Genomic DNA, 55,612 nt, shown 5'->3' on the forward strand with positions numbered 1-55,612 from the left:
GCAAACCCTGATAGGCAATGCGCTGCCCGTGAAGGAAAACGACTGGGAAGGCCTGAAGAAAGTCATCGCCGATTACAAGAAGGAAGGAAAGCCCTTCCGTGTCGCCGCGTCGCGCGGCAATGCGCAGGATCTCCACATGCGTGGCTCGCTGGCCGCCCATGGCATCATGGTCGACAAAGATGTGCAATTCGTGAATATCCCCAATCCTTCGGATCATGTGCAGGCCCTGCGGCGCGGCGAGGTCGAGCTGGTGACCTCGGTAGAACCCTTTGCCACCCAGATCCGCCAGGCGAACGCGGCGAAATTCTTTGCCTTTCCATACGATCAGGCGGCGGGCCGGCTGACGAATCTGGTGGTCACCCGTTCGGACGTAATCGCCGAAAAGCCCCAGGCGGTGCAGGAAACTGTCCGCGCCATTGTGAAGGTGGATGAGCGGATCAGCGCCGACAAGCCTCTCTGGATCGCCACCATCCAGAAGTACACAGGCCTTGACAAGGCGATCGCCAGCGACGCGGTGGAGAATCTGTCCCCCGACTACAAAATCCACCGCGCATCGGCCGTCGCGATCGCCAGGATGATGTTCGACCTGAAATACATCACCAAGGATGTTTCGGCCGCGGTGGAGAAGAACATGGATTACCGCTATCTGGAAGCCGCCACGGGCAAGCCCAAGACTGAACTCGGATATTGAGAAGACCCATGATGCAACAGCAATCGGCCATTGTCCGAACCTATCGGCGTATTGAACGAGCCATAGTGCCCGTTCTCGTTCTGGCCGGATGGGAGATCTTTTCCCGGTCCGGCGTGTTGCCGCCGGCCCTGCTGCCCGCGCCTTCGCAGGTGCTGCGGGCGTGGGCCGACTGGGTCTTCGCCACCGACGGAAATACGCAAACCTATAGTGGAACCTGGATTCTGGATACGCTGGCCAGCGCGGGGCGGGTATTTGCGGGCTTCGCCATAGCCGGCGCGCTGGGCGTCGCCCTGGGCATGGCCATAGGCTGGTCGCGCAGCGTGGAAAAGCTCATCGAGCCGGTCCTGCAGGTGCTTAGACCGATACCGCCCGTATCCTGGATACCGCTGGCCATCATCTGGTTCGGCATAGCCGACAAGCCCGCCATCTTCCTGGTGTTCCTGGGCGCGTTCTTTCCCATCCTGCTCAGCACCATCCATGGCGTCAAGACTTGCGACCGCAACCTGTTGCGCGCCGGCGCCATGGTGGGGGGGAGCCCCGGCAAACTGCTGCGCCACATTGTTTTTCCGGCCGCATTGCCCAGTATTTTTTCCGGCCTGCGGATCGCGATCGGTTCGGCCTGGATGCTGACGGTGACCGCCGAAATGGTCGCAGTCAAGAGCGGCGTCGGCTATGTCCTATGGGATTCGTATTACTTCCTGCGCTACGACCTGGTGATAGCTGCGATGGCCAGTATCGGGCTGCTCGGATATCTGAGCGATTTCGCCATCAGGCTATCGATGGCCCGCGTCTTGCACTGGCAGCGCGGTTCCACCATTTCCGGCAGGGAGGGCTGACTCATGGCCGTGATCAAAATAATCGATGTTTCAAAGGTTTTTTCAGATGCCAGGCGCAAGACGTCCACCACGGCGCTCGCCAACATCGACCTGACCGTCGACCGGAATGAATTCCTCTGCCTGCTCGGCCCCAGCGGCTGCGGCAAATCGACCGTGCTCAACATGATCGCCGGCTTCGACCGGCCCACTACTGGAACGGTCAGCGTTGGCGGAGGCATTGTCACCGCCCCCGGGTCCGACCGCGGCATGGTGTTTCAACAGCCCACCCTCATGCCCTGGCTGCCGGTCTGGGAGAATGTCGCCTTCTACCTGAACCTGCGCGGCGGCGACAGCGCCGAACGGCGCCGTGTCGCGCAGCGCTACATCGACATGGTCGGGCTCGGGGGTTTCGAAAACCACTTTCCCAGCGAGCTGTCCGGCGGCATGAACCAGCGGGTCGGCATTGCCCGCGCACTGCTGATGAACCCTGAAGTGATATTGATGGACGAGCCTTTCGGCGCGCTGGATGAGCAGACCAAGATGGACATGCAGGAGGAGCTGGTCAAGATCTGGCAGAAAAACCGCGGCACGATAGTCTTTGTCACCCACAGCATTGACGAATCGCTGATGCTGGGCACGCATGTCGCGGTGATGTCGGCGCGGCCGGGCCGGATACGGGAGCTGATCGAAATCGACCTGCCGCGCCCGCGCGACCCTACCAGCAGGCAGTTCAACGATTACAAGCGCCATCTTCTCTCCCTATTACGTCCCGAACCTGTGGCTGCGACATCATGACAAACCGCATTTTGCTAGGCATGCTTACCCCTTCATCAAACACCGTGCTCGAACCCGTCACGTCCTCCATGCTGGCCGGCGTACCCAATGCAAGCGCTCATTTCGGCCGCTTTCGCGTGACGGAAATCGCGCTGTCGGAAACCGCGCTGGCGCAGTTCGACGACGCCGAGATCCTGCGCGCCGCGGAGCTGCTGAGCCACGCCAGAATGTCGGCGATAGGCTGGAACGGCACATCCGCGGGCTGGCTTGGATTCGAAGCCGACGAACGCCTGTGCGCCAGGATCACCGCGCGCACGGGCATTCCCGCCTGCACATCGGTGCTCGCCCTCAATGAGATCTTCCGGCTCAAGGGCATCAGGCGCTTCGGCCTGGTGACGCCTTATCTGGACGACGTGCAGGAAAATATCATCGCCAACTACCGGGGCGCCGGCCTCGAGTGCGTCGCCGAACGGCATCTGGGAAAGCAGGACAATTTCTCTTTTTCAGCAGTCACCGACGAGCAGATACGCGAGATGGCCCGCGCCGTCGCCGCCGGCAAACCCGAAGCCATCACTATTTTCTGCACCAATCTGCGCGGCGCTCCGCTCGCGGCGGAACTGGAAAAAGAGCTCGGCATTCCCGTCTATGACACCATCTCCACCGTCGTCTGGAAGTCGCTCAAGCTCGCCGGCGCCAGCGCGTCGGCCGTCAAGGGATGGGGATCGCTTTTCGAGGAGTTGCCATGACCGGAACAGGACCCGGCCCGGCCGCGTTCGACATGGTCATCCGCAACGGCAGGATCGCCACGGCATCGGATACATTCCATGCGGATATCGGCATCCGGGGCGGCAAAATCGTCGCGCTGGCACAGCGCCTGGGCCCGGGACTCGATGAAATAGACGCCGCCGGGCGCTGGGTGCTGCCGGGAGGCATCGACGCTCATTGCCACCTGGACCAGCCCACGGGCGACGCGTCGGTGATGGCGGACGACTTCCTTACCGGCACACGTTCCGCGGCCTGCGGGGGAACGACCACGGTGATCCCGTTCGCGGCCCAGCAGAAGGGAGGTACGCTGGAAGACGCCGTGGCGGATTATCATCGCCGCGCCAGCGGCAAAGCCTGCATCGACTATGCATTCCATCTGATCGTCGCCGACGCAACGCCCCATACGGTGCAAAAAGAGCTGCCGGACCTGATCAGGCGCGGCTATACGTCGTTCAAGATTTACATGACATATGAAAGCCTCAAGCTGGATGACCGCCAGATTCTGGATGTGCTGGCCTTGGCGCGCAGCGAAGGGGCCATGACGATGGTGCATGCGGAAAACAGCGATTGCATCGCCTGGCTGACCGACTACCTGCTCGAGCGGGGCATGAAGGCGCCGCGGTACCACGGCACATCGCGGCCCGCGGTCGCGGAGCGCGAGGCCACCCACCGCGCCATTTCCCTGGCCGAGTTTCTGGATACGCCAGTCCTGATCGTTCATGTCTCAGGCGCTGAAGCCGCCGACCAGATTCGCCAGGCGCAGACCCGCGGCCTGCGCGTCTATGCGGAAACCTGCCCGCAGTATCTGTTCCTGACCGCCGCGGACCTGGACCGGCACGGGTTCGAGGGGGCGAAATGCATCTGCAGCCCCCCGCCTCGCGACGCCGGCAGCCAGCAAGCCATATGGGACGGCCTGGACAATGGCACATTCCAGGTCTTTTCCTCGGATCACGCGCCCTTCCGCTATGAGGACGCGCAGGGCAAGAAGGTTGCGGGGGAAGAGGCCGACTTCAGCCGGATTCCCAATGGTATCCCCGGGCTGGAAACGCGCCTGCCGCTGCTATTCTCGGAAGGCGTGCTCAAAGGCCGCATCGACATCCATAAATTCGTTGCCCTGACATCGACCGGCCCCGCCAGGATCTATGGGCTCTATCCGCGCAAGGGCAGCATCAGCGTTGGCGCCGACGCCGATATCGTCATCTGGGACACCGGCCTGCGGCGCACCATCCATAACGACGCGCTGCATCATAACGTCGATTACACGCCGTACGAAGGCCGCCGCGTCACGGCGTGGCCGGCGGTCACCTTATTGCGCGGCAAAAGAGTGTTTGATAATGGCGCGTTCCTGGGCCAAGCCGGAGACGGCCAGTTCCTGCCCTGCGAAAAGCCCGCCCTGGCCCAGCCGAGGCCAGGGCGCGCGGGACGCTCGCCATGGCTTGAATAGGGGCGCCGCATCAGGAAAAAATGCTGCGCCAATCCACCAGGCCCTGCGTTTTGTCGTTGAAATCGAGCGTCTTCTCGATGTGGTCCAGGTGCTGCAGCATGCCTTCGATCGCGGCATCCGGGGCATGGCGCTCGATCGCATCGATGATGCCGGCATGTTCGTGAAACGGGCAAGCCGGCGCATTGGGCTTGTCGTACAGCGCAATCGCCAGGCAAGTCTGGGCGCACATTTCCCTGATAATGCGCAGCAAGGTCGCATTCCCGGCCAGCGACGCGAGCAGCACATGGAACTCCCCCGACAAGCGGATGATGCTGGCCCGGTCCCCCGCGGCCCGGGCCCGGGACTCTTGCGCCACATGTGCGCGCAGCAGGGCCAAATGGGCCGGCGCCGCCACGGAACAGAGCATGCGCACCACCTCCGGCTCAATCAGGCGCCGCGCCACGAAGACTTCGCGAGCCTCGGCGACCGAAGGGCTGGCGATATAGGCGCCGCGATTGGGGATCAGCGTAACGAGCTTTTCGTGCGCCATTCTGGCCAGCACCTGGCGAATGATCGTGCGGCTGGTGCCCACCACTTCCCCCAGCCGCTCCTCGATCAATTTCGTGCCCGGCAGCAGGCGGTGCTCGAAGATCGCCTGCTGCAGCTTCGCATAGATTTCCTCGCTGGCCGTGATCGCGGGCCGCTTGCGCGGCGCCGCTGTCTGCGCCGCAATACCCTTGCGGCTATCGGTCTTCTTCTTTGAGTTCATAGATCGGCGTCGGCCTGTGGCACATGCAAGGACATATTGTATTAAATGGGCTGATTGAATTGTATACAATACTGGTCCCGACTAGAACCCGCCGCGCGCCTGCATCGCCAGTTCGGCGTCCAGCCACGCGGCGAAGCTGCGGGCCTCGGCGGCCGCGTTCGGCGCAAGGCCGTAGTAATAGCGGCTCAGCGGCATGCGCAAGTCGGGCAGCGGGCATTGCAGGCGCCCCGACGCCAGGTCATTCCCGACGAGCGAAGCCGGCGCCAGGGCGAAGCCCAGGCCGTCGACCGCCGCCTGCAGCACGAAATGAAGGTGATCGAACTGCAGCCGGCCAGCCGTTTTCTGGCGGGCGACGCCCACGTGCTTCTTCCAGTCGTCCCAATCCTGCTTGCGCGTCCTGGACGACAGCAGCACATGGGCGCCCAGCGCGCCGGGCTCGGCCACCGGCTGCGCCTCGAACAGCGCCGGCGCGCCGACGATGAAGGCCTCGTCTTCCAGGAAAGGGCGAAGCCGGATGGACGATGGCCAGCCATCCAGGCCGCGCCGGATGGCCACATCGAACTCGTCCACGGCCTGGTCCGGCGCCCGCGTGCTGGTCACCACTTGCGGCTCTATGCCCGGATGCTGCGCCACGAAGGCCGGCAGGCGCGGTATGAGCCAGCGCACCGCAAAAGAAGGCCGCACATTGATTCTCACCGCCAGGGCAGGCCCGCGCCCCATGAGCGCTTGCGCGGCGGCGGCGATCTGGTCCAGCGCCGCGGCGGCTTCCGCAAAAAACTGCTGGCCTTCGAGAGTCAGGCTGACCTGCCGGATGCGGCGCTCGAACAGGACGACCCCGAGGTAATCCTCGAGCTTGCGGATCTGGCGGCTGATCGCGCCATGCGTGACGTGCAGCTCGGCCGCGGCGCGCGTAAAGCTCTGGTGGCGGGCGGCGGCGGCGAAGGCGCGCACGGCGTTCAGGGGAGGCAGGCGCATGGTCATGCGTGCGAATTTATCACACATGGCCGGCGCAAATCTCGTTTGTCCCGCGGCCCGCGCAACGCATACCATGCGGCATGACGCAAATAGCCGACTCCACCCCAGACCTGCATTCACGCCGCGCCGCCATGGCGCTGGGGCTGTCCTTGCCCGTGGACACGGTGCTGTACCTGCTGCTGCCCATGTACGCCCCGCAATTCGGCGTATCCCTGGCCGAAGCCGGCCTGCTGCTGGCGGCCAACCGCCTGGTGCGCATAGCGGGCTATGCCTGGGTGGCGCGCTTCTGCGCCCGGCGCGGCGATCGCCTCGCATGCTCGCTGGCGGTGGCGGTGGCGGCGGCCTGCAGCGTGGGCTGCGCCACGCTCTCGGGCTTCTGGGCGCTGCTGCCGCTGCGCCTGCTGTGGGGACTTTCCTTCGCAACCCTGAACCTCACCACGCAGGCATTGGCAACCGCGCAGGCCGAAGGCGCGGCGCGGCGTTCCGGGCGCTCCCGGGCCGTCATCGCCATGGGGCCCGTACTGGCGCTGCCGCTGGCCGCCCTGCTCGCCTTGTGGCTCGGGCCACGGCCCATCTTTGTCCTGCTTGCTGCGCTGGCCCTGGCCGGCCTGGCCGCGACGCGGCGGCTGCCTTCTGTTTCGCACGCCCCCGTACAAAGGCCGCGCGGCTGGAAGCTGCCGAACAGCCTGGATGCCTGGTCCTTCCTGGAAGGCCTGACGCTGGACGGCCTTTTCATCATCGGCCTGTCCTATCTGGGCAAGGACCTGCTGCCCGGCAATGCCGTGGTGGCGGCCGGCCTGCTCATGGCGCTGCGCTACCTGGCGGAGATTCTGTTGAGCCCGCTGGGAGGACATATGGCGGAGCGCCTCGGGGCGGAAAGGCTGCTGGTGGCGCTATCGCTGCTCACGGCCCTGGCCCTCGTCGGCTTCGGCGCGGGCTGGCTGTGGAGCGGCGCGGCCGTGATCGTGGTGCTGCGCGCGCTCCAGCTGCCGCTGCTGCCGCCCATAGTGGCCAGGCGCAACCCCGGTCCGGCGCGGGTGCAGGCGCTGGCCGCCCGCTCGGTATGGCGCGACATCGGCGCCGGCACCGGCCCGATACTGGCCGGACTGCTGCTGCCTGTCGTGTCGCCACTATGGATCTACGGCGTTTCGGCGCTGCTGCTGGCCTGGGCCGCGCTGGCCTGCGCGCGACCCCATACAAACGCTAATTGACGTACCGGACCTTGACGGTTAAACCTCCATCAGGCTCATCCCGGCTTGCACCGGATCGCCCATATAAAAAATGTGTCGCGCCCAGCCGCGCGGTGCCAACTATAGCTTTCCCAGGAGACACTATGAATACTTCAGTAAAGCGCTTCGCCCTTATGCTGTGCTGTTCGCTGGTGGCCGCGCAGCCCGCCGTGGCGGAAAACATTTCGATCGCCACCGGCGGCACGGGGGGTGTTTATTATCCGATAGGCGGCGGCATCGCCTCGGTGCTGTCCAAGAAAGTGCCCGGGATGGAGGCCACGGCGGAGGTGACCGGCGGCTCGGTCGACAATCTGAAGCTGATCGACGGGGACGCGTCGTATATCGGCCTGGTGATGTCCGATGCGGGCCAGGACGCCTACAAGGGGGAAAACAAATTCAAGGGCAGCAAGGTGCCCCTGCGCACGCTGATGATCCTGTACCCGAACCGCATGCACGTGGTGACGGTCGAAGGGCGCGGCATCAACAGCATCGCCGACCTCAAGGGCAAGCACATTTCCACCGGCTCGCCGGGCAGCGCGACCGAGGTCATGGCCTTCCGCGTGCTTGAAGCGGCCGGCCTGGACAAGGACAAGGACGTCAAGCGCGAACGCCTGAGCGTGGCCGAGTCGGTCAACGGCGTCAAGGACAACAAGATCGCCGCGTTCTTCTGGGTGGGCGGCCTGCCTACGGCGGCGGTCACCGACCTGGCCAACACCCCGGGCACCAAGATCAAGATGATAGACAATGCCGACCTGGTGCCGGCGATGAACAAGAAATACGGCAATCTATACATCGAAGACACGATACCGAAATCGACCTACCGCGGCATGGAGGCCGACAACAAGCAGGCGACCGTCATGAATATTCTCGTCGCCAACGAGAAAATGGACGACAAGACCGCGTACAACATCGTCAAGACCATTTTCGAGAGCCGCGACGATCTGATCGCCGTGCACAAAGACACGGCCGAGTTCAAACTGGAAAACCAGAAGGCGGCGGCTTCGCCCATCCCCTTCCATCCAGGCGCCATCAAGTACTTCGAAGAGCGCGGCATCAAGCTCGATTGATCGCTTGATCCCCCATCCCCAACCCTGCGCGGTTGGGGTTTTTCGTTTTTGAAGAGACTCCCAGCATGAGCGAACTCGCCGAATCGGATCCGGACACCACCAACACCGCCATTAGTGAAGAGGCCTTGCGCAAGGCCGAACAATATATCGAAGAGGAAGAAGGCGCCGCGAACCATATGAGCGGATGGCTGGGAATCTTCCTTTCCACCGTGGCGATCGTGATGTCGCTGTTCCACATGTACGCCGCATACGCCATTGTGCCGACGCAAGTCCTGCGCCCGGTGCATGTGGGCTTCGTGCTGTTCCTGTCGTTCTTGATGTTTCCCGTGGCCAGGCGTTTCCGGCACCGCATCATGTGGTGGGACTGGCTGGTGGCGCTGCTATCGATCGCCATCGTGGTGTACCTGATCATGGGCGGCGACGACTTCACCGATCGCAACACCCTGCCCAACGCCTGGGATATCTTCTTCGGCGTGGCGCTGATTCTCCTGGTGCTCGAGGCGATGCGCCGCACCATAGGCTGGATCCTGCCTGCCATTTCGATCTGCTTCCTGTTGTATGCCTTCCTGGGCGCCTACCTGCCGCATCCCTGGACCCATAAAGGCTATGACATCGGGCGTGTCGTCGGCTTCATGTATATGACGCTGGAGGGCATATACGGCGTGGCGGTCGACGTATCCTCGTCGCTGATCATACTGTTCACGATTTTCGGGGCCTTTCTGCAATTCTCGGGCGCCGGCAAGTTCTACATCGACTTCTCGTTTTCGGCCATGGGCGGAAAGCCCGCCGGCGCCGGGCGCACCGTCGTGCTGGCCTCCTTCCTGCTGGGCGGGCCTTCCGGGTCGGGCGTGGCGACCACGGTCACGCTGGGCACAGTGGCCTGGCCCATGCTGGCCAAGGTCGGCTATGAACGCAACGCCGCCGGAGGCCTGCTGGCGGCGGGCGGACTGGGCGCGATCATTTCCCCGCCGGTGATGGGCGCGGCGGCCTTCATCATCGCCGAGTTCCTGAAGATTTCCTATCTCGATGTCCTGCTGATGGCGGTGATTCCCACCGCCCTGTTCTATCTCGCGCTTTTCCTCATGGTCGAGATCGATGTGCGCAAGTACGGCATGGGCCAGACCATCATCAAGAAAGTCGACACCGTATGGAACCTGACGCGGCATTACTGGTTCCACTTTCTATCGCTGATTTCCATCGTCGTTTTCATGATGTGGGGTTTTTCGCCCGTGCTGTCGGTATTCTGGGCCACTGTCGTCTCCTTCCTGACGAGCTTCCTGCGCCCCGACACGGCCATGGTTTCCCATGACCTGTTCCGCGGCAAGGGGTCGATTTCGAAACACATCTTCCAGTCGCCGCTGATCCAGGCGCTCAAGGCCGGCTCCGTCGGCATGCTCAGCGTGGGCGCCACCTGCGCCGGCGCGGGAATTATCGTCGGCGTGGTGACGCTGACCGGCCTGGGCCTCAAGTTCAGCGGCATCGTCATCGACTATGCCGGAGGGTCCTTGCTGCTGACCGCGATCTACACGGCGCTGGTGGTGTGGGTCATCGGCCTGGCCGTGCCGGTCACGGCCTCGTACATCATCTGCGCGGTGATCACGGCGCCGGCCCTGATCAAGCTGGGCGTGCCCGACTTCGCGGCGCACATGTTCATCTTTTATTATGCGGTGCTCTCGGAAGTGTCGCCGCCGACCGCCTTGTCGCCGTTTGCCGCTTCGGCGATCACCGGGGGGGACCCCTACAAGACGACCATGCAATGCTGGAAATACACCATACCGGCGTTCCTGGTCCCGTTCATCTTTGTGCTCGACCCCAGCGGCCAGGGCCTGCTGCTGATGGGTTCGACCAAGGCGCTGGCGGCGGCGAACGGGTGGGAAATCGTCCAGGTCACGCTGACGGCGGCGGCGGGAATCTTTGCGCTTGCGGTGGGCTTCCAGGGCTGGCTGCTGGTGCGCGCCACTTTCATCGAACGCGCGATGCTGATCGTGGCCGGATTCGCCCTGGTCTATCCCGGGCCCGTCTCGAACATGCTGGGCTTTGCGCTGGTGCTGCTCGCCCTGGCTTTCCACTGGAGGCGCCGGGCTTTGCCGGCGCCGGCCGCCGGCTCTCCGGGCCAGTGAGGGCCGGGCCCTGCAATCATGCCAGACCGGGCCAGGCCTGCTAGTTTCCGGCGGGCCGCCCGAAAGGGCGGCCGCGCAGCGAAGCGCAGGGATCCGGGCGCTGCGCGGGGGATATGACGATATCCCGGTCGAACCAGCCGGCCGGGGCGGCCCCCTCGGTAAAGCCGACGGACAGCGCCGCCCCGCGGTCCAGCCAGCGCGGCACGCCCTGGTCGCGGCGCACATGGCCGTTGCCGGCCAGGAGGACGACGGGCCGAAGCTGACGCGCCGCCGACGCGCCGGGCGACGCGGCGCGGCGCATCTGCAAGGCCATCATGGCGTCCCGCGCAATCTGGGCGGCGGCCATGCCCTTATGCAGCGCGGCCGGAAGCATGCCGCAGTGCGCCTGCGCGACTTCCGCGGCCTGCGCCTGCAACAACGCCGGGTCTGGGCCCTGCTCCAGCCCCAGCTCGCGCAATTCGCCGGCCGTGAATACCGCCGCCATTCCCTCTTGCATGACTCGGCCGGCGTCCGCGCGGGACAGATTGGCGGCGATCAGCGGCAGATGGTTGCGCAGCGCCAGGTCTATCACCGGCTTGTAGTAGTCCCAATTCCAGCCTGCCTTGCCGGGCGCCGCCGCCTGGATCACGCATGCGGCATCGGCGCAGGTTTTCATGGCCCGGTCCAGCACGGCCTGGTGTTCGCGGTCAAACTGTTCCATGGCGATCGCCGGACGCCATCCCGCTTCCACGGCGTCGGCAATGGCCCGCAGGCGCAGCGTGTGGCCATCGGCATTATCGTGCACCTCGCCAAGCAAAACCATGGGATGCCGCGGCAAGGCCAGAGCCAGTTCCGCCGCCCCTTCCTTGCCGGCGCCCGGAGCCTGGGCGCACGCCGCCAGCAAGGCGGCCAGCGCGGCCGCCGCCCATTGCCGCCAGCCCGGGCGGGCATCACGGCAAGGGCAAGGAAACGAATGTCGGGGCATGGCGTACAAGCCTGATGAAGTTCACCTAGACAAGGATACGCTTGTTCGCGGGGTCGATGGTGACCCGGTCGCCCGTCTGGAGCAGGTCGAGTATGTTTTCGTCCCAGCCTTCGGTAATGGGCATGTTCGCCAGGACGGCGCCCTGCACCATTACCGGATTCAGCTTTCCGAATACCAGGGCTAGCGGCGCGATCCCCTTGTGGAGCAAGTCGAAGAAGGCCCAGCCTCCGGCCACGCCCCCCTTGGACGTGGGTATCACCAGCACGCGGTTCTTGACGGAATGCCCTTCCACGCTGTGCCCGATACGGGAAATGATCCCGGTAACGCGGTCCAGGTCATAGCGGGGGCTGAAGCCCTCGCGCATGACCAGCACCTCGCCCTCCACGGTGGGGCCCCAGGCCCGCTTCACATTGACGACCTTGCTCATTTCAGCTCTCCCGTACAGGCGATGTCGACGCACTCGCCCGTTCTGCGCAGCACCGTGTTGAAGCGGTGGGCGGTGATCGTGTTGACGATCTTGGCGGAATTGGAAACGAGATTGGTCCACTGGTTTTCTTCGCGGATCTGGGTGAGCCGCTGCAGAATATAGAAGCAGACGCCCTGCAGCAGCGTGACACCGGCGCTTTCCAGCGTATCTATGTATCCCAGGCGCTTCGCGTCGCTGTAGACCGCATGGTTCGTGGTCACCACGCAGCTCATGCCGGGCGCCACTTTCCTGCCGTCGAACAATTGGGCCAGATGCTGCATTTCGAACAACGACTGCTGGGGCCCGGAGAAAACCACGATGTTCTTGGCCCCGGGCGCGTAACGGTAGGCGTCGTAGACCGCTTGTATATCGGCGTCGGTCACGGTGGTGCTGCTGGTCGGCACATTGCCGCCAAAAGCCTGTTCCGCCGTGGGCGCTTCCGGCGTTACGCCGACCATGTGGAACATGGCCATCGAGCCGTAGCTGGCCAGCGATGCCCCCAGATGCTTGAGCGCATCGGACAGGGGGGTGGTGGTAATCCCCTCGAAGACCGGGACCGCGAAATAATCCTGGTTGGGATGGCCGACGATCTTGCCCAGCGCGCCCCAATCGGCGAGGTCTTTCAATTCCGCCTCGACCTTGACCGCGAGCGTGCCCCTCCTGACCTCGTCGAGGTGAAAGCCATAAGCCGGCGTGCGGCCCGTGATGGCCGCGGCAAAACTGGCGTTGCCCGCTTCGAAATTGGTCCGCGCGCCAAAGACCGAATTGGCGTAAATGACCGTGCCCGTATCGCCCCAGGCGACATGCTCGCCTATCTTGGGCTGGTAAACGGTCTGGTAATTGATGCAGGTGTCGGTCGTGTTGATCCGCATATCCTGCAAGTGGGCGATCAGTTGCCGTTCCTTCTTTTCCTCCGAAGCGTCAGGCTGAAAATCCGGATTCGAGCTGAAATGCATGCAGCGGGCGTTGCTGCTCGCGGGAACGGCGCACTTCACATGCTCGTCGGTCATGGCTTTCAAAAGGCCGAGTCCGCCGTCGCCCATGACCTCGATATCGCCCATGACGTGCGCGTTGGTGATCGGCACGAACTTCTCGGCGCCAAAAAACGACCCCACTTCTATCTGGAACTGAATGGCTTTCTTTATCGCCTCGCCATGGTCGCCGTTGAGCATGGCCTGTTCTTCATTGCTTAAATGCATAGTGCTTCTTCCAAGTGATTATTGCTGAATCGTGACGTGGGCAGCCTTGATGATCTGCGCATACTTCTTGCGTTCGGCGTCCGTAAAGCGCGTGAACTCGGCGGGCGAACTTGGCGCGGCGGATACGCCCTGAGCGGCCAGCTTGTCCTTGACCTCTTGCTGGTTCAGCACCGCCGCCGCGTCCGCGGCAATTTTGTCAATGATTTCGGGCGGCGTGCCGGCCGGCGCAAACAGGCCTTGCCAGTTCTCTATATTGAATCCGGGCAGGCCGGATTCGGACAAGGAGGGAATGTCGGGAGCCAGTTCGGAGCGGCTCTCGGTGGTGACCGCCAAAGCCCTCAATTTGCCGGACTGGATGAAGGGCTTGGCCGGGGGCAGGCCGGCAAAGAACAGCTCGACCTGCCCTCCCACCAAGTCCGTAATCGCCGGCGAGCCCCCCTTGTACGGAATATGGTTGATCGACGTGTCCGTCACCCTTTTGAATTCCTCGGCGGCCAGGTGCTGGGGGCCGCCGGTGCCCGACGATGCATAGTTTATTTTTCCGGAATTCGCCTTTATGTACTCGATGAGTTCCTGAGTATTGCCCGCCGGGACCTTGGGATGCACGACCAGCACCAGCGGCGCGCTGCCCACTTTCGAAACGGGAACGATATCCTTTGCGGAGTCGTAAGGCATCTTCGAATACAGCAAAGCATTGATGACCGTTTCCGCCGAAGACCCCATCAACAGGGTATAGCCGTCCGCCGCGGCCTTGACCACGTGGTATGCGCCGATGTTTCCGCCAGCGCCCGTCCGATTCTCCACGACCACCGTCTGCCCCCAGGCCTTGCTCAAGCCGGCGCCCAGTATCCTGGTCACCACGTCGGTGGCTCCGCCGGGCGGGAAAGCCACGATGATCGTGACCGGCTTGTCGGGATAAGCCGCCTGGGCCAGGCCGAAGGGAAGCGCGGCCATTGCGCTCATACAGAGCATGGAAGCGATCGATTTCTTGATTTTCATAGTGTCTCCTAGGGTGGAATGGGCGCCGCTCTACGGTGTCACGGCAAGGCCGGGGAATGACCGACGCGGCGTATGGAAGAGGCAATCTGCAGCGGCCCGGCCACTTCCAGGTGAAAGGCGAATACATCGGGCTGGATATAAAAGCAGGTCGTTTCCAGGATCAGCCCCTTGGCGTCCAGGGAAGTGCGCAGCATCGTCAACAGATATCTTTCGTCTCCCAGGCCCATGACTTGCGCTATCTGATCGTCGGCCCTGCCGGAGCGTATTTCGGTCGTCGCGCGCGCCACTTTCTTTTTCAGGACCTGCTCTATCAAGGAATAGACCGGCAGCCTTTCCACATCGGCGCGCGTCAGCCGGTGGCCGCAGCCGGGCAGCGTGACATCCGCAAGCGCCACGACGATGTTGTCGATTTTGTAGAGCCGCTTGAAGTGATAGATATCGTATTCCGCGTGGCCCAGGAGCGGATTCCTGGCGCCGGCTTCGGGCGCGTCGAAACTGAGCACTTCGGTTTCCGGGTCGTAGCCTTGCGCCAGCAGGCTATCGTAGAAACCGCGAAGTTCGTTCAATTCCTGGTTGACCACCGGCCCCGTCACGAACACGCCCTTGCCCTGTCTGGATACCGCCAGCCCGCGCTCCACCAGAATCCGTATCGCCTGCCTTACCGTGACCCTGCTGACATTGAAGATGCGCGTCAGTTCGTATTCGGTGGGTATCTTTTCCAGCGGCAGCAGGCGCTTGGACTTGATGTCGGCCGTAAGGAGATCCGCGATTTGCAGATAGAGGGGAATTTCGGAATTCTTGTTGATTTCGACCATGGAATGGATCACCGCGCTTGAGGAATATAGGCGATAGTTTCCAAGTTATCTTAAGACAAGTCAATACAAATTTATACGGCGGGGACTGGACCACAAGGAACGGAGCTGCGCGAAGCCGAACGGCCTCTAAACTGCCGCCATCTTCCATGAAGGATGGACCGGAGAAAAAAATGCCTCGACGCTTGCCGCTACGCGGCGGTAAAAAACACGCCACCCGCCCCCGTCGCCAAGACTTGGACGCCGATCGATGCCGGCGGCAAGCCCCGCCAGAGCAATGTGCCCGGCGCGCTGCCATCCAGGCCGGGCATCGTCCCTGCGCAGTATGCATGCGCGAGCAATATGCCGCATGGCAAGCCGCCATCCCGCGCCGGCCAGGCCCGGGGCCTGGTCCTTCAGTCTCCTGCTGCTTGATCCTTGTGTGATAGATTAATAGCGGGGCGGGCATCTAACGGTGGGAGCGACAAGTGTGGCGGGATTCCAATGGACTTGCTGATCACGGCCGCGGCGCGCGCGCTCGCGGCGGGTGACCCCCTCGGCGCGCTGAACCGGATCGCCTTGCGGGACGACGCGCCTGCGCTCGCGCTTCGAGGCATCGCCATGGCGCAGCTCGGCGATCTCGTTCGGGCGAAGGCGCTGGTGCGGCGCGCGGCGCGTGCTTTCGGCGCCAAAGAGGCCGTGGCCCGCGCGAAATGCGTCCTCGCCGAGGCCGAGATTGCGCTCGCCTCGCGCGACCTGGCCTGGCCCGCGAAGGCGCTCGACGCGGCGCGGGCTACGCTCGAAGAACACGGCGACCGGGTGAACGCCGCGCATGCGCGGTCTCTCAAAGCCCGGCGCCTTCTCCTGATCGGCCGCCTCGACGAGGCCGAGCGCGCGCTCGGTGAACTCTGCCCCGCGCCCTTGCCGCCCGCATCGAGGGCCGTCCGCGAGCTGGTCGTCGCGGGCATCGCAATACGGCGCCTGCAGACGAAGACGGCGCGCGCTGCGCTGGCTCGGGCCCGGCGCGCTGCGCGCCACGCGGGCATTCCCGCGCTGGCGGCGGAGGTCGAAAGCGCATCCCTCGTCCTGAACACGCCCGCGGCGCGCCTGATTGCGCATGGCGAGCAGCGGCTCATCCTGCTGGAAGAGGTCGAAGCGCTACTGGCGTCGAAAGCGCTCGTCGTGGACGCCTGCCGCCATGTCGTGCGTGACGCGGGCACGGTGGTTACGCTCGCAAGCCGCCCGGTGTTGTTCGCGCTCGCGCGCGCGCTGGGCGAAGCGTGGCCCGCGGATGCGCCGAGGGACGCGCTGGTCGCGCGGGCATTCCGGGCCAAGCGCGCCGATGAATCTCATCGCGCGCGCTTGCGCGTCGAAATCGGGCGGCTACGCAGGGCGCTTCGCACGCTGGCCGGAGTAAGCGCGACCAAGCGAGGGTTCGCGCTGGTGCCGCGCGGCGCCGTCGAGGTCGTCGTGCTCGCGCGGCCCATCGAAGAAAAACATGCGGCGCTGCTCGCCTTTCTCGCCGACGGCGAGGCGTGGTCGAGCTCCGCCCTGGCTCTGGCGCTCGGCGCCAGCCAGCGCACCGTTCAGCGGGCGCTCGACGCGCTTGCGGCTGCAGGCAAGGCGCAGTCGTTCGGCCGCGGGCGAGCCCGTCGCTGGACGACCCCGCCCGTGCCGGGATTCGCGACGACATTGTTACTCCCTCCTACGCTCTCCCATCGATTAGGATGAACTTACTCCCTCCCGCCACCCATCGATCAGGACGAGACCATGAATAGATCAACAGCCCAAATCCTCCGTGAGTATGGCCCCTTCCCGGGGGTCGACAGCGTGCACGGCGTCACCTTTGACGGCCGGCAAATCTGGCTCGCTGTCGGAAAACAGCTGAGCGCGCTCGATCCGGAAAGCGGACAGATGCTGCGCTCGATCGATGCCGCCGCCGATGCGGGAACGGCCTTCGACGGCCGGCATCTGTTTCAGATCGCAGGGGATCGCATCCAGAAGATAGCCCCGGAGAGCGGCCGCGTGCTTGCCACGATCCCGGCGCCGGACGGCGGCAATTCCGGACTCGCATGGGCCGAAGGAACGCTCTGGGTGGGACAGTATCGGGAGCGGAAGATCCACCAAGTCGATCCTGAAACAGGAGAGATTCTTCGCACTATCGAATCCGACCGGTTCGTCACCGGCGTCACATGGATAGACGAAGAACTTTGGCACGGCACCTGGGAAGATGACGCGAGCGAGTTGAGGCGAGTCGATCCGCGAACGGGAGAGGTCCTGGAGATGCTCGAGATGCCGCCCGGAGTGAGCGTATCGGGGCTCGAGTCCGACGGCGGCCATCGCTTCTTCTGCGGGGGCGGCAGCAGCGGGAAGCTGCGGGCCGTCCGCCGGCCCGGAATCACGCGTTAATAATGTTCATTGCGCAGGCATGTGCTCGCCTCGGTACGATGGCGAAATGAGCTTGCGGGAACTAAGGGTTTCCATAGGAAAGCTCCACGGGCCCGGGCAGATGCGTCTGAGCGTAGTCGGCCAGATGCTGGGCAAGGTTGCGCACCAGCACCGGCAGCGCCTCCAGGTGCTGCGTCACCAGAATATGTTCGCGAATCGCCCACGAATCCGCCAATCCGATATAGCGAATATTCATGCTCTTGACGTAGCGCTCCACCGAGGAAATGGGTGCGATGCCTATCCCCACGTTCGCCTCGACCATTCGGCACATGGCCTCGAAGGTGCTCACCTGGACACGGGGACGATACTCGCCTCCAAGCTGTGTGGCGACGCGCGCCATGAACCGGTTCAGCGCCGATTCCGCGGACAAACCCACGTAGGGCGCCGTCAAGGTATCGGCGAATGTAATCGACGGGAGCTGCACGAACTCCGATTGCGATGGCAGCACAACGACCAAGCGGTTCCGGCCAAAGGGCCGGGCCCAGAGCGCCCCGGTCGTGACAGGTGTCGAAACGACACCGATATCGACTTCATTGGAGGAGACGGCCCGGATCACATCGTCGCTGAGCGCCTCCTGCAGCTCGATCTCGACGTCCTGATGCGCGGCAAGGAAACCGCTGAGCGCCTGGGGCAGGAACTCCGTAAGCGAGGTCGTATGAGCCAAAACCTTGACCTGGCCCCTGAGACCGCCGCGGAAGTCGCACATGTCAAAGGCCAGGTGATCCATCTGCTGTATGACCTGACGCGCGTGGCTGAGCAGGGATCGGCCCGCAGAAGTCAACGTGACGCCCTGCGGCGTCCGATTCAGCAGGCGCGCCCCGACGGTGGATTCCATATTCTTGATGCGGGTGGACGCGGCGGCCGGAGAAATCGCGCTGCGGCTTGCGCCTTGTGTCAGGCTGCTTACCTCGACAATGTGGATAAACAGCTGCAAGTCAAAAATTTCAAGGCGTAGGGCCATAGCGCCGCTCGAAGTCACTCATGATTCATCCACACCCTTCAGGCGATAGAGCCGCCTGGCATTTTCACGGAAAAGCGCCGCCTGTTCGTTCTGGCTGAGGTCGGCAAAACATCGTGCGTAAGCCGCCCATATCTCGTGGTAAGGCTTTACGATTCCTTCGACGGGATAATTGCTCGCCAGCAGGCAGCGCTCCGGCTGAAAACGCTCGAGGACGAAATCCATCAAGGGTCGGATAGATTCGGACGTCCACGCAGAGTCGAACATGCCAAATCCCGATATCTTCACAGCGATATTCGGCATCGACGAAAGCGCGATCATGTTCCGCCGCCAAAGAGCATGGCGTTCGGCTTCCTGCATATACGGCATGCCAACATGCGTGAGGATGAACTGCACATCGGGATGCGCCCGTACCAGATCAACCACGCCCTCGCCCTGCTCAGGGAAGAACTGCAGGTCAAAACTGAGATCAAAATCCCGTAACAGATGGAAATTCCGCTGCCACACTGGATCGAGCAAAGGGTCATAGGGCAATGGTTCGCCCAGCCTGCGATGCAAGGCCTGGCGCAGCCCGCGCATGTTGCGATACGCCATGTGGCCTTCGAGCACCTCTCGGGCATCGTGCGCGGCCAGATCCACGTTGGCCACGATAGCCTGCGGGAAGCCGCAAGCCCCGGGCATGTCGGCCACGCCCTGCAACCAGCGAGTCTCGCGTACATGATCCCGGGGATCGTGTTCGGCCTGGATGTGCACGGCCGCCAGCAATTCCATGCCGGTGGCGTCCCTGAGAAAGTCTGAAATCAGGTAGTTGCGCCGCAAGGACGAATAGTTGGGCACTACCGATGAACGATCGCCATCATTGAGCCAAGGATAGTAATTTTCCTGAAGATCCCATAAATGGAAATGGGCATCGATGATATGCATGACGTCCGTAGATTATCGAAGTTGGAGGCCTGTCATTATCCCGGCTTTTTCATCTTCCCAGCAATCAGCTTTGCCGAAACACGGCATTAAGCGCGGACGAACACGCCTGGCCAGCGTTAAGGCGCCGTTTACGGGGGATTCAGAAAATACTGATGGCACCGCGACCCCATACGTTGCACTATACATGCTCGAAAAATCGAGAAGCAAGGAGTACGCATGCAGTTGTTCGTAACGCCAGCCTCGCCATGGGTGCGCCGCGTTGTCATAAGCATTATCGAGCTTGGCCTCCAGGACAAGGTCACCATGATCCAAACCCGCTGGCCGCACAACTGGGCTACGCAAACCATTGCGTTCGATCCCGACTTCGCCCGCGCAACGCCCGTCGGCAGGATTCCGGCCCTGAGCGTCAAGGGCGGAATCCGGCTTGCCGACTCGATGACCATCTGCGAGTACCTGAACGCGGAACACGGGAAATATCGCCTCCTGCCCCGCGAGGGAGCCAAGCGCTGGGCGCTCCTTTCGCGGATATCCATCGCCCACGGAATTCTCGAGGCGCAAATCTCGCGCCGCGCTGAACTCCTTCGCACTGTCAACCGCTCAGCTGACTTCATCGAAAAAATGAAAGACCGCGGCCTGCGCTGCTTCGCGGCGCTGGACGAGGAGGTCGAAGCCTTCGGCGATGACCCGGAGCTTGCACAGATTACCATCGCCGCCGCATGCGGATTTGCCGATTTCCGTTATGCGCAGGACGACTGGCGCGCCGCCGCTCCCCGCTTGGCGCGCTGGTATGAAACGTTTTCCCAACGACCATCCATGCTATCGACACAGCCCGCGGAAACCCCGCAATAAAACAGAAGCACGCAACCCCGGACCTAGGATAAATCATAATGAACTCAAAACGGAAATTGCTAGCGGCCATCACTCTGCTTGGCCTTTCGTGCGCCATCGGCGTGCCAGCCCACGCACAGGACGACTCCTTTCCCAACAAGCCTATACGCATCATCGTGGGGCTCGCTCCCGGCGCCAGCACCGATACCGGCGCGCGCCTGCTTGCCCAGTCGCTTTCAGAGCGCACCGGAAAATCCTTCGTCGTCGAAAACAAAGTCGGCGCGGGGAGCACGATCGCCGCCTCTTTTGTTGCGAAGTCGGCGCCGGATGGTTATACGCTCTTTCTAGGCACCGGCAGCTATGCCACCGGCGCCGTTCTGTATAAAAACCTGAATTTCGACCCGGACAATGCGTTCGTGCCTATCACTCAGATCAACCGTTTTCCCCAGGCCATTGCCGTCAGCGCCGGCTCTGATATCAAGGACCTGAAGGATCTGATCAAGCTCGCCAAGGCGGACCCCGGTCTCATCATGTACGGTTCCACGGGCCATGGCGGCCAGGCCCACCTGACGGGGGAACTGTTCACGCAGTTGACCAGCGCCCATATGACGCACGTGGCCTATCGCGGCGCCGGCCCCGCCATTATGGAGCTCATCAGCGGCCGGATTCCCGTGGTGTTTGCCGACCTCTTCAGCCTGATGCCGCATGTGAAGCAAGGCACGGTGCGCGTGCTGGCCGTAACCCGCGGGGAACGCGCACAGATCGCGCCCGACATACCCACGACGAAAGAACAAGGCATCGACGGCCTGGATGTATCCGCCTGGCTGGGGCTGTTTGCTCCCAAGGGCACGCCCCAGGCAAATATCGACTGGATACAGCAACAAGTGGCTGCAGCGCTGGCTGACCCGGAGCTTGCCCGGAAAATGGTGGAGAGCGGCGCGGAAGTGGTCGCGAGCACACCCCAGCAGTTCGCGGACTTTTTCCAGCGCGAGCTTTCGGTCTACCGCGATGTCGCAACACGCGCCAACATCACCATGGACTAAACGGCCAAGGCCGCAAGCTCCCTTTGCCCGGCCCATGGCCTGAACCGTAGCGGTGGCGCTCGCGGTTCAGGCCATGGGCCGGCGCGGCTACCGTGCAATCGATGCACTGCCCGCCATTGAACATCCCGAATTTGTGAGATACACCTCGGCCGGTCGCATGCCAGCGGCGGCGCAGATCAGGGCCGTCCAAAAATATGGCTTTAATGGCATATGATCTTGACTACATATGTTATTAAAGCCATAATTCACCATGTGGCGCATTGTTCGAGGGCCTAAGCAGTGCCGCATTGGCGCCGGCCCCCGGGAAATTCCCACATCCACTATCGCTAGAACAAAGGGCTTTCAGCATGGCAAAGAAACTGGATGGCGTCGTCGCCGCGCATCCTGTCCGCCGCAAACAGAAGGCTGATCCCAAGGACAGGCAAGTGGTAACGCTGAAAGACCTGCGCAAAGCCGCAAAGCGGACCCAGGAGGACTTGGCTGCCGCGCTGGGCGTCGGCCAGGACACTATCTCGCGCCTGGAAAAGCGCAGCGATATGCTGCTCTCCACATTGCAACACTATGTGGAAAGCATCGGCGGCGAGCTGGAGCTTGTGGTCACGTTTTCAAACCGCCCTTCGGCGGTCATCGGCCGCCTTGTCCAGGAAAAGGCTCCGCAAGGAAAAAGCAGCGCCGCCCCTGGCCGAGGCGATCGGAACCGACACTAGCGCGGCAGATGCCGCATTTCACCCCGTACCCTGTCAACACATGATCCAGACACCCTATTACCTGATAGACAAAGCTGCCTTGCTGCGCAATCTGCGGATTATCGACTATGTTCGCGAGCGCTCGGGCGCAAAAGTGCTATTGGCCCTGAAGTGCTTTGCCGCGTGGTCTGTATTCGACCTGATGAACAAGCACATGGACGGCACGACTTCATCATCGCTATATGAAGTCAAGCTGGGCCGCCAAAAATTTGGCGGTGAAACGCATGCTTATAGCGTTGCCTTTGCAGACCACGAGATCGAAGAAGCGGTGGCTCACTGCGACAAGATCATTTTCAACTCGATCAGCCAGTTCGAGCGCTTTCAATCGTTTGCCCATGGCAAACCCAAGGGCTTGCGCCTTAATCCAGGGATCAGCTGCGCCAGCTTCGACCTGGCGGATCCGGCGCGCGAATTCAGCCGCCTGGGCGAAGGCGATCCCGCGCGAATCATGTCCATCATCGACCATCTGGACGGCGTCATGATTCACAACAATTGCGAAAACAACGATTTCGCGAATTTCGATGACCTGCTCAGCCAGGCGGAGCAGCGCTATGGACACGTATTGCAGCAATTGAGCTGGGTCAGCCTGGGCGGCGGCATCAGCTTTACCTCGCCAGGCTATCCCCTGGATGCTTTTTGCGACCGTTTGCGCCGCTTCGCGCAAACCTACGGCGTCCAAGTCTATTTAGAGCCCGGCGAAGCCACTGTGCGCCACAGCACAACGCTGGAAGTGAGCGTGCTGGACACCGGCTGCAACGGCAAAAACCTGGCGGTGGTGGACAGCTCCACCGAAGCGCATATGTTAGATTTGCTGATCTACCGGGAAACAGCCCCAATTGGCGGGCCTGCGGGCGACCATCATTACATGATTTGCGGCAAGACCTGCCTGGCCGGGGATATTTTCGGGGAAGCCCGTTTTCAGGCTCCCCTGCAAATCGGCGATCGCATCTCGATCGGCGACGCGGGCGGCTACACCATGGTCAAAAAGAACTGGTTCAACGGCATACACATGCCGGCCATTGCCATCAAAGAGCTCGATGGCAGCATGCGCGTGGTGCGCGAATTTTCTTTTGAGGACTACGTCAGCAGCCTGTCCTGACACCCGGTTAGTCCATTTTCCTGTACGAGAGAGGTAGAACAATGAAACGAAATGTCCTTATCATCGGCGCCGGCGGCGTGGCTCATGTTGCGGCGCATAAGTGCGCTCAAAATAATAAGCTTCTGGGCGATATTCATATTGCTTCGCGCACGCTGGCCAAATGCCAGGCCATTATCGATTCGATCCACGAAAAAGGCAGTTTGCAAAGCCCGGGCCGCCTGCAAGCTCATCAACTCGACGCGATGGATATCGAGGCTACCAAATTCCTTATCCGGGCGACCCATAGCCAGATCGTGATCAATGTCGGCTCTCCCTTTCTGAATATGTCAGTCCTGGCCGCGTGCATCGAAACCGGCGCCGCTTACCTGGACACCGCCATACACGAAGATCCCGCGAAAGTTTGCGAAGCGCCGCCGTGGTATGGCAATTATGAATGGAAGCGGCGCCAGGCCTGCAAGGACGCCCGTGTGACCGCCGTGCTGGGTGCGGGTTTCGACCCCGGCGTGGTCAATGCCTATGCGCGTTTCGCCCTGGACACCTACTTCGACGACGTCGAGTCCATCGATATCATCGACATCAATGCCGGCAACCACGGCCGTTACTTTGCCACCAATTTCGATCCGGAAATCAATTTCCGCGAGTTCACCTCGACAGTCTGGTCATGGGAGCAGAATCAATGGCGGGCAAATTCGATGTTCGAACGCCGGCAAGACTGGAATATGCCGGTCACGGGCATGAGCACCACTTACCTGACCGGCCACGACGAACTGCACTCGATGTCGCAAAACCTGGGGGTGCCCAACATCCGTTTCTGGATGAGTTTCAGCGAGCATTACATCAATGTATTCACCGTCTTGAACAGCCTGGGCTTGTTGTCCGAAAAACCTGTACGCACAGCCAAAGGCGTCGAAATCGTTCCCCTGGAAGTGGTCAAAGCGGTGCTGCCCGACCCTGCCTCGCTGGCGCCCGCCTACACCGGAAAAACATGTATTGGCGATCTGATCCGGGGTACCAGGGGCGGACAAGCACAGCAAGTGCTGATCTACAACAGCTGCGACCATGAAGAGTGCTTTGAAGAGGTCGGCAGCCAGGCCATTTCGTATACGGCCGGGGTTCCCGCGGTGGCCGCGGCCATGCTGATTGCCAAAGGGTCATGGGACATCGGTGAAATGGCCAACGTCGAAGAACTGGACCCGGTGCCTTTCATTGAGTCGATGAACCGCATGGGGCTGGTGACGCGCATTCAAGACGCGCACGGCGACCGTATCCTGCGCCCGCGCCAGGAATCCATCTATGAGCCCAAGCCGAGGATGCTCGTCAATTATTGACGATTGCTTTTTTTGCGGCGTGGCGCGCCCCAGATGTTTCCCAGGCCGCTGGTTATATATATGTCATATAACTTTGATAGAGTGCCTGTTGCCCCCTGCAATGCGTTCTTGAAAGAGTGGTTTCCCCATGACGGACAATTTATCCGAACATATTCCGCGGCTTTATGCCGACATGATCGACAGTTTCGACGAAGAGCTCGAAATGGAGATGGACGACGACCGGCTGGAGCGTCTGCTCTCGGGGGACGACCGCCTGGCCGACAGCATGGACCGCCGGGTGTATTTCCGCGAGTTGCTGCGTCTGCAGGGCGAACTCGTGAAGCTGCAGGATTGGGTGGTGGCCAGGAAGCTGAAGGTCGTCGTGATTTTCGAGGGGCGCGATGCTGCCGGCAAGGGCGGCGCGATCAAGCGGATCACGCAGCGCCTCAACCCGCGGGTTTGCCGAGTGGCCGCCCTGCCGGCGCCGAACGACCGGGAACAGACCCAGTGGTACTTTCAGCGATATGTATCCCATCTGCCGGCGGGCGGCGAAATCGTTCTGTTCGATCGCAGCTGGTACAACCGCGCGGGTGTCGAGCGCGTGATGGGCTTCTGTACTGACGAGCAGCACGAGGAATTCTTTCGTGACGTGCCCGAATTCGAGAAAATGCTGGCTCGCTCGGGCATTGTGCTGATCAAATACTGGTTCTCTATCAGCGACGATGAGCAGCACCGCCGGTTTCTGATGCGCATGCACGACCCGCTGAAGCAATGGAAGCTGTCGCCCATGGACCTGGAATCGCGCCGCCGCTGGGAGGCTTACACCAAGGCCAAGGAAGAAATGATCGAGCGCTCGCACATCCCCGAGGCGCGCTGGTGGATAGTGGAAGGCGTGGACAAGAAGCGCGCCCGCCTGAACTGCATATCGCATTTGCTGACGCAGATCCCTTATGATGAAGTGGCGCACGAGCCCATCACCTTGCCGGCTCGCGAACATCATCCGGATTACACGCGCAATCCCTTGCCGTCGGAGATGTTCGTACCCACGCTTTACTGACCGGACCGCCATGGAGCGGCGGCGCCTCGCGGCGTCTGCACAGCCTTTCCGTGCAGATCCAGCGAGAACGCGCCAGACATCGGTCACCGGGTATTTAGCGCGCCATGCATCGCTTCCAGCGGTCGTACACCCGATTGGCGAACCACGCGGTCGTCAGCTTGCGCGTGATCTTAGGGCTCTCCAGCTCGATGCCCGGCAATACCGCGCGCGGCAGGCGCCTGCCCGCGTCTTTGTCCGCCAACTCGAACACGCGCCGGTACAGCCGCGTTTCTTCGAATTCCAGGGTATCGCCTTTTTCCAGCGCCGGCCGTATCCGGGCATCGTCGATGTCCAGCCGCCGCCGGACGGCGCGCACCGCTCTCTCGGTGCTGCTGGGATCGGCCGTCCCGCGTATCAGCAAGTCGCCGTCCAGCGCCAGCTCGATGCCCGACAGGCGGCTGACTGCGGCCTGGAATGCCGCATTGCGGCTGGCATACCAGCCCGCGTTGAAATCGCCGAACCGGTACAGCACTGAATCGTAGTTCGCCGGATACCCCAGCAGGTGGGCAATGCCGAAGTACATGCCGCCGCGCCGCGTGAAGACTTCGCGGCGGATCGAATCTTCGACGGCATAGGGATAGTCTTGCGCATGCGCCTGGGCAAAGGCGACGCTCACTTGCATCGGGCCGCCGGTACGCACCGGGTTGAGCCCGCCGAACAGCTGCCGGCCCATGGGCACCATGCCAATGAGGTCTTCAAAGATCTCGCTAAGCTGCTTTTCAGTGCGCACCGTGTCCAGCCGCTGCTTGTAGGTCCTGCCGGTAGGCGATTTCACATTCAGCGCGGCATTCACCAGGAATGCCGGCACGTGCATGGCCTGCCTGCGGCGCTCGACCTCGCGCCGCGCGATATCCGGCAGGCCCGGCACCGCCGGGTCGGCGCGAAATGATGATTCCTGCCCGGTGGTGGCCAATACGGCGCATAAATTGCTCTGGCTGGCGTCCAACCCTTGCGAGGCGAAGGCCACGGCGATATCGCGCGCCCACCCATCGCGGTCGGACAGTTGCGCCGGCAGCAAGCGCCGCAAGTCGGCGCGCACTTCGCTGACGCCGGGGGCGTGCCTTTCGGGAGTCCGGGTGGCGCAGCCGGCCAGCAGCGCGAGCAGCGCCGCGCCCGCCCAATGGATATGGCGCAATCGGAAGCTGGAGAAGGCGGAATCGCAAAAACTCATTTCGTATCTATAATAAATTTTCGTCGGATGACACTCATACCCGGTTTGCCGCAACACCTGCTCATCGATCCGGGCAGCGCAACCGTAGCAGAGCAATTCGCTCCATCATATTCCAGAGGACCTTCCCCAGACCATGCTTACCTTCAAGCAAATAGAGGCGCTTTACTGGGTCGTGCAACTGGGCGGGTTTTCCAAGGCTGCGCAAAAGCTCAATACGACGCAATCAGCAATCACCAAACGGATCCAGGAGCTCGAGTCCGATTTTGATGTCAGGATTTTTGATCGCGCGGGCCAGAAAGCATTGCTGACCCGAAAAGGGCAGGAGATCCTGGATCTTGCGTCGCAGCTTCTGTCGCAGCGCGACCTGATGCTCATGAAGGTCAAAGGTTTTCACACGTTCTCAGGCGTATTGCGTTTGGGCATCACCGAAATCACCGCCATGACTTGGCTGCCCGACATGATCCAGCAGTTGCGCCTGCTCTTCCCCAAATTGATCGTCAGCCCGAAAATCGGGATGGCCGCGGAACTGCAGCAGCACCTTCTGGGAGGCCAGCTGGACATGGCTATGCTGCACGGAGAGTTGCGCCACCCCTCGTTCGAGTCGCAGCCATTGGCCACGGTCCAGTTTGCCTGGGTTGGCAGCCCGAGCCTGGTGTCGGCTGATATCATCTATTCACCAGAAGACATCTCGAATATGTCTCTGATCAGGCAAGACATCGAATCGGGCCTCAATCTCATCTACGATGAGTGGCTGGCCCCTTACAAAGCCAAGTCCAATTTGTTCACCATCAACAGCCTGCTTGCCATGGTAGGCCTGACAGTGGCCGGATTCGGGATTTCCTGTGTGCCCATCGATTATTTCCGCAATTTGGTGCAGGCCGGAAAGCTGGTCGTCGTGCAAACAAGCAAGCCACTGCCCGAGTCGAATTACTGCGCGATGTATGCAAAGGATGGAAGCAGCGTGTTCTATGGCGAAATAGTGGAAATTGCCCGGGCTACATGTAATTTCTCCATACCCTATGGCAGCGGGATCAGTGCCTGATATCGGCCAGGAATTTCTTTGCGCGATCCGTTTGCGGGTTGGTAAAGAAGTCGGCGGGCGGCGCCTGTTCGACGATCTTTCCGGCATCCATGAACCAGACCATGTCCGCCACGTCTTTGGCAAAATTCATTTCATGCGTGACGCAGACCATGGTCATGCCTTCCATGGCCAAGCCCTTCATCACCTGCAGCACTTCGTTGACCATTTCAGGATCGAGCGCGCTGGTGGGTTCATCGAACAGCATGATGCGCGGCTTCATGGCGAGCGCGCGCGCTATGGCGACGCGCTGCTGCTGGCCGCCGGACAACTCACCGGGAAAGGCATTGGCCTTGTGGGCGAGCCCGACCCTTTCAAGCAGCGCCTGCGCATGTTCCTCGACATCGCGCTTGCGCGCGCGCTTGAGCATGATAGGCGCCATGGTGAGGTTATCGAGCACATTCATGTGGGGGAATAAATTGAACTGCTGGAACACAAAACCGATATGGCTGCGCATTTCGTCTATCGAACCGCAATCATGGACATCGGTTTTATCGATGAGTATCTTGCCTTCCTGTATGGGTTCGAGCCGGTTGATAGTGCGGATGAGCGTCGATTTTCCGGATCCGGACGGCCCGCAGACGACCAGCACCTCGCCCTGAGTGACTTGCGCGCTGATGTTTACCAGCGCCTGGTAGTCGCCATACCACTTGCTTACATTCTTGAATTCAATCATTTTCTATCCTTGTGCTGCCAGTATCCGGCTATTGGCGATACGTGTCTCCACCAACTTCACAAGCCCCGTCAGGATCAGGTTGAGCGTGAAGTAGGTCAGCGCAAGCAGGCCGAACACCTCGAAGGGTTTGGTAAGCAGCATATTGTTGATCTGCGCCGCCGCAAAAGTGAGCTCATGCACGCTGATGACAAAACCCAGGGACGTTTCTTTTACCGTAGAGATGAACTGGCTGAGTATGCTGGGTATCGTATTGAAAAGAGCCTGGGGCAGGATTACCTTGCGCATGGTCTGTATATAGCTCAGGCCCAGGGAACGGCCCGCTTCCAGCTGACCCGCGGGCAGCGCCTGGATGCCGCTGCGTATGATCTCGGATATATACGCGCTTTCGTAGAAAACCAGCGCTACCACCATGGTCGTGCCGCCCGCCACGGGGCGGTTGATCACGATGGGCACGAAAAAGTATGCCCAAAAGATGAACATGATCAGCGGCAAGCCCCGCACGATATACACGATGACCGTGGCGGGATAATAAAAAACCTTGTGCGAGCTGATGCGCCCGAGCGCAAGAAGAATACCGAAAGGACACGCGAGCAACAGGCTGCTCAGGGCGAGGCCGACGGTGGCGACCAGGCCGCCCATGTCGCCATTGGGATATTGGCCCACGAGCAGCAGCAGCCAGTTATTCGAGAGGATATCCAGCATGGGAAGTCTACCTGGCGCGGAACGCAGAACGTTTTGACAGATAAGCGCCGACGAACATCAGCACCAGGGAAATGGACAGATAAATAACCGTGACGACCAGATAGACCTCGAACGTCTTGAATGTCGCCGACTCGATTTCACGTCCCGCTCCCGTCAGTTCGATCAAGCCTATCGCCATCGCGAGGCTGGTGTTCTTGAAAAGCAAAAGCGTCTGGTTGGTCAGTGTCGGAATGGAAATAATGAAGGCTTGCGGCAGGATTACCTTGCGCATGGAGCGCAGATAGCTCAGCCCCAGCGTCCGGGAGGCCTCCATTTGTCCATGAGGTATGGAGCGTATCGCGCTTCGGAGGTCTTCCGATACATACGCGGCCGTTACCAGCCCGATCGCTATCGTCGAATAGAAAAACTCGCCGCCCAGGAAGTTGATCCGGTCGTTGATAAAGGCGGGCACGATGGCCGCTATGCCGAAGTACCAGAGCAGGATATGCACCAGCATGGGCACGTTTCGATGAAATGCAATGTACAGGACGATGAGGTAGTCCAATACTCTGATTTGAAGCGTGCGCAGCACGGTCAGCAGGCTGCCCAGCGCAAAGGCGATCAGCCAGGCGAGCGCGGTCATCTCCAGGGTTGTCGCAACACCCCGGAGAATCAAGCCAGGATAGCCATTGCTCAGTAACGACGCGAAATCAAGTGTGTAGTTCAATGCTCAAGCACCCTGGAATTCCGTTCAGCCTTTGATTTCTTCAAGCTTGAATTCACGCTTGCTATAGAAATCCGTGTCCTTGCCGAACCATTTCTCGAAGATTTTCTCGCCCTCGCCGGAAGCCTCCAGGCCGGCGAACGTGTCATTGACCTGCTTCAACAGCGCTGTCTCGCCTTTGCGAATGCCGACGCCCCAGGGTTCAGTGAAGAGAGCCTTGTCGAGAATGTCGAGCTTGACCGGGGTACTTTCGGATTGCTGCTTGAATTTGAGCAGCATCAGCTCGGACCCTACGAAACCCGATACCTTCTGTTGCTGAAGCGCCAGGAAGGCGGTAGGAGGATCTTTGAACGTGACGGTGGTGACGTCGGGAATCAGCCGTTTTGCGCCAGCTTCGGACGACGAGCCGCTGACCGCGCTCACACGTTGCCCGGACAGGTCGGCAGGTGTCTTGAACTTGTCGGCATCGCTTCGGCGGATCAGGATTTTTTGCGGGCTCACATAATCGGCATAGCTATAGTCGATCTGCTTTGCGCGGTCGGGCGACCAGCCCAGATTGGCGGCCACGACGTCGACGCGGCCGGCAACGAGCTCGGGAATCCGCGCCGCCACCGAAATCATCTTTATCTCGAGCTTCACGCCAATATGATCGGCAATCTTCTGGCAGAGATCGACTTCATAGCCAACAACCTTGCGCGTGGCGGGATCCTGGAAGCTGAACGGCTCCGAGGTGCCCAAAGTGCCGCATACGAGTGTGCCGCGATCCTTGACGGTGTCCAGGACGTCGGCATGGGCTGCGCCAGCGATGCCAAGCGACAGGATAAAAGGCAGTGCCTTGGCGAATGTTTTCAGTTTCATGGTTTTATCTCCGTTGATAAGGGACGCTACTTGAGTTGACTGCATGCTTCCGACAGCTTCTCGCAGCCAGCCTTGATCGTTTCCAGATCGGTTGCAAAGCTGAGGCGAATATATCCAGGCACGCCGTACGCCGTGCCGTCCAGCACGGCGACACCGGCAGCGTCCAGAAAATAATGGACAACATCGAGGTCGTTGCCCAGGGTTTTGCCCTGAGGCGTGGTTTTTCCGATCAAGCCCTGAATATCGGGAAACACATAAAAAGCGCCAGCGGGCCGGGGGCATGTCACGCCCGGGACCTTGCCCAGCAGATCTACCATTGTGTCCCGTCTCGTCCTGTAGAGCGCGGTGGTATCCCTGACGCAGGACTGGTCGCCAGACAAGGCGGCGGCGGCCGCCTTCTGGCTGATTTCGCTGGCGCAAGACGTCGTTTGCGAGATCAGGGTGGCAATGGCCTTGATCAGGAAGGAAGGCCCCGCGGCATAGCCGATGCGCCACCCTGTCATGGCATAAGCTTTGGACACACCATTGATCAGCAGCGTCCTGTCGCGAATTGCGGGGTCGACCGCCAGCGGGGACACATAATCCTGTTCGTAGCTGAAATGCTCATAGATCTCGTCTATCATCAGCAGCACTTGGGGATGACGCTCCAGCACGTCCAATATATCCCCAAGCTCGGTTTCGGTATATAGCGAGCCGGACGGGTTGTTGGGACTGTTGAGCAAGAGCCATTTGGTTCTGTCGGTGATCGCCGCCTCGAGCGATTCAGCCGTGATCTTGAACCCATTGTCCCCGCTCGTTTCCAGAATCACGGGCTTGCCGTCGTTCAGCAACACCATGTCGGGATAGGACACCCAGTAAGGTGCGGGGATAATGACTTCGTCGTCTTTGTCCAGCGTGACGGACAGCGCCGAGAAAATCAATTGCTTTGCGCCGGTGCCCACCACCAATTGGTCCAGGTTGAAGTCCAGCTGGTTTTCGCGCCGGTATTTTGCCTGGATGGCCAGCAGGAGTTCTTTGATACCTGATGTCGCGGTGTACTTCGTGTATCCATTCCGGATCGCGTCCATGCCCGCCTGAGCGATATGGGCTGGCGTATTCAGGTCGGGCTCGCCCAAGGTGAAATCAATGACCTGCTTGCCTTCGGAACGCAATGTATCCACTTTCTTCTTCGCCATCATGCTGGCCGAAGGCTTGATGAGCTGCATTCTTTTGGCAAGATATGCCGGGGCAAAGTTTTGTGTTGTGCTCATATCGTCAAAGGCCCTTCGCGTTCAAAACAGATTGCAGCCAGCTCTGCTCGACGCTGCCAGTCGATATTTCATCCATGATCCTGGCTTCTTTCTCGGCATGCGCATTGCCCGCCCTGATCAGTTCATCGGCCAATGCAGGCGGGAACGCCACAATGCCGTCTTCGTCCGCCACGATGACATCTCCCGGGCTGATCACCTGGCCGCCGATACTCACAGGCACATTGACCGCGCCAGGGCCGTCCTTGTAGGGCCCCCGGTGCACATTGCCCCTGGCATAGCACGGGAAGCTGTCCTGTTCGAAGGCAGCGACATCCCGTATGGCGCCGTCCACGATCAGACCAGCGCATCCTTGCTGCTGAAGATACTTTTTCATGATCTCGCCGACGCAGGCATTCGACAGTTCGCCGCCCGCATCCACCACCAGCACATGCCCCTTCTTCAATAAAGTCATGGCCTTGTAGATGAACAGGTTGTCGCCCGGGCGAGTCCTGACCGTCAGCGCTGTGCCGACAAGCTTTCCGGTTCTGTTGTATCGCTTCAACCCCACCACACCGACCTGGCGGTGAAGGTTGTCGCTAAGGTGCGGGGTAACCATAAGATGTAGCGATGCCCTCTTGTCGGCCTCCAGAACAGGCGCCGAGGGGTGGATTTCAAAAGAATGGGCTGGTTGGGTCATGTGCATACTCCTTGAATGCATGGTACATAGGAGGGTCACTTCGACAAATAGAATAAAACTCTGGTTTTGTTATTCCAACAAGGAATATAACTTCCCAACGCGATCCGAGGCGTTTTCCGGCTCTTCAAAGACTTTACTTATCAAATAGTTGCGCGCATTTCATAAGCGCTCGAACACTATGGGCGGGTATTGCCACCGTGTTCTATTTTGGTGCACGCCATATCCGGCCTAGGGGAAAGTCCGTAGGCCTTATCTCTGCGGCAGCAGCCCAAGCCGGCGCCGCGGCATCCGTTATCCGGGAGGTTCAGCCCGGAAATGGACTCATGCCAAGATAAGCCGCCGTGCCTGGGCTGGCCCGGACGATGCCGAACCCATTCGGCGCGCGCTGATCGAAGCGCGTGCGACCGGAGAGGCGTCGCTGCGTGACCGCTTCGAACGGGCAAAGAAAGACGGCGATCTGCCGGGGGCGGCCAACTGTGCTGCGCTAGCTGCATTCGTGTGCACTGTGCTCGGGCCGACGTGCGGCGGCCGTCATGAGCCTGATTCAATCGGCCCAACTCAACGGTCACGACCCGCAGGCGTATCTGAAAGACGTACTAAGACGTACTATCGCGCTTGCCCATGCATCAGGCCAGCGCCATCAACGAGCATCTGCCACATAACTGGCAACCGGCCACATCCTGATTTACTAAAAACGCCCGGCAAAGCAGGCGTCAAGGTGTAATGGCCGGAACCTTGCCTTATACACGCTGCGGATTGCCAAACTCAGTGAGTAGCTGGCCGGTGCATCACTCCAAAGCGTTCTGCCAAGGCTGAAAGGCGCTTATCCAATGTCCAGAGCTCTGTTTGTGGCGTCATCATGGTCGAAGCCAAGAGCAGCACATCAACCAGCCCGCAGCCTAAACCGTAAAGTTTTTCGGATTCAACGAAGTCCAAGGTTTCTTTCAGGGTTGCTTGTTGGGAGTGCTGTAGGCTATCGAGATCGACCAGAATACGTGCCCGATTGGGTGGGGTTCCAGAGGCCAATTCACCAAGAACCATGGGATGCACCATTACACGATCGCGCTCCAGCAAATAGACCAGTCCCTGATTCCCGCGCCGGAAGTGATCGACCCATACCGAAGTATCAGCCAATACACCATTCATGCTTCGGCAGGCTCTTGTCGACGGCGCGGTATATCGGGCATATGAGGCGCTGCGCCCCCGAGAGCCGCAAGCCGTTTCGCAGACTGAACTCGCACGTACGTCTTGACCGCTACACGAATAAGATCGGCTTTTTCGATACCTGGGTCGGCTACTTGCAGCGCTCTTTCAAACAACGCATCGTCAATCGTTACTGTAGTTCGCATTTGTTGCCTCCATTAATCCTGCATCAACATATGCATCACATTACATCAAAACTCTGTTTGCGCCTGCGTTTCCTTGTGTGCGAGCACCGTGGACAACCTGAATCGATACCGGAGTTGCAAACTGAGTGACGTAATTTGCAAACTGAATGACAATCGACAACGACAGCAGATAATGCGAAATGTAACAAAACCGCCTACCCCCTTGAAGATCCCGACTTCGTCCTTATAATTAGCACTCGTAGTGGTTGAGTGCTAACGCCACACCTAATCCGTATTCATTTTTATCAATAGACATAAACAGGAGTTCCTTCATGGCACTGCGTCCTTTGCACGATCGCGTGATCGTCAAACGTCTTGACAACGAGCGCACTACAGCCTCGGGTATTGTTATCCCTGAAAGCGCCGCTGAAAAGCCCGATCAAGGTGAAGTTATTGCAGTCGGTCCCGGCAAGAAAACCGAAGACGGCAAAGTGCTTCCCGTTGACCTGAAAGCGGGCGACAAGGTTCTGTTTGGCAAATACGCCGGTCAGTCGGTCAAGATCGATGGCGAAGAATTGCTCGTCATCCGCGAGGACGAAATCCTCGCCGTGGTCCTGTAACTACAAACGAATTAAGCAAGGAATTTTACAATGGCTGCTAAGCAAGTTCTATTCGGCGATGACGCCCGTGTGCGCATCGTTCGTGGCGTCAACATTCTCGCCAACGCTGTTAAAACCACATTGGGCCCCAAGGGCCGCAATGTCGTTCTGGATCGCTCCTTCGGCGCCCCTACCGTAACTAAAGACGGTGTATCGGTTGCCAAAGAAATCGAACTGAAAGACAAATTCGAAAACATCGGCGCGCAGCTGGTCAAGGAAGTCGCTTCCAAGACTTCCGATGCCGCCGGCGACGGCACCACCACGGCAACCGTGCTGGCCCAATCCATCGTCGAAGAAGGCCTGAAGTACGTTGCCGCCGGCATCAACCCCATGGACCTGAAGCGCGGTATCGACAAGGCTGTCGCCGTAGCGGTTGAAGAACTGCGCAAGCTGTCCAAGCCTTGCACCACCAGCAAGGAAATCGCCCAGGTCGGCTCGATTTCGGCCAACAGCGATGCATCGATCGGCGAAATCATCGCCAACGCCATGGACAAGGTCGGCAAGGAAGGCGTCATTACCGTTGAAGACGGCAAGTCGCTGGACAATGAACTCGACGTCGTCGAAGGCATGCAATTCGACCGCGGCTATCTGTCGCCCTACTTCATCAACAATCCCGACAAGCAAGTTTCGGTTCTGGAAGATCCGTATGTCCTGATTTTCGACAAGAAAATCAGCAACATCCGCGACCTGCTGCCTATCCTGGAACAAGTCGCCAAGTCCAGCCGTCCCCTGCTGATCGTTGCCGAAGACGTCGAAGGCGAAGCCCTGGCTACGCTGGTCGTCAACAACATCCGCGGCATCCTCAAGACGACCGCCGTCAAGGCTCCTGGCTTCGGCGACCGCCGCAAGGCCATGCTGGAAGACATCGCCATCCTGACCGGCGGCACTGTCATCTCGGAAGAAACCGGCATGTCGCTTGAAAAAGCCACGCTGGCTGAACTGGGCCAGGCCAAGCGCATCGAAGTGGCCAAGGAAAACACCACGATCATCGACGGCGCTGGCGACAGCAAATCGATCGAAGCGCGCGTCAAGCAGATCCGCGTCCAGATCGAGGAAGCCACCTCCGACTACGACCGTGAAAAACTGCAGGAACGCGTTGCCAAGCTGGCAGGCGGCGTTGCCGTGATTCGCGTCGGTGCCGCTACCGAAATCGAAATGAAGGAAAAGAAAGCGCGCGTTGAAGATGCTCTGCATGCGACACGCGCAGCTGTCGAAGAAGGCATTGTTCCTGGCGGCGGCGTAGCTCTTATCCGCACCCGCGCTGCCGTGGCTCAGGTCAAGGGCGACAACGCCGACCAGCAAGCCGGCATCAAGCTGGTTCTGCGCGCCATCGAATCGCCTTTGCGCACCATTGTGGCCAACGCCGGCGACGAGCCCAGCGTAGTGGTCAACAATGTGGCCAACGGCACGGGCAACTACGGCTACAACGCTGCTACCGGCGAGTACGGCGACCTGGTTGAACAAGGCGTTCTGGATCCCACCAAGGTTACCCGCACCGCATTGCAAAATGCAGCGTCGGTCGCCAGCCTGTTGCTCACGACCGAAGCCGCTGTGGCCGAAATCGTGGAAGACAAGCCTGCCGGCGGCGGCATGCCCGACATGGGTGGTATGGGCGGCATGGGAGGCATGGGCGGCTTCTAAGCCATCTTTGCCTGCCGGCTACCGGCCCGGGCCCGACGCCCGGGCCACCCAGCAGAAAATCCCCCGATTCGTCGGGGGATTTTTTTTATTTCCGCGGCATCGCATCCAATCTCGCCATCGTCAATCGCGCCGCGGTCTACGTCGGCGGCATGCCGCTGTGGTCATGCAATTTGCTCTGGCTGTTCGGCGGCGGGCAGTGACAGGCAGAGCCGCAAGCCTGGATCCGCCCTGTGCGCAGACAGTGCCCATCCATGCGCGAGCGCAATCTCCTGGCAAATGGCCAGGCCGAGGCCCGCGCCGTGATCGCGCCTATGAGCGCCACGCCAGAAGCGCGAGAATATCTGCGACAACGGCTCCTGATTCACTCCTGGCCCCCAGTCGCGCACCGACACTGCCGAAGCGCTGACCTCCACTCGCACCTCCGTGCCTCGGGGTGCGTGCTCAATCGCGTTCTCCAGCAGATTCTTGAGCAAAGTAAAGAGGGCGCCCCTATCAGCCAGCCATTGCGCGCCGGAGGTGCTGTCGAACGTTACCAAGTGGACATCCGCCGCATCCGCCATACGCTGCAGATAGCTGGCGGCTTCCTTCGCCACTTCTTGCACATCGACAGCGGTGTAACGGTAACTCTGTGCCTCGCTTGCCTCGGCCAGGAGCAACAGTTGCTGTACCTGGCGCGTCATGTGTCCAAGGTCGTTCAGCAGTGATCTGCGGTCATCGCCATCGCCCATCAATTCGATCTGCGCGCGGATCAAGGCGAGCGGCGTCTTCAACTCGTGCGCCGCCGTCGCCAGGAACTCCTGCTGGACGCGGTACCCCTGCTCCAGCCGCTCAAGCACCCGGTTGAAGCTGTCCACCAAAGGCGCGATCTCGGTCGGTATTGCATTGGTCGGCAGGCGAGCGTGAAGAGAGCGTGGAGAAATTGCGGCAGCGGAATCCGATACCGCTCGCAGCGGCTTGAGTGTGTACCTCAGCGTGAAATAGACGCATGGGCCGAAGACGAAGAGCAGGACCAGACTGAACAAGGTGATTCCAGCCCCCGTGAACGGCAAGGCGAATGCGCGGTACACGAGATGCAGGAATCTTGCGCTGGCCGCGAACTGCAGATACCAGATTCGCCCATTGCGCTCGACAGCTTCGGTGGCGCCACGCATTGCGACACCCTCGTGCTCGAACTCGAAACGGCCGCGCTCAAGCCGGCGAGCGGCCTCGCTTTCACGCCAAAAGGCCTCGCCGGCGGCGGAGGACAGGACAACCTTGCCGGATGCATCCAGCACCCGGTATGCGGTCTCCCGTTTCATGCTGTCGAATATCCATTCGAGGTCGAAGTCTTCGATATCGAATCCGACTGGTACGCCCTCGCTGTTGAACCGGAGCTCTCCGGCCATATCCCTCGTGGTTTCGGCCACGTCCGTCCCGGACAAGATGTCGCCTTGCGAATTCACTATCGCAAAAGCGGCCAGCATGATCAGAAGGAGGCTCAGAGCCGCGCCAGCGACGTACGCGAGCAGCACTTTCGCGCTGAGGCTATTCAGCCAGGTCGTCTTCACGTAGCGCATAACCGAGACCTCTCACGTTGACTATCCGCTGGCGCGAACCGATGGCGAGCAGCTTGCGGCGAATACGGTGAAGGGCCACATCCAGAGCGTTCGGTGTGACCGCCTCGCTCAGCCCCCATGCCGCCGCCTCCAGCGCGCTGCGACGCACGACCGCCTCATGCTTGCGCAAAAACAGCAGCATGACCTGCATCTCCGCCGGGGCAAGGGCGACGCTTTCGTCTCCGCTGCACAGAATGCCGGCGTCGGGGCGCAGCGTCAGATCGCCGTGGCTGGGATCGAGCGGACGGAACTCCACGGGGCGGCGCAGTAGTGCCCGCACACGCGCCACCATCTCGTCCATGGCGAAGGGCTTGGGAAGGTAGTCGTCGGCGCCGGCTTCGAGGCCCTCTACGCGGTCATGCAGCGCATCGCGCGCCGTCAACACGAGGCAAGGGACGCCAAGACCGGCCTTGCGCAACTTCCGCAGCAAGACCAGCCCATCCCCATCCGGCAATCCTCGATCGAGGACCAATGCCTGGTAGGACATCTGCTGGACGGCGGTCCATGCGGCGTCGATGCGGCCGATCACATCGACGGCGATTCCGGCGGCCGCCAACCCTTTGCACATCAGCCGCGCCAACCGGTCATGGTCTTCGATCAGGAGTATTCGGCTCATCGGAAGCGGTAGAGGTATCCAAGAAACACACGATTTTCGGTCGAACGATCCACCAGCGGACTGTTCTTGATTCCCTTCGCCAGGCTCGACACTTCGACATCCAGGAGCACGGAATGCCGCTTATCGAACATATAGATTCCACGCACGCCTACCTCGGCGTTGACGCCGGACTTCCCTTCATAGGCCGGACGGTCAATGCGAGCCTCGTTGTTGCGGACGCCGAAATAATAATCGACGTACTTTTTGTCTTGCCAGTTCGCCCCCACACGCGGCGTGAGCATCATGTGCCCGCCGAACCGCCACGTCCTCTCCAGGCTGAGATTGAAACGCTGGCCTTTGCTGTTGCCTGATGCGTCGGCGAGCCATTCGGCGCTGACATCGACCAAGTCGCTGTTCCATTCCATTCTAGCACCCGCCCAGAAGCCACTCTTGCGCTTGCTCATGCCATCGAGGATCGGGGCGTCATCGGCCTCGTAGCCGCTTCCATCGTACTTGCCGATGATACTGAAGTCGAGTTTCTGTGTATCGCTGATAGCGAGACCGGGCAGTTTGAACCCGATTTCAGGGCCAAATATGTGAAAGTATTTATTTTCGAACTGAATCAATGGCAATACCTTGTTGTCCCGGTCAATGCCGGTGTAAGGCTGCTGCCTGCTCATTCCGCCGACACCCAGCGACCATGACGTGGATGGCGGTCCAGCGTCGGTCGCCTCCGCAGCCGACACTGATGAGCATAGTCCCACGGCAAGCGCCGAAGCGGCCGCCATACGTAAGGCGGAACCAAGGGGGATGAAGACAGCTTGTTGTGGTAGTGGCATGTGGATGCTCGCACAGTGTTGAAAGAGTGCCATTTTCGCGGCCGCCTTCTTACCGAATACTTACCGAAAGCTCGTTGATGGTTCCGCCCACTGGTAAGCATTCGGTAAGAGGCATTGCCGCAGAATCCTGTCCTGTCAAAGACCAGGTCACCGCATGCTTGCATCCACCGATTTCATTCCCGCCACTCCCATTTCCCGACGGCGCCGTTTGGCCGATGCACAGGCGCTTTCAAGCCGCAAGCCGCAGTTGCCCGCGACCGGGTTCGCAATTGCAGCCGCCATGCTGCTCGCTGGCTGCGCGTCGACCCAATCCGCACTCATCCCGGGCGGCGCTGCGGCGCCTGTCGCCGCGCAATGGCACGCTCCGTTGCCCCACGGCGGACAACTCGCGGATATGAGCCAATGGTGGGCCCAGTTCGACGATCCGCTGATGCTGCGCCTCATCGAGGCCGGGCAACAAGTCAGTCCGACATTGGCGCAGGCATCCGCGCGCATCGCCGATGCGCGAGCCGCAAGCGTTACGCAGAGCGCCGCCCTGATGCCCTCATTGGATGCGGGCATCAGCTCGAGCCGGGGACGATCGGAACTGGGTACGCCGATTGGCACCTCATACTCGGCGGACTTGCAAGTCGGCTGGGAGCTGGACGTTTTCGGCGCGGGCCGCGCCGCCGCCAACGCCGCGCAAGCGCGGCTCGAGTCCAGTCGGGCCGGCTGGCATGACGCCCGGGTTTCAGTCGCTGCCGAAGTGGCGACGACTTATGTCGAACTGCGTGCTTGCGAAGCCCAGATACAGTTGGCCGAAACTGATGCCCAGTCGCGCGCGCGGACGTCGCGGGTCACCAGCCTGGCCGTGAATGCGGGCTTCCAGCCCCCGGCTTCGGCGGACCTGGCGAGTGCCAGCGCGGCACAAGGCAAGGTCGCGCTGATCCAGCGGCGGACGCAATGCGATCTTCTGATCAGGGCATTGAATGCCCTTACCGCGCAGGACGAGGCGGCGCTGCGCCGCGATCTCGGCACCGGAACCGGCCTGCTGCCGCGGCCGGCCGAACTCGGCGTCGCCGCAATGCCGGCGCAGGTGCTTGCGCAGCGTCCCGACATCTACGCGGCGGCGCGTGACGTGATGGCGGCGAGCGCCGAGTCGGACCAGGCGCGGGCGCAGCGTTGGCCTCGCATTGCGTTGGCCGGGAATATCGGAACGACACGCATCGATAGCGGGGGGGTCAGCGCGGGCGGCACGGTCTGGAGCATCGGACCCGTGACGGTGACGCTGCCGCTGTTCGACGGGGGAACGCGGCTAGCCAATGCGCAAGCGGCCCGTGCCCGCTACGAGGCGGCGACCATCGTCTATTCCGCGCGCTTGCGTGAAGCGATCCGCGATGTGCAGATCGCGCTCGTCACGCTGGACAGCGCGGCAATGCGCGGCAAGGACGTCTTGATCGCTGCAAACGGATTCGAGCGTTCGTTCGCCGCTGCCGAGGCGAGCTACCAGGCCGGTACGGCGAGCCTGTTCGAGCTGGAGGATGCGCGCCGCAGCATGGTTGCCGGACAAAGCGCGGTGATCGAACTGCATCGTGAGCGCGTTTCCGCCTGGATCGCGCTGTATCGCGCGCTGGGCGGTGGCTGGTCTCCCGCCGGAGTGCACGCCGTGCGCAATGAAGCGGCGGGTTGATGAAACGGCTGGAACGACTTGAACTCTCCATCGCCGGCGCCCTTGCAGCGCCGTGCGCAAACCAAGGAACAGAATGACGAAGAAACCACGCCCCTTCGCGGCCGCTGTGGCCATTGCGATGAGCTTCACCGCGGCTGCCGCATTGGCCATGTATGCCTTCAGCGGATCCGCAGACGAAGAAACTGCCGCGGTCGCGAAACCCGCGCTTACCGTGGCGGCAACGACGCCGCAACCAGCCATGCTGCCAATCAGGATATCCGCGAACGGGAACATCATGGCCTGGCAGGAAGCCAGCATCGGCACCGAGGCGAACGGCCTGCGTCTGGCCAGCGTCGAGGTCAACGTTGGCGACGTAGTCAGGCGCGGTCAGGTACTTGCCACTTTCGCGTCCGACACGGTGACCGCCGAGCTCGCGCGAAGCCGCGCCGCCGTCGCCGAGGCCGAGGCGGCGCTCGCCGGAGCCAAGGACAATGCGCAGCGCGCCCACGGACTGCAAACGACAGGCGCGATGTCGGCGCAGCAGATCCGGGAGTACATCACAGCGCAACGCACCGCGCGGGCGCGTCTCACGGCGATGCAAGCAGCCGAGAGAACGCAGCGACTCCGTCTGGCCCAGACTCAAGTGCTTGCACCCGACGATGGCGTGATCTCGGCCCGCAGCGCCACGGTCGGCGCCGTGCTTCCCGCGGGTCAGGAACTGTTCCGGCTGATCCGGCGCGGCCGGCTCGAATGGCGTGCAGAGGTCGCGGCGTCCGACCTCGCAAAGCTGAAGTCCGGCCAGATTGCGCACGTGACTCCGGTCGGTGGCGAGATGATCCAGGGCCGCTTGCGGATAGTTGCTCCTACGATCGATACCCAGACCCGCAACGGCCTGGTCTACGTCGACCTGCCGCCGGATGCCGCGGCGCGCGCCGGCATGTTCGCACGCGGTGAGTTCGACGCCGGCGCGAGCCGGATGATGACCCTGCCGCAGAGCGCGGTGTTGCTGCGCGACGGCTTTAGCTACGTGATGCGTATCGGCCCGGACTCCAAGGTCATACAGACTAAGGTGACGGCAGGCCGACCTGCGGGAGACCGCATCGAGATCACTGGCGGCATCGAGGCGCCGGCCCGTGTGGTCGCGTCCGGCGGAGTCTTCCTAGGCGATGGCGACCTCGTTCGCGTGGTCGAGGATCCGCCGGTCCCGGACGGCGGCAAACCGGTCCCGGGCCCGCTTTCCGGCGCCGTCAACTGAGCTAAGGAATACGATGAATCTGAATGTCTCCTCCTGGTCGATCCGCAATCCAACCCCGGTAGTGTTGCTCTTCATCATACTGACGCTCGCGGGCCTGACGGCCTTCCGGGCGATGAAGGTCCAGAACTTCCCCGACGTCCAGATGCCGATGGTCACCGTGACGGCTGCGCTACCCGGCGCCTCGCCTTCGCAGCTCGAAACCGATGTCGCCCGCAAGATCGAGAATTCGCTCGCAACGGTGCAGGGGGTCAAGCATATCCAAAGCACTCTGACGGACGGCAATGCGAACATCACGGTCGAGTTCCGTCTCGAAAAACCGATTCAGGAGGCCGTCGACGACGTGCGCGACGCCGTCGCCCGCATACGAGCCGATCTTCCGGCCGACCTGCGGGACCCCGTGATCAAGAAGGTGGAATTTGCCGACGCGCCTATCCTGACCTATGCTATCGCATCGCCGCGCATGGACGACGAAGCGCTATCATGGTTCGTCGACAACGAGGTCAGCAGAACCCTGCTCGCAGTCCCTGGCGTCGGCGCAGTCGTGCGCGTCGGCGGGGTCACCCGGGAGTTGCGCATAGCCCTCGATCCGGCGCGTCTGTTCGCGTTGAATGCGACTGCGGCGGACATCTCGCGCCAACTGCGCCAGGTGCAGCAGGAGGCTTCGGGCGGCCGTGTCGATTTCGGCGGTGCGGAACATTCCGTGCGTATCATCGCCACCGTGCAGAAGGCCCAGGAGATGGCCGCCCTCGAGGTCACGCTGGGCGACGGCCGGAGCATCCGGCTCGACCAGCTTGCCGCCATCTCCGATACGGTTGCCGAGCCACGGTCGATAGCGCTCTTGAACGGCGATCCGGTGGTCGGCTTCGATATCGTACGGGCGCGAGGTTTCGGTGAGATTGATGTCGCCGATGGCGTGCGCGCCGCGCTCGAGAAGCTCAAGGAAAAGCATCCGGCGATCACCGTCACCGAGGCGGTCAACTCCGTCGATCCCGTGATCGAGAATTACGACGGCTCGATGTGGCTGCTCTACGAAGGGGCGGCGCTTGCCGTGCTGGTGGTGTTCCTGTTTCTGCGCGACTGGCGGGCGACCGTCGTGTCGGCGGTCGCGCTGCCACTGTCGGCGATACCGACCTTCGCGGTGATGTACCTGATGGGCTTCACGATCAACATCGTGACGCTGTTGTCCCTGTCACTGGTGATCGGCATCCTGGTCGACGACGCCATCGTCGAGGTCGAGAACATCGAGCGCCACCTTCTGATGGGCAAGAAGCCCTATCAGGCGGCGATGGAGGCAGCCGACGAGATAGGCCTTGCGGTCGTCGCGACGACCTTCGCGCTGATTGCGGTGTTTCTGCCGACGGCGTTCATGAGTGGCATCGTGGGCAAGTTCTTTGTGCAGTTCGGCTGGACGGCGGCGATCGCGGTGTTCTTCTCGCTCATCGTCGCCCGCATGCTGACGCCGATGATGGCGGCCTACCTGTTGCGCGCGCCGAACAAGCATGCCGGGCACGAGCCACGATGGGTGAGTGTCTACCTGTCCTGGGCGCGCTGGTGCCTGCGCCACCGCTTCCTGGTGGTCGCCGGCTCCTCGGCTTTTTTCGTCGGCGGGCTATTGCTTGCCGCGACGCTTCCCGGCACCTTCATTCCGCCGGATGATGAATCGCAAACGCAGGTAATGCTCACGCTGCCGCCCGGCAGCAAGCTGCGCGACACGCTGGCGATCGCCGAGCGGGCGCGGGGCATCCTGCAGAAGAACAAACACGTGAAGATGGCCTACACGGCGATCGGCGCAGGCAATGCCGGCGCCGATGCGTCCGAGCCGGCGGGCGCTTCCGCCGCGAACGTGCGCACGGCGGTGCTGACGATCAACATGACCCACCGCGGCGATCGTCCTGGCGTGAGAAAGCAGAAGATCGAGGAGCAGTTTCGCGAGGCGCTTGCGATACTGCCCGGTGTGCGAGTGAAGGTCGGCATGGCCGGCTCGAGCGAGAACTATGTGCTGGTGCTCGCTGGCGAAGACAGTCGAGTGCTCGCGCAGCATGCGCAACAGGTGGAGCGCGAACTGCGCACGATTCCAGGCATCGGCGCGGTCATTTCGAGCGCGGGCCTGCTGCGGCCCGAACTGGTCTTGCGGCCCGATTTCGCACGCGCGGCCGATCTTGGCGTGACCTCGGCGGCGATCGCCGAAACGCTGCGCATTGCGACGACGGGCGACTACGATCAGGAACTCGCCAAGCTGAACCTGAGCGAGCGGCAGGTGCCCGTGGTCGTCAGGCTCACCGATGCCGCCCGCGAAGACTTCCAGACACTCAAGCGTCTGCCGGTACCCGGTGCGCGTGGACCGGTAGCGCTGGAGAATGTCGCGAAGCTCGAGATCGGCAGCGGTCTTTCCGAGATTGCGCGCTACGACCGCATGCGCAACATCAATTTCGAGATCGAATCGAACGGCCGGGGACTGGGCGACGTGGAACAGGCCGTACTCGCGCTGCCCAGCCTGCGGAAGCTGCCGCCGGGCGTGGTGCAGACGTCGACCGGCGACGCTGAAGCGATGGGCGAGCTTGCTTCCGGCTTCGCTCTGGCTATGCTGGCCGGCGTTCTGTGCATTTACATGGTGCTGGTGCTGCTGCTGAAGGACTTCGTGCAGCCCCTGACCATTCTGGCCGCGCTCGTGCTCTCGGTTCCGGGCGCCTTCCTGGCACTGTTCATCACGGGAACCGCGCTGTCGATGCCATCGATGATCGGGCTGATCATGCTGATGGGCATTGCGACGAAAAACTCGATCCTGCTGATCGACTATATCATCCTCGCCCGCCGGGATCACGGCCTGAATCGCCAGGACGCGACCATAGACGCGTGCCGCAAGCGTGTCCGTCCGATCGTGATGACGACGATCGCCATGGGCGCAGGCATGATGCCGATCGCACTCGGCTGGGGCGCCGATCCGAGCTTCCGCGCACCGATGGCCATCGTCGTGATCGGCGGGCTGATCACCTCGACGTTACTGAGCCTTCTCGTCATTCCGGTGGTGTACAGCTACGTGGACGACGGCGTGCAATGGGCCATCAGGCGCTTCGGAGGCGGGCGCCAGGCGCGGCAGCAGCCAGCCCATGACGCCGCAGCCCGGCCGTCGCCGAAGTTCTGATCGCGGGCTTCGCGCGGCATAATGCGCTCTCGCCTGCGGCGCCTTCAGGGCGCGCGCCGGTTTAACAGGCATAATATCGGTCTATCCCAGCCTGGGCGCTTTCGTCCGCACGCTTTGCCTATATCTTTGCCTATACTCGTCCTGGCCCATGACTCCCAAGCAATCTCCCTACAAAAGCAAAGGCGGCTTCGGCCGTCTGTTCAATGCCCTGCGCTACTCGGCGCGGGGCCTGGCGGCGGCGGTCAGGCACGAGGCCGCGTTTCGCCAGGAGCTGACGCTGGTCGTGGTGCTGATCCCCGTCGCGCTGTGGATAGGCCGCAGCATAGGCGAAACGCTTTTGCTGATCGGCGCGCTGTTCTTCATCCTGATCGTCGAAATCCTGAATTCCGCCCTCGAAGCGCTGGCCGACGCCGTCACCATCGAACATCACCCCATGATAGGCCGCGCCAAGGACCTGGGCAGCGCGGCGGTCATGCTGTCCATCCTGTTTTGCACCCTGGTCTGGCTGTGCGTCATCGGCGCCCATATACTCGGACCTAAAATCTGATACCGTAGCAACCATATGAAACTCCTTGCGTACTCATGATCTTTACACAGAAACTCGAACACGCCTGGGCCGCGTCCAATTCCATGCTGATGGTGGGACTGGATCCGGACCCGCAACGCTTTCCCGCTGAACTGCAGGGCCGCCCCGACGCGATCTTCGAATTCTGCCGCGCCATCGTCGACGTCACGGCGCAGTATGCCTGCGGCGTCAAGCCGCAGATCGCCTATTTCTCGGCGCAGCGCGCCGAGGACCAGCTCGAGGCGCTTTGCGAGTACATACATGAATACCACCCCGGCCTGCCTATTGTGCTGGACGCCAAGCGCGGCGACATCGGCTCGACCGCCGACCAGTACGCCCGCGAGGCGTACGAACGCTACCAGGCCGACGCGGTCACGGTCAGCCCCTATATGGGCTTCGACACCATCGAGCCTTACCTGGCCTGGAAAAGCAAGGGCGTCATCGTCCTGTGCCGCACTTCCAACAAGGGCGGCTCGGACCTGCAGTTCATCGAATCCAAGGACAGCGTCCCCCTCTATCTGCACGTGGCGGGGCTGGTCGCCGACCGCTGGAACACCAATGGCCAGTGCGCTTTGGTGGTAGGCGCGACGTTCCCCGATGAAATCGCCAAGGTGCGCGCGCGCGTGGGCGACATGCCCCTGCTGGTGCCCGGCATAGGCGCGCAGGGCGGCGACATCCCGTCCACCGTGAAAGCGGGCCGCGACAGCCGGGGCGCCGGAATGATGATCAACTCATCCCGCGCCATCCTGTATGCGAGCGGCGGCGACGACTGGCGCGAGGCGGCCGCGCTGGCCGCGCGTTCCACCCGCGACGCGATCAACGCGGCTCGATGAAGCCGATGGCGGTATCCAGCGCGAAGGCGACCGCCGCGTGGCGGATCTGCCGGCGGTCGCCTTCGAATACCTTGGTGATGGCGCGGGTGACGATGCCTTGCGGGGCCCGCTGCGCAAAGCCGAAGCACACCATCCCCACAGGCTTGCCCGGGGTGCCGCCATCCGGCCCCGCAATGCCGGTAGTGGATATGGCCAGCTGCGCGGGCTGAGCGGCCGTGAGCACGCCGGCGGCCATTTCCATGGCGGTTTCTTCGCTGACCGCGCCAAACCGTTCGAGCGTGTCGACATTGACAAGCAGTTGCTCGGCCTTGGCGGCGTTGCTGTAGGTGACGAAGCCGCGATCGAACCACTGGCTGGAACCGGGCGTGTCGGTCATGGCGGCGGCCAGCAGGCCGCCCGTGCAGGATTCGGCGCAGGCGAACATCCAGCCGCGCTCGAGCAATAGCTGGCCGAGCATGGGGGCATAGGCCAAGGGATCGTTGCTGCTCATGGGAACACCTCCAGTCTGACCAGAATAGCGATTACCAGCAAGCTGTAGGCCGCTGCCACGATATCATCCCACATAACCCCAAAACCGTTCTTGAAATGGCGATCGAAAAAGCTGATCGGAGGGGGCTTGACGATGTCGAAAAACCGGAACACCGCGAAAGCCAGCAGCTGCGCCACGAACGAGTCAGGCGTAAGCCACAGCACCAGCCAGAACGCTATCACTTCATCCCAGACCATGCCGCCGTCGTCGGCCCGGCCCATTTCCCTGCCCACGCGTTGGCAAGTCCAGCAGCCCAGCGCAAAGCCGGCGAGCAGTGTGGCGGCGATGTAGGAATCGGGCAGGCGCGCAATCAGCAAGACCCATAGCAGCCACCCCAGCAGGGTGCCCCAGGTGCCCGGGGCGGGCCGTATCAGGCCGCTGCCGAAGCCAAATGAAATAATGCGCGGAAAGGAGCGGAACACCCAGGCGGCGCTGGGCCTGAAGGCGGTGTCGGGCGCGGATTCGGTATCGATGGCCGGCATACGGAGGTCTAAAAAAGTTCCAGGAAAAAGCGTCAGGAAAAATGATCGAAGCCGGCATTCCGCAATGTAATCGGGACACCGCCGGCGCCCCATATCCGCAGGCCGGGCTCGGCCACGATCCGGCCGGCCCGGGTCGCCTGCAGGGCCGCCGCATCGGCCAGCGCCAGTATGCGCTGCCTGGCTTGCACCGGCGCGGTAAAACAAAGTTGATACACGTCGCCGCCCGCCAGGACCGCGGCCTGCACCAGCTGGCTGTCCAGCCCGCGCAAGGCCGGCGCCACAGGCAGGGCATTGTAATCGAGCTCGGCGCCGCAGCCGCTGGCCGCGAGGATATGCCCGAGATCTTGCGCCAGTCCGTCGGAAATATCCAGCGCCGCGTGCGCCACGCCGGCCAGCTGCTGCGCAAACGCCCATGGCGGCAGCGGCCTTTCCAGCGCCGGGCGCACGGCCGCGAGCAGGGATGGGTCGGCCGGCAATTTGTTCTGCAGCAGGCGCAGGGCGATATCGGCGGCGCCCAGTGTGCCGGTGATCCAGATGTCGTCGCCGGCACGCGCCGCCGCGCGGCGCAGCGCAAGCTGCGGCCTTACCTGGCCCATTACCGTCACACTGATGACGATGCCCGAGGGACTGCGCGTGGTGTCCCCGCCCACCAGCGGGCAGCCGGCCTCGCCGGCCAGCGCGTAAAAACCGCCGGCAAAAGCCGCCAGCCAATCGTGGTCGACATCGGGCAGGGAAAGGCTCAGCAGACAGGCCAGGGGCTGGGCGCCCATGGCGGCCAGGTCCGACAAATTCACCGCCAGGGATTTATGGCCGAGCGCCGCCGGGTCGGTGCCGGCAAAAAAATGCCGGCCTTCCACCAGAAGGTCGGTGCTCGTGGCCAGATGATGGCCGGGCGCCACGGGGACCAGGGCGCAATCGTCCCCCACCCCCAGGAAGCCGGACGGCGCCGGACGGGAAAAATGGCGCGCAATCAGGTCGAATTCGGTGTTCAACAAGCCCTCTAGCGACGCGCGGCAGCCGCCTGGACCTCGTGGGGACGGACATCGGCGGCCATTTTATCGAGGACGCCGTTGACGAACTTGAAGCCATCCGTGCCGCCAAAGGACTTGGCCAGTTCCACCGCTTCGTTGATCGCCACCTTGTACGGTACCTCGGTGTGGTGGATAAGCTCGAAACTGCCTATCAATAGAATGCCGTGCTCGATGGGCGATAGTTCAGCCAGAGGCCTGTCGACATAGGGCATGAAGCTTACGCGCAGCGCCGGCGCTTCGCGCAGCACGCCATGCAGCAGGGTCTTGAACCATGTGGCGTCGGCTTCCTGGAATTCCTCGTCGTCGCGGATGTGCGCATCGATGGCGCCCGCTTCCTGCAGGCCGGCGTCGCCGTGCAACAGCCACGAATAAACGCCCTGCAAGGCGAATTCGCGCGCGCGCCGCCGCGCGCTGCGAGCGTTGGCACGGGGAGGGGCGCCCGAAGGCGCGCCCTGCGTTTTATTTGTCGTCAAAATCTTCGTCCTCGTCCTCGTCGTCTTCGTCCTCATCCTCGTCTTCGTCGAAATCCTCGTCGTCTTCGGTTTCGGGTTCGAGGGCGGCGACCAGGTTCGCCATTTCAACAGCGCTGCGTGCGCAATCGCGTCCCTTTTCCGCCGCGCGCGCTTGCGCCTGCTCGTCCGTGTCGGTGGTCAGCACGCCGTTGGCCACGGGAATGCCGGTTTCGAGCGACACGCGGCTGATGGCCGACGCGCTTTCATTGCTGACGATTTCGAAATGATAGGTGTCGCCGCGAACCACGGCGCCCAGCGCGATCAGCGCATCGAATTCGAAGGTTTCGGCCATTTGCGCCAGGGCGACGCCCAGTTCCAGCGCGCCAGGAACCGACACGAGCATGACATCGCGCTCATCTACGCCCAATTCGGCCAGTTCGGCCAGGCAGGATTCCAGCTCGGCTTGCCCGATCGGCTCGTTGAAACGAGCCCGCACAATGCCTATATGCAGACCTTCCCCGTTCAGATCGGGAGACAAAGTATATGGGTTCATAGTCAGTAATTCCTGTTATGGGGTGGAAAGAGGGTCACTATCGTAGCCCGTTATGGTCAGGGAAAACCCTGTCATGCTGGGCATTTTTCGCGGCCGCGCCAGCAAGCGCGCCCGGCCTACGTTCAGATCGCGCATGATCTGCGCGCCAATGCCGTAAGTAAGAAGGCCATAGCGGCTTTCACGGTCGACGGCATGCGTGTCGGGGCTTGCCGCCTGGTTCCAGGATTCGAACTGACTGAACAATAAATCGGAGGACCCCTGGCAGTTCAGCATGACAAGGATCCCGCAAGGCGCGGCCGCGATCGCCTTGAGCGCATCGGATACGCTCCAGCTGTGCGTCGTGGCGCCCTCGAACAGGACATCGAGCATATTGGTGGGTTCATGCACGCGCACCAGCGTTTCGGTATCGGGCGTGATGTCGCCGTGCACCAGCGCCATGTGGGGCGCTCCAGAGGACAAGTCGCGGTAGGCCACCGCCAGGAATTCGCCCCATGGCGTTTTCATGCTGCGGCTGGCCAGCCGTTCTATCATGGACTCGTGTTCGCTGCGGTACTGAATGAGGTCGGCGATGGTGCCGATTTTAAGGCCGTGCTCGCGGGCGAATATTTTCAGGTCGGGCAGGCGCGCCATGGTGCCGTCGGGCTTGAGGATTTCGCAAATGACCGCGGCGGGCGTCAGGCCCGCCAGCGCGGTCAGGTCGCAGCCGGCTTCGGTGTGGCCGGCGCGCACCAGCACCCCGCCGCGCACTGCCTGGACCGGGAAAATATGGCCCGGCTGGACCAGGTCGCTGGGCTTGGCGTCGCGCGCCACGGCCGCCAGGATGGTGCGCGCCCGGTCGGCTGCCGAAATGCCGGTGTCCACCCCTTCGGCGGCCTCGATGGACATGGTGAAATTGGTGCCGAAACGGGTGCCGTTGCGGCTTGCCATCAGGGGCAGCTCGAGCTGGCGGCAGCGTTCTTCGGTAAGTGTCAGGCACACCAGGCCGCGGGCGTGGGTGACCATGAAATTGATGGCCTCGGGCGTGACGAATTCGGCGGCCATGAGCAGGTCGCCTTCGTTTTCGCGGTCTTCTTCATCGACCAGGATCACCAGACGGCCGGCGCGCAATTCGGAGACGATTTCAGTGACGGGAGAGATATCGTAGGATGGCGTTGTATCGAAATCCACGTCGGACGGCTTGTTCATGACTATAGGCTCAGTAAAAAGTTGGGTCATTTTAACGCCTTCCCGACCTCGGCCGTTCAAAGCCGGGTAATATCCGCATAAAACATAACACGATTTATCCATGCGCGAAACAAAGACAGACGCCAGGCCCGGCAATGACGGGCGGCGCGGCATCCAGTCCGTGGAAACGGGCTTCCCCCTGCTGGCGGCGCTGGTCGACTCGGGCGCGGCGCTTACCCTGCGCGATCTGGCCGCGCGCGCCGGCATGACATCGGCCAAGGCGCATCCGTATCTGGTCAGCTTTGCGCGCGTAGGCCTGGTCCAGCAAGACGCCGCCAGCGGCCAGTACGAACTGGGCCCGTTCGCCTTGCAGATGGGCCTGGTCAGCCTGCAGCGCCTGGACCCCGTGCGGGTGGCGCTGCCGGCGATCAACCAGCTGGCCGGCCAGATCGGGCATACGCTGGCAGTCGCCGTGCTTGGCTCGCACGGGCCGACCATGATACATATCTCCGAGGCCAGCTATCCAGTGCATGTCAATATGCGCAAGGGCACCGTGATGTCCATGCTGCACACGGCGACGGGCCATGTCTTCGCGGCCTGGCTGCCGCCCAGGATAGCGCAGCACTATATACAGCGCGAAGCCGGCGACACCTCGGTCGTGACCAGCATCAGCCCCTTGCGGCCCAGCGCCGACGCCCTGAAGGCCTTGCTGTCGGAGATCAGGCAGGCGGGGATCGCGCAGGCCCTGGGCAATCCGCTGCCCGGCATCGACGCGCTGTCGGTGCCGGTATTCGATCATTCCGGAAATATCGTGCTGGCCCTGACCAGCCTGGGGCCGGCGACGCTTTTCGACGCCAGCGCGCAAGGTCCTATCGCCCTGGCGCTGAAGGAATGCGCCGCGGCCATTTCCGAAAAGCTGGGATACAGGCCGGCCCGCGCCAAGGAACATCCGGGCGGATAGGCGCGGACGTTCCTGCTGTCATATTAATGTCACGCAACTGTCAAATTGCTCCCGCAATAAAACGGTAAGATGCGCCCATGATCCGCAAGGGGCCACAATGCTTGAACGCGAACTCAAATTCCATGTACCCGCCGATAAGCGCGCCGCGCTGGAAAAAGCGTTGCGCAAGCTGAACGCCGCAGTGCTTCCCCTGCACGCCCGTTATTTCGACACGGAAAAGCATGAACTGGCCCAGGCGAGGATCGCGCTGCGCCTGCGCAAGGAAGGCAGCCAGTGGGTCCAGACGATCAAGACGCCGGGCCCCGACGAACTGTCGCGCGTGGAGATCAACACTCCACGGCCCGACGCGACCCTGGACTTGAGCGTCTACCAGGGCAGCGCCATCGAACGCGCCCTGAAAAAGCTTGAATGCCCGCTGGAGCTGCGCTATGAAACCGAGGTCGACCGCCTGGTGCTCAAGAAAAAGGGCCGCGGCGGCGCCATCGAATTCGCCTACGACCAGGGGGTGATCAAGGCGGGCCAGCTTGAATTGCCCATATGCGAACTCGAACTCGAACTGGTGTCGGGCGGCACCGACCATCTTTTCGCGGTCGCCCGGCAATGGCTGGCAAGACATGGGCTCATACTGGACCTGCGCAGCAAGGCCGAGCGCGGCGATGCGCTGGCCCGCGATGCAGTCGGCGCGCGGACAGGCAGCCTGGCGCCGGCGGCGCGGCAGGCTGGCGACACGCCTGAACCGGCGCAATTGCGCCTGCCGCGCCGCGCCGGCCCGATAGTGCTGGACCCCGCCCATGCCGCGCACGAGGCCTACCGGCTATGCGCCAACGATTGCATGAACCAGATCATCCGCAACGCCACCTACCTGGCGGGCGCCGACAGCGCCGGCGCGACGGCCGAGCTGCGGGTCGAATATGTGCATCAATTGCGCGTCGGCATCCGCCGTATCCGCTCGTGCTGGAAATTCTTCGGCAAATGGGTCGAGATCGATGAGGCTGAACTGGGCACCGAGCTGCGGCGCTATTTTTCCTTGCTGGGCCAGGCGCGCGACCGCGACGTCATAGCGCTGGTCGTCGCGCCCCGCCTGATGCGCGCGGGCATGCCGGAGCTGGCCTTGCCCGGCCCGGATGACCACAGCACCGATGCCACGCAGGCGCTGGCCGCCAGCGCCGGTTTCCAGGCAACCCTGCTGACGCTGCTGAACCACCTCGTCGCGGTGAACGAAACCGCGCAGCCGCGTGCCGGCGCGGCGCCGCCCGCGGCCGGCAAGCTGGGCAAGGCATTGAGCAAACGGCTGAACAAGCGCCTGGAAGATATCTGCCGGCAAGGGGCGCAATTCGGGCAATTGGCCATAGACGCCCAGCATAGCCTGCGCAAGCGCGTCAAAGGCCTGCGCTACAGCATGGAGTTCGCGGCGAGCATGCTGTCCGGCAAAAGCTATGCCCGCCTGCGCGACGCGCTGGCCGACACGCAGCACACGCTGGGGGACCTGAACGATTTATACATCGCGCAGGACTATTATCAGGGGCTTGCCGCGAGCCAGCCGCAGGCCTGGTTCGCCGTAGGCTGGCTGAGCGCCATGCAAGAGCGGAAAAAAGCCGAGGCCCAGGCCGAATTCCTGCGCCTGGCCCAGGCCGGGCGTTTCAAGGGCAAGAAGGCCTGACCCGGCGCCCGTCCCCGCCCGTCCCGCCCCGCCGCTCCGGCCCGCGGCAGGCCCTCACGGCTAATCTAATCGCCGATAAGCGCCGCGGCGAATTCGCGGGCGACAAAAGGCTGCAAATCGTTCAGCCCCTCGCCCACGCCTATCCAGTACACCGGCACCGGGCGCACGCCCTGGCTGCCCGCCGCCACCGCCGCCAAGGTGCCGCCCTTGGCCGTGCCGTCCAGCTTGGTCACCACCAGGCCAGTCAAATTGATGGCCGCGTCAAAAGCCCGTATCTGCGCAATGGCGTTCTGCCCGGTATTGCCGTCGATGACCAGCAGGACCTCGTGCGGCGCGGCGCCGTCGGCCTTGCCTATGACCCGCTTGATCTTCTTGAGCTCTTCCATCAAATGCAGCTGGGTGGGCAAGCGGCCGGCGGTATCCACCATGACCACATCGGCCTGCCGGGCGCGGCCTGCGTTCACCGCGTCGAAGGCCACGGCCGCGGGATCGCCCCCTTCCTGAGTGATGACGGTCACGTTGTTGCGCGCGCCCCATTCCATGAGCTGTTCGCGCGCAGCCGCCCGGAATGTATCGCCGGCGGCCAGCAGCACCTTGGCGCCCTGGGCCTGGAAGGCATAGGCCAGCTTGCCTATCGAGGTGGTCTTGCCCGCGCCGTTCACGCCGGCAATCATGATCACCAAAGGCGCGGCCTGGCCCAAAGGAAACGGCTTTTCGAGCGGCGCCAGATGTTCGGCCAATATGTCGCGCAGCGCGGCCTTCACCTGCCCGGCCTCGGCGAGACGCTCCTTGCGCACCCGCGCGCGCAAGGCCGTCAATAACTGTTCGGTCGCCTCGACGCCGGCGTCCGCCATGATGAGCGCCGTTTCCAGGTCCTCGAAAAGGGATTCATCGACCTTTACGCCGACGAACAAGCCGCCGATATTCTGCCCGGTGCGCGACAGGCCTTTCTTGAGCCGTGTCAGCCAGGTGCTTTTCTCGGTGGCGGCCGCCCCCCCCGTTGCAGGCGCCTCTGGCTGCGGGGCAGGCGCCGCGGGCGCTTCCATGGAGGAAAGCCCGGCTCCGCCCGCCTCGGTAGCCGGAGCCGGCGGCGCGGGTTCCCGCGCCACGCTCTCCGGCTGATGCGGCTGTGCCTGTGCCTGTGCCTGCGGCGCTATTGGCGCTATCGGTTCTTCATGGCCTTGCGGCGCAAGCTGCGCCGGGGCGTCGGCCGCCTTCTGTGCATCTGCTGCTACAGCGTCCGGCTCATGGGTTTCGGCAGGCGTGGCCTGCTTTTTTTTAAAGAAACTGAACATACGTTTTACACTACCCGAATATATTTGATTAACGCCACTGAACGTTCCCAGACCGCGCATGAAGAAGCATGTAGTTCGTATTGTAGGCGGTGATTACCGCCGAACACCCATACCTGTCATCGAGGCCGCGGGCTTGCGCCCGACGCCCGACCGCGTTCGCGAAACGCTGTTCAACTGGCTGCATCACCTGTGGGCGGGCGACTTCTCGCAAAAGCGCGTGCTGGACCTGTTCGCGGGCACAGGCGCGCTGGGTTTCGAAGCCGCATCGCGGGGCGTGGCGCATGTACAGATGGTCGAGAACAACCCCGCCGCGGTCGCCGCCCTGCGCGCCCTGAGAAGCCGCCTCAAGGCCGAGCAGGTCCGCATTCATGCCGGCAGCGCCCCTATGGTCCTGGAGCGCCTGGACCATGCCCGGTTCGACCTGGTCATGCTCGACCCTCCCTTCGGTCAAGGCTGGCTCGAGCGCCTGTGGGACAAACTGCCGGCGGTTCTCAGCCAGGACGGCTTGCTGTATATTGAATCGGAAGCGCCGGTGGCGGCGCCGGCATCTTTCGAGATTTTGCGGCTATCCAGGGCCGGCCACGTGCATTTCCATCTTCTGCGATTTGCTGCATTGCAAAAAAAAGTCAATAATCCCAACACCAGCGAACTGAATAAGCTTAAGCCCGGCGATGCTCAAGAGGGCATGCCGTCCTCTATCCCTTTTTGAAATCCGGAATCCGCATGATTACTGCCGTCTATCCTGGAACATTCGACCCACTGACGCGCGGTCACG

General features: G+C 62.1%; 56 protein-coding genes and 1 pseudogene (2 of these 57 running past the window's edge). 29 read left to right on the forward strand and 28 right to left on the reverse strand.

Annotation, left to right across the window (positions count from 1 at the left end; genetic code table 11):
* The 5 genes in view from BUB23_RS21490 to hydA are tightly spaced (at most 8 nt apart) and all read left to right on the forward strand, a layout consistent with a single transcriptional unit that may run on beyond the window.
* Positions 1–691, forward strand: the 3' portion of a protein-coding gene (locus BUB23_RS21490) for an ABC transporter substrate-binding protein (RefSeq protein WP_073107715.1). The gene continues 317 nt to the left of window position 1, outside the view; the window shows 691 of its 1,008 coding nt (coding positions 318–1,008); its start codon lies beyond the left edge, outside the window; it ends in the stop codon at positions 689–691.
* An 8-nt stretch (positions 692–699) separates the two neighbouring features.
* A complete protein-coding gene (locus BUB23_RS21495) occupies positions 700–1,527 on the forward strand; it encodes an ABC transporter permease (RefSeq protein WP_073107718.1) in 828 nt (275 codons plus the stop codon).
* Positions 1,528–1,530: 3 nt separating this feature from the next.
* Positions 1,531–2,301, forward strand: a complete 771-nt coding sequence (locus tag BUB23_RS21500; protein WP_073107721.1) for an ABC transporter ATP-binding protein — start codon at positions 1,531–1,533, stop codon at positions 2,299–2,301.
* On the forward strand, positions 2,298–3,026 hold the full coding sequence (locus tag BUB23_RS21505) for a maleate cis-trans isomerase family protein (RefSeq protein ID WP_073107724.1): 729 nt from the start codon (positions 2,298–2,300) through the stop codon (positions 3,024–3,026). The genes BUB23_RS21500 and BUB23_RS21505 overlap by 4 nt, the downstream gene beginning before the upstream one ends.
* Positions 3,023–4,489, forward strand: coding sequence for a dihydropyrimidinase (hydA, locus tag BUB23_RS21510; RefSeq protein ID WP_073107727.1), 1,467 nt, complete (start codon positions 3,023–3,025; stop codon positions 4,487–4,489). Before BUB23_RS21505 ends, hydA begins: the two co-directional genes overlap by 4 nt.
* Before the next feature lie 10 nt (positions 4,490–4,499).
* On the opposite strand, the gene BUB23_RS21515 is transcribed toward hydA, so the two are convergent.
* Complete coding sequence (locus tag BUB23_RS21515) at positions 4,500–5,237, reverse strand: GntR family transcriptional regulator (RefSeq protein WP_084136185.1); 738 nt, start codon at positions 5,235–5,237, stop codon at positions 4,500–4,502.
* Positions 5,238–5,318: 81 nt separating this feature from the next.
* The gene (gene gcvA, locus BUB23_RS21520) at positions 5,319–6,218 is read right to left on the reverse strand and encodes a transcriptional regulator GcvA (protein ID WP_073107730.1); all 900 of its coding nucleotides are present in this window, start codon (positions 6,216–6,218) and stop codon (positions 5,319–5,321) included.
* Between the two features lie 74 nt (positions 6,219–6,292).
* Between gcvA and BUB23_RS21525 the strand changes: the two genes are divergently transcribed.
* The 3 genes from BUB23_RS21525 to BUB23_RS21535 all read left to right on the forward strand — a co-directional run bounded on the left by BUB23_RS21525 (position 6,293) and on the right by BUB23_RS21535 (position 10,628).
* Positions 6,293–7,423 (forward strand): MFS transporter, encoded by a 1,131-nt coding sequence (locus BUB23_RS21525; RefSeq protein WP_073107733.1) that lies wholly within the window; start codon positions 6,293–6,295, stop codon positions 7,421–7,423.
* A gap of 122 nt (positions 7,424–7,545) precedes the next feature.
* Positions 7,546–8,508 carry a TAXI family TRAP transporter solute-binding subunit gene (locus BUB23_RS21530; RefSeq protein ID WP_073107736.1) on the forward strand — a complete coding sequence of 321 codons (963 nt, stop codon included), beginning with the start codon at positions 7,546–7,548 and terminating at the stop codon, positions 8,506–8,508.
* Between the two features lie 65 nt (positions 8,509–8,573).
* Complete coding sequence (locus BUB23_RS21535; RefSeq protein WP_073107739.1) at positions 8,574–10,628, forward strand: TRAP transporter permease; 2,055 nt, start codon at positions 8,574–8,576, stop codon at positions 10,626–10,628.
* Positions 10,629–10,668: 40 nt separating this feature from the next.
* On the opposite strand, the gene BUB23_RS21540 is transcribed toward BUB23_RS21535, so the two are convergent.
* From BUB23_RS21540 to BUB23_RS21560, 5 genes are read right to left on the reverse strand one after another with little or no spacing between them, the layout of a single operon-like run.
* On the reverse strand, positions 10,669–11,592 hold the full coding sequence (locus BUB23_RS21540) for a ChaN family lipoprotein (RefSeq protein ID WP_073107742.1): 924 nt from the start codon (positions 11,590–11,592) through the stop codon (positions 10,669–10,671).
* Positions 11,593–11,617: 25 nt separating this feature from the next.
* Entirely contained in the window at positions 11,618–12,019 is a 402-nt protein-coding gene (locus tag BUB23_RS21545; RefSeq protein WP_073107745.1) for an aconitase X swivel domain-containing protein, read from the reverse strand.
* The gene (locus BUB23_RS26850; protein ID WP_073107747.1) at positions 12,016–13,257 is read right to left on the reverse strand and encodes an aconitase X; all 1,242 of its coding nucleotides are present in this window, start codon (positions 13,255–13,257) and stop codon (positions 12,016–12,018) included. Before BUB23_RS26850 ends, BUB23_RS21545 begins: the two co-directional genes overlap by 4 nt.
* An 18-nt stretch (positions 13,258–13,275) precedes the next feature.
* Positions 13,276–14,256, reverse strand: coding sequence for a Bug family tripartite tricarboxylate transporter substrate binding protein (locus BUB23_RS26855; protein WP_073107750.1), 981 nt, complete (start codon positions 14,254–14,256; stop codon positions 13,276–13,278).
* Positions 14,257–14,294: 38 nt separating this feature from the next.
* A complete protein-coding gene (locus tag BUB23_RS21560) occupies positions 14,295–15,071 on the reverse strand; it encodes a GntR family transcriptional regulator (protein WP_143161079.1) in 777 nt (258 codons plus the stop codon).
* A gap of 480 nt (positions 15,072–15,551) precedes the next feature.
* On the opposite strand from BUB23_RS21560, the gene BUB23_RS21565 reads away from it, so the two are divergent.
* Together BUB23_RS21565 and BUB23_RS21570 are read left to right on the forward strand one after the other, a co-directional pair.
* Positions 15,552–16,778 carry a helix-turn-helix domain-containing protein gene (locus tag BUB23_RS21565; protein ID WP_073107756.1) on the forward strand — a complete coding sequence of 409 codons (1,227 nt, stop codon included), beginning with the start codon at positions 15,552–15,554 and terminating at the stop codon, positions 16,776–16,778.
* Between the two features lie 39 nt (positions 16,779–16,817).
* On the forward strand, positions 16,818–17,456 hold the full coding sequence (locus BUB23_RS21570; protein ID WP_073107759.1) for a Vgb family protein: 639 nt from the start codon (positions 16,818–16,820) through the stop codon (positions 17,454–17,456).
* Positions 17,457–17,517: 61 nt separating this feature from the next.
* Here BUB23_RS21570 and BUB23_RS21575 read toward each other — a convergent pair whose 3' ends face one another.
* Both BUB23_RS21575 and BUB23_RS21580 read right to left on the reverse strand, forming a co-directional pair.
* On the reverse strand, positions 17,518–18,456 hold the full coding sequence (locus tag BUB23_RS21575; RefSeq protein WP_073107762.1) for a LysR family transcriptional regulator: 939 nt from the start codon (positions 18,454–18,456) through the stop codon (positions 17,518–17,520).
* An 18-nt stretch (positions 18,457–18,474) separates the two neighbouring features.
* Positions 18,475–19,377 carry an amidohydrolase family protein gene (locus BUB23_RS21580; RefSeq protein WP_073107765.1) on the reverse strand — a complete coding sequence of 301 codons (903 nt, stop codon included), beginning with the start codon at positions 19,375–19,377 and terminating at the stop codon, positions 18,475–18,477.
* Between the two features lie 216 nt (positions 19,378–19,593).
* Between BUB23_RS21580 and BUB23_RS21585 the strand changes: the two genes are divergently transcribed.
* The 6 genes from BUB23_RS21585 (at position 19,594) to ppk2 (ending at position 25,457) form a co-directional block, all read left to right on the forward strand.
* Positions 19,594–20,226, forward strand: a complete 633-nt coding sequence (locus tag BUB23_RS21585) for a glutathione S-transferase family protein (RefSeq protein WP_073107768.1) — start codon at positions 19,594–19,596, stop codon at positions 20,224–20,226.
* A 38-nt stretch (positions 20,227–20,264) separates the two neighbouring features.
* Positions 20,265–21,248 (forward strand): Bug family tripartite tricarboxylate transporter substrate binding protein, encoded by a 984-nt coding sequence (locus BUB23_RS21590; RefSeq protein ID WP_073107771.1) that lies wholly within the window; start codon positions 20,265–20,267, stop codon positions 21,246–21,248.
* Positions 21,249–21,595: 347 nt separating this feature from the next.
* A complete protein-coding gene (locus BUB23_RS21595; RefSeq protein WP_073107774.1) occupies positions 21,596–21,955 on the forward strand; it encodes a helix-turn-helix domain-containing protein in 360 nt (119 codons plus the stop codon).
* A gap of 40 nt (positions 21,956–21,995) precedes the next feature.
* A complete protein-coding gene (locus BUB23_RS21600; RefSeq protein WP_073107777.1) occupies positions 21,996–23,093 on the forward strand; it encodes a carboxynorspermidine decarboxylase in 1,098 nt (365 codons plus the stop codon).
* 41 nt (positions 23,094–23,134) lie between these two features.
* Positions 23,135–24,421 carry a saccharopine dehydrogenase family protein gene (locus BUB23_RS21605; RefSeq protein ID WP_073107780.1) on the forward strand — a complete coding sequence of 429 codons (1,287 nt, stop codon included), beginning with the start codon at positions 23,135–23,137 and terminating at the stop codon, positions 24,419–24,421.
* A gap of 127 nt (positions 24,422–24,548) precedes the next feature.
* Positions 24,549–25,457 carry a polyphosphate kinase 2 gene (gene ppk2, locus BUB23_RS21610; RefSeq protein ID WP_073107782.1) on the forward strand — a complete coding sequence of 303 codons (909 nt, stop codon included), beginning with the start codon at positions 24,549–24,551 and terminating at the stop codon, positions 25,455–25,457.
* 94 nt (positions 25,458–25,551) lie between these two features.
* Here ppk2 and BUB23_RS21615 read toward each other — a convergent pair whose 3' ends face one another.
* Complete coding sequence (locus BUB23_RS21615) at positions 25,552–26,667, reverse strand: DUF1615 domain-containing protein (RefSeq protein ID WP_073107786.1); 1,116 nt, start codon at positions 26,665–26,667, stop codon at positions 25,552–25,554.
* Between the two features lie 133 nt (positions 26,668–26,800).
* On the opposite strand from BUB23_RS21615, the gene BUB23_RS21620 reads away from it, so the two are divergent.
* Entirely contained in the window at positions 26,801–27,709 is a 909-nt protein-coding gene (locus tag BUB23_RS21620) for a LysR family transcriptional regulator (RefSeq protein ID WP_073107788.1), read from the forward strand.
* On the opposite strand, the gene BUB23_RS21625 is transcribed toward BUB23_RS21620, so the two are convergent.
* Genes BUB23_RS21625 through BUB23_RS21650 form a run of 6 tightly spaced genes read right to left on the reverse strand, consistent with a single transcriptional unit; the run spans position 27,699 to position 32,610 of the window.
* Complete coding sequence (locus BUB23_RS21625; protein WP_073107791.1) at positions 27,699–28,421, reverse strand: amino acid ABC transporter ATP-binding protein; 723 nt, start codon at positions 28,419–28,421, stop codon at positions 27,699–27,701. The two genes, BUB23_RS21620 and BUB23_RS21625, sit on opposite strands and share 11 nt — an antisense overlap.
* A gap of 3 nt (positions 28,422–28,424) precedes the next feature.
* Positions 28,425–29,123, reverse strand: a complete 699-nt coding sequence (locus BUB23_RS21630) for an amino acid ABC transporter permease (protein ID WP_073107794.1) — start codon at positions 29,121–29,123, stop codon at positions 28,425–28,427.
* Between the two features lie 7 nt (positions 29,124–29,130).
* Entirely contained in the window at positions 29,131–29,829 is a 699-nt protein-coding gene (locus BUB23_RS21635) for an amino acid ABC transporter permease (RefSeq protein ID WP_073107797.1), read from the reverse strand.
* Between the two features lie 24 nt (positions 29,830–29,853).
* Entirely contained in the window at positions 29,854–30,684 is an 831-nt protein-coding gene (locus BUB23_RS21640) for an ABC transporter substrate-binding protein (protein ID WP_073107800.1), read from the reverse strand.
* A gap of 26 nt (positions 30,685–30,710) precedes the next feature.
* Positions 30,711–31,934, reverse strand: a complete 1,224-nt coding sequence (locus BUB23_RS21645; protein ID WP_073107803.1) for an aminotransferase class I/II-fold pyridoxal phosphate-dependent enzyme — start codon at positions 31,932–31,934, stop codon at positions 30,711–30,713.
* Between the two features lie 4 nt (positions 31,935–31,938).
* Positions 31,939–32,610, reverse strand: coding sequence for an RraA family protein (locus tag BUB23_RS21650; RefSeq protein ID WP_073107806.1), 672 nt, complete (start codon positions 32,608–32,610; stop codon positions 31,939–31,941).
* Positions 32,611–33,113: 503 nt separating this feature from the next.
* Here BUB23_RS21650 and BUB23_RS21660 point away from each other — a divergent pair.
* A pseudogene (locus tag BUB23_RS21660) lies at positions 33,114–33,294 on the forward strand (transposase domain-containing protein); the annotation flags it as partial.
* 81 nt (positions 33,295–33,375) lie between these two features.
* Here the strand turns inward: BUB23_RS21660 and BUB23_RS21665 are convergent.
* Together BUB23_RS21665 and BUB23_RS21670 are read right to left on the reverse strand one after the other, a co-directional pair.
* On the reverse strand, positions 33,376–33,756 hold the full coding sequence (locus BUB23_RS21665) for a PIN domain-containing protein (protein WP_073107809.1): 381 nt from the start codon (positions 33,754–33,756) through the stop codon (positions 33,376–33,378).
* Positions 33,753–33,959, reverse strand: coding sequence for a type II toxin-antitoxin system VapB family antitoxin (locus BUB23_RS21670; protein WP_073107812.1), 207 nt, complete (start codon positions 33,957–33,959; stop codon positions 33,753–33,755). The genes BUB23_RS21665 and BUB23_RS21670 overlap by 4 nt, the downstream gene beginning before the upstream one ends.
* 311 nt (positions 33,960–34,270) lie before the next feature.
* Here BUB23_RS21670 and BUB23_RS21675 point away from each other — a divergent pair, with 311 nt between their 5' ends.
* Both BUB23_RS21675 and groL read left to right on the forward strand, forming a co-directional pair.
* Positions 34,271–34,558 (forward strand): co-chaperone GroES, encoded by a 288-nt coding sequence (locus BUB23_RS21675; protein WP_073107815.1) that lies wholly within the window; start codon positions 34,271–34,273, stop codon positions 34,556–34,558.
* A gap of 30 nt (positions 34,559–34,588) precedes the next feature.
* Positions 34,589–36,238 (forward strand): chaperonin GroEL, encoded by a 1,650-nt coding sequence (groL, locus tag BUB23_RS21680; protein WP_073107818.1) that lies wholly within the window; start codon positions 34,589–34,591, stop codon positions 36,236–36,238.
* A gap of 161 nt (positions 36,239–36,399) precedes the next feature.
* On the opposite strand, the gene BUB23_RS21685 is transcribed toward groL, so the two are convergent.
* The 3 genes from BUB23_RS21685 to BUB23_RS21695 are packed head-to-tail and all read right to left on the reverse strand — an operon-like array spanning position 36,400 to position 39,300.
* The gene (locus tag BUB23_RS21685; protein ID WP_073107821.1) at positions 36,400–37,794 is read right to left on the reverse strand and encodes a sensor histidine kinase; all 1,395 of its coding nucleotides are present in this window, start codon (positions 37,792–37,794) and stop codon (positions 36,400–36,402) included.
* Positions 37,763–38,449, reverse strand: coding sequence for a response regulator transcription factor (locus BUB23_RS21690; RefSeq protein WP_073107824.1), 687 nt, complete (start codon positions 38,447–38,449; stop codon positions 37,763–37,765). The genes BUB23_RS21685 and BUB23_RS21690 overlap by 32 nt, the downstream gene beginning before the upstream one ends.
* Positions 38,446–39,300, reverse strand: a complete 855-nt coding sequence (locus BUB23_RS21695; RefSeq protein WP_245801348.1) for a MipA/OmpV family protein — start codon at positions 39,298–39,300, stop codon at positions 38,446–38,448. Before BUB23_RS21695 ends, BUB23_RS21690 begins: the two co-directional genes overlap by 4 nt.
* A gap of 121 nt (positions 39,301–39,421) precedes the next feature.
* On the opposite strand from BUB23_RS21695, the gene BUB23_RS21700 reads away from it, so the two are divergent.
* The 5 genes from BUB23_RS21700 to pyrF all read left to right on the forward strand — a co-directional run bounded on the left by BUB23_RS21700 (position 39,422) and on the right by pyrF (position 46,710).
* Positions 39,422–40,936, forward strand: a complete 1,515-nt coding sequence (locus tag BUB23_RS21700; RefSeq protein ID WP_084136186.1) for an efflux transporter outer membrane subunit — start codon at positions 39,422–39,424, stop codon at positions 40,934–40,936.
* A gap of 73 nt (positions 40,937–41,009) precedes the next feature.
* Complete coding sequence (locus BUB23_RS21705) at positions 41,010–42,170, forward strand: efflux RND transporter periplasmic adaptor subunit (RefSeq protein ID WP_084136187.1); 1,161 nt, start codon at positions 41,010–41,012, stop codon at positions 42,168–42,170.
* Between the two features lie 13 nt (positions 42,171–42,183).
* Complete coding sequence (locus tag BUB23_RS21710; protein WP_073107827.1) at positions 42,184–45,312, forward strand: efflux RND transporter permease subunit; 3,129 nt, start codon at positions 42,184–42,186, stop codon at positions 45,310–45,312.
* 148 nt (positions 45,313–45,460) lie between these two features.
* A complete protein-coding gene (locus BUB23_RS21715) occupies positions 45,461–45,859 on the forward strand; it encodes a diacylglycerol kinase (protein WP_073107830.1) in 399 nt (132 codons plus the stop codon).
* Positions 45,860–45,894: 35 nt separating this feature from the next.
* Positions 45,895–46,710 (forward strand): orotidine-5'-phosphate decarboxylase, encoded by an 816-nt coding sequence (gene pyrF / locus BUB23_RS21720; RefSeq protein ID WP_073107833.1) that lies wholly within the window; start codon positions 45,895–45,897, stop codon positions 46,708–46,710.
* Here pyrF and BUB23_RS21725 read toward each other — a convergent pair.
* The 6 genes from BUB23_RS21725 to ribBA are packed head-to-tail and all read right to left on the reverse strand — an operon-like array spanning position 46,694 to position 50,942.
* On the reverse strand, positions 46,694–47,200 hold the full coding sequence (locus BUB23_RS21725; RefSeq protein ID WP_073107836.1) for a CinA family protein: 507 nt from the start codon (positions 47,198–47,200) through the stop codon (positions 46,694–46,696). The two genes, pyrF and BUB23_RS21725, sit on opposite strands and share 17 nt — an antisense overlap.
* A complete protein-coding gene (locus tag BUB23_RS21730) occupies positions 47,197–47,721 on the reverse strand; it encodes a phosphatidylglycerophosphatase A family protein (protein WP_073107839.1) in 525 nt (174 codons plus the stop codon). Before BUB23_RS21730 ends, BUB23_RS21725 begins: the two co-directional genes overlap by 4 nt.
* A gap of 32 nt (positions 47,722–47,753) precedes the next feature.
* Positions 47,754–48,713 carry a thiamine-phosphate kinase gene (gene thiL, locus BUB23_RS21735; RefSeq protein WP_073107842.1) on the reverse strand — a complete coding sequence of 320 codons (960 nt, stop codon included), beginning with the start codon at positions 48,711–48,713 and terminating at the stop codon, positions 47,754–47,756.
* Positions 48,714–48,721: 8 nt separating this feature from the next.
* On the reverse strand, positions 48,722–49,225 hold the full coding sequence (gene nusB, locus BUB23_RS21740) for a transcription antitermination factor NusB (RefSeq protein ID WP_073107845.1): 504 nt from the start codon (positions 49,223–49,225) through the stop codon (positions 48,722–48,724).
* A complete protein-coding gene (ribH, locus tag BUB23_RS21745) occupies positions 49,212–49,757 on the reverse strand; it encodes a 6,7-dimethyl-8-ribityllumazine synthase (protein ID WP_073107849.1) in 546 nt (181 codons plus the stop codon). The genes nusB and ribH overlap by 14 nt, the downstream gene beginning before the upstream one ends.
* 15 nt (positions 49,758–49,772) lie before the next feature.
* On the reverse strand, positions 49,773–50,942 hold the full coding sequence (gene ribBA, locus BUB23_RS21750) for a bifunctional 3,4-dihydroxy-2-butanone-4-phosphate synthase/GTP cyclohydrolase II (RefSeq protein ID WP_073107852.1): 1,170 nt from the start codon (positions 50,940–50,942) through the stop codon (positions 49,773–49,775).
* Positions 50,943–51,042: 100 nt separating this feature from the next.
* Here ribBA and BUB23_RS21755 point away from each other — a divergent pair, with 100 nt between their 5' ends.
* Both BUB23_RS21755 and BUB23_RS21760 read left to right on the forward strand, forming a co-directional pair.
* Positions 51,043–51,882, forward strand: a complete 840-nt coding sequence (locus tag BUB23_RS21755) for an IclR family transcriptional regulator (protein WP_073107855.1) — start codon at positions 51,043–51,045, stop codon at positions 51,880–51,882.
* Positions 51,883–51,979: 97 nt separating this feature from the next.
* The gene (locus BUB23_RS21760; RefSeq protein ID WP_073107858.1) at positions 51,980–53,542 is read left to right on the forward strand and encodes a CYTH and CHAD domain-containing protein; all 1,563 of its coding nucleotides are present in this window, start codon (positions 51,980–51,982) and stop codon (positions 53,540–53,542) included.
* A 65-nt stretch (positions 53,543–53,607) separates the two neighbouring features.
* On the opposite strand, the gene ftsY is transcribed toward BUB23_RS21760, so the two are convergent.
* Positions 53,608–54,837 (reverse strand): signal recognition particle-docking protein FtsY, encoded by a 1,230-nt coding sequence (gene ftsY / locus BUB23_RS21765; protein ID WP_073107861.1) that lies wholly within the window; start codon positions 54,835–54,837, stop codon positions 53,608–53,610.
* A 58-nt stretch (positions 54,838–54,895) separates the two neighbouring features.
* On the opposite strand from ftsY, the gene BUB23_RS21770 reads away from it, so the two are divergent.
* Together BUB23_RS21770 and coaD are read left to right on the forward strand one after the other, a co-directional pair.
* The gene (locus tag BUB23_RS21770; protein ID WP_073107864.1) at positions 54,896–55,546 is read left to right on the forward strand and encodes an RsmD family RNA methyltransferase; all 651 of its coding nucleotides are present in this window, start codon (positions 54,896–54,898) and stop codon (positions 55,544–55,546) included.
* 14 nt (positions 55,547–55,560) lie between these two features.
* Positions 55,561–55,612, forward strand: partial view of a pantetheine-phosphate adenylyltransferase gene (coaD, locus tag BUB23_RS21775; RefSeq protein WP_073107867.1) — the 5' end (the start) only. 455 nt of this gene lie beyond the right edge of the window; the window shows 52 of its 507 coding nt (coding positions 1–52); the start codon lies at positions 55,561–55,563; its stop codon lies beyond the right edge, outside the window.

Origin of the sequence: Pollutimonas bauzanensis, from assembly GCF_900129885.1 — a bacterium.
Classification (GTDB): Bacteria; Pseudomonadota; Gammaproteobacteria; order Burkholderiales; family Burkholderiaceae_B; genus Pollutimonas; species Pollutimonas bauzanensis.

Bases quoted from the DNA above. Each gene is read 5' to 3' on its own strand.
- BUB23_RS21565 (WP_073107756.1), top strand. From the start codon at position 15,552: ATGGACTTGCTGATCACGGCCGCGGCGCGCGCGCTCGCGGCGGGTGAC.
- BUB23_RS21570 (WP_073107759.1), top strand. From the start codon at position 16,818: ATGAATAGATCAACAGCCCAAATCCTCCGTGAGTATGGCCCCTTCCCG.
- BUB23_RS21760 (WP_073107858.1), top strand. From the start codon at position 51,980: ATGCTTGAACGCGAACTCAAATTCCATGTACCCGCCGATAAGCGCGCC.
- BUB23_RS21670 (WP_073107812.1), bottom strand. From the start codon at position 33,959: ATGCGAACTACAGTAACGATTGACGATGCGTTGTTTGAAAGAGCGCTG.
- BUB23_RS26855 (WP_073107750.1), bottom strand. From the start codon at position 14,256: ATGAAAATCAAGAAATCGATCGCTTCCATGCTCTGTATGAGCGCAATG.
- BUB23_RS21605 (WP_073107780.1), top strand. From the start codon at position 23,135: ATGAAACGAAATGTCCTTATCATCGGCGCCGGCGGCGTGGCTCATGTT.
- BUB23_RS21535 (WP_073107739.1), top strand. From the start codon at position 8,574: ATGAGCGAACTCGCCGAATCGGATCCGGACACCACCAACACCGCCATT.
- BUB23_RS21700 (WP_084136186.1), top strand. From the start codon at position 39,422: ATGCTTGCATCCACCGATTTCATTCCCGCCACTCCCATTTCCCGACGG.
- BUB23_RS21495 (WP_073107718.1), top strand. From the start codon at position 700: ATGATGCAACAGCAATCGGCCATTGTCCGAACCTATCGGCGTATTGAA.
- groL (WP_073107818.1), top strand. From the start codon at position 34,589: ATGGCTGCTAAGCAAGTTCTATTCGGCGATGACGCCCGTGTGCGCATC.
- BUB23_RS21690 (WP_073107824.1), bottom strand. From the start codon at position 38,449: ATGAGCCGAATACTCCTGATCGAAGACCATGACCGGTTGGCGCGGCTG.
- hydA (WP_073107727.1), top strand. From the start codon at position 3,023: ATGACCGGAACAGGACCCGGCCCGGCCGCGTTCGACATGGTCATCCGC.
- BUB23_RS21505 (WP_073107724.1), top strand. From the start codon at position 2,298: ATGACAAACCGCATTTTGCTAGGCATGCTTACCCCTTCATCAAACACC.
- BUB23_RS21725 (WP_073107836.1), bottom strand. From the start codon at position 47,200: ATGAGCAGCAACGATCCCTTGGCCTATGCCCCCATGCTCGGCCAGCTA.
- BUB23_RS21675 (WP_073107815.1), top strand. From the start codon at position 34,271: ATGGCACTGCGTCCTTTGCACGATCGCGTGATCGTCAAACGTCTTGAC.
- BUB23_RS21630 (WP_073107794.1), bottom strand. From the start codon at position 29,123: ATGCTGGATATCCTCTCGAATAACTGGCTGCTGCTGCTCGTGGGCCAA.
- BUB23_RS21540 (WP_073107742.1), bottom strand. From the start codon at position 11,592: ATGCCCCGACATTCGTTTCCTTGCCCTTGCCGTGATGCCCGCCCGGGC.
- gcvA (WP_073107730.1), bottom strand. From the start codon at position 6,218: ATGACCATGCGCCTGCCTCCCCTGAACGCCGTGCGCGCCTTCGCCGCC.
- BUB23_RS26850 (WP_073107747.1), bottom strand. From the start codon at position 13,257: ATGCATTTAAGCAATGAAGAACAGGCCATGCTCAACGGCGACCATGGC.
- BUB23_RS21515 (WP_084136185.1), bottom strand. From the start codon at position 5,237: ATGAACTCAAAGAAGAAGACCGATAGCCGCAAGGGTATTGCGGCGCAG.
- BUB23_RS21585 (WP_073107768.1), top strand. From the start codon at position 19,594: ATGCAGTTGTTCGTAACGCCAGCCTCGCCATGGGTGCGCCGCGTTGTC.
- BUB23_RS21590 (WP_073107771.1), top strand. From the start codon at position 20,265: ATGAACTCAAAACGGAAATTGCTAGCGGCCATCACTCTGCTTGGCCTT.
- pyrF (WP_073107833.1), top strand. From the start codon at position 45,895: ATGATCTTTACACAGAAACTCGAACACGCCTGGGCCGCGTCCAATTCC.
- BUB23_RS21500 (WP_073107721.1), top strand. From the start codon at position 1,531: ATGGCCGTGATCAAAATAATCGATGTTTCAAAGGTTTTTTCAGATGCC.
- BUB23_RS21730 (WP_073107839.1), bottom strand. From the start codon at position 47,721: ATGCCGGCCATCGATACCGAATCCGCGCCCGACACCGCCTTCAGGCCC.
- BUB23_RS21715 (WP_073107830.1), top strand. From the start codon at position 45,461: ATGACTCCCAAGCAATCTCCCTACAAAAGCAAAGGCGGCTTCGGCCGT.
- BUB23_RS21645 (WP_073107803.1), bottom strand. From the start codon at position 31,934: ATGAGCACAACACAAAACTTTGCCCCGGCATATCTTGCCAAAAGAATG.
- BUB23_RS21615 (WP_073107786.1), bottom strand. From the start codon at position 26,667: ATGAGTTTTTGCGATTCCGCCTTCTCCAGCTTCCGATTGCGCCATATC.
- BUB23_RS21695 (WP_245801348.1), bottom strand. From the start codon at position 39,300: ATGGCACTCTTTCAACACTGTGCGAGCATCCACATGCCACTACCACAA.
- BUB23_RS21710 (WP_073107827.1), top strand. From the start codon at position 42,184: ATGAATCTGAATGTCTCCTCCTGGTCGATCCGCAATCCAACCCCGGTA.
- BUB23_RS21620 (WP_073107788.1), top strand. From the start codon at position 26,801: ATGCTTACCTTCAAGCAAATAGAGGCGCTTTACTGGGTCGTGCAACTG.
- BUB23_RS21525 (WP_073107733.1), top strand. From the start codon at position 6,293: ATGACGCAAATAGCCGACTCCACCCCAGACCTGCATTCACGCCGCGCC.
- BUB23_RS21665 (WP_073107809.1), bottom strand. From the start codon at position 33,756: ATGAATGGTGTATTGGCTGATACTTCGGTATGGGTCGATCACTTCCGG.
- ribH (WP_073107849.1), bottom strand. From the start codon at position 49,757: ATGAACCCATATACTTTGTCTCCCGATCTGAACGGGGAAGGTCTGCAT.
- BUB23_RS21650 (WP_073107806.1), bottom strand. From the start codon at position 32,610: ATGACCCAACCAGCCCATTCTTTTGAAATCCACCCCTCGGCGCCTGTT.
- ftsY (WP_073107861.1), bottom strand. From the start codon at position 54,837: ATGTTCAGTTTCTTTAAAAAAAAGCAGGCCACGCCTGCCGAAACCCAT.
- BUB23_RS21560 (WP_143161079.1), bottom strand. From the start codon at position 15,071: ATGGTCGAAATCAACAAGAATTCCGAAATTCCCCTCTATCTGCAAATC.
- BUB23_RS21545 (WP_073107745.1), bottom strand. From the start codon at position 12,019: ATGAGCAAGGTCGTCAATGTGAAGCGGGCCTGGGGCCCCACCGTGGAG.
- BUB23_RS21705 (WP_084136187.1), top strand. From the start codon at position 41,010: ATGACGAAGAAACCACGCCCCTTCGCGGCCGCTGTGGCCATTGCGATG.
- BUB23_RS21755 (WP_073107855.1), top strand. From the start codon at position 51,043: ATGCGCGAAACAAAGACAGACGCCAGGCCCGGCAATGACGGGCGGCGC.
- BUB23_RS21770 (WP_073107864.1), top strand. From the start codon at position 54,896: ATGAAGAAGCATGTAGTTCGTATTGTAGGCGGTGATTACCGCCGAACA.
- BUB23_RS21580 (WP_073107765.1), bottom strand. From the start codon at position 19,377: ATGCATATCATCGATGCCCATTTCCATTTATGGGATCTTCAGGAAAAT.
- BUB23_RS21600 (WP_073107777.1), top strand. From the start codon at position 21,996: ATGATCCAGACACCCTATTACCTGATAGACAAAGCTGCCTTGCTGCGC.
- BUB23_RS21640 (WP_073107800.1), bottom strand. From the start codon at position 30,684: ATGAAACTGAAAACATTCGCCAAGGCACTGCCTTTTATCCTGTCGCTT.
- BUB23_RS21625 (WP_073107791.1), bottom strand. From the start codon at position 28,421: ATGATTGAATTCAAGAATGTAAGCAAGTGGTATGGCGACTACCAGGCG.
- BUB23_RS21685 (WP_073107821.1), bottom strand. From the start codon at position 37,794: ATGCGCTACGTGAAGACGACCTGGCTGAATAGCCTCAGCGCGAAAGTG.
- BUB23_RS21530 (WP_073107736.1), top strand. From the start codon at position 7,546: ATGAATACTTCAGTAAAGCGCTTCGCCCTTATGCTGTGCTGTTCGCTG.
- ppk2 (WP_073107782.1), top strand. From the start codon at position 24,549: ATGACGGACAATTTATCCGAACATATTCCGCGGCTTTATGCCGACATG.
- BUB23_RS21595 (WP_073107774.1), top strand. From the start codon at position 21,596: ATGGCAAAGAAACTGGATGGCGTCGTCGCCGCGCATCCTGTCCGCCGC.
- BUB23_RS21575 (WP_073107762.1), bottom strand. From the start codon at position 18,456: ATGGCCCTACGCCTTGAAATTTTTGACTTGCAGCTGTTTATCCACATT.
- ribBA (WP_073107852.1), bottom strand. From the start codon at position 50,942: ATGAACAAGCCGTCCGACGTGGATTTCGATACAACGCCATCCTACGAT.